The 57,671-nt window shown below is 65.3% G+C and carries 55 protein-coding genes (2 of these 55 cut by a window edge); 41 read left to right on the top strand and 14 right to left on the bottom strand.

Translation table 11 applies throughout. The annotated features are described in order from the left end of the window. The 4 genes from nbtC to K940_RS0122770 all read left to right on the top strand — a co-directional run. Positions 1–2,176 carry the 3' portion of a nocobactin polyketide synthase NbtC gene (nbtC, locus tag K940_RS0122785; protein ID WP_036529893.1) on the top strand. It extends 953 nt beyond the left edge of the window, so only the last 2,176 of its 3,129 coding nucleotides appear in the window; the start codon falls outside the window, past its left edge; the stop codon is at positions 2,174–2,176. Positions 2,177–2,188: 12 nt separating this feature from the next. Continuing rightward, positions 2,189–6,769, top strand: coding sequence for a non-ribosomal peptide synthetase (locus tag K940_RS30000; protein ID WP_051407461.1), 4,581 nt, complete (start codon positions 2,189–2,191; stop codon positions 6,767–6,769). 41 nt (positions 6,770–6,810) lie between these two features. Continuing rightward, positions 6,811–11,898 carry a non-ribosomal peptide synthetase gene (locus K940_RS0122775; protein ID WP_028479356.1) on the top strand — a complete coding sequence of 1,696 codons (5,088 nt, stop codon included), beginning with the start codon at positions 6,811–6,813 and terminating at the stop codon, positions 11,896–11,898. Positions 11,899–11,962: 64 nt separating this feature from the next. Then, entirely contained in the window at positions 11,963–15,481 is a 3,519-nt protein-coding gene (locus tag K940_RS0122770) for a non-ribosomal peptide synthetase (RefSeq protein WP_051407460.1), read from the top strand. Positions 15,482–15,583: 102 nt separating this feature from the next. Here the strand turns inward: K940_RS0122770 and K940_RS0122765 are convergent, their stop codons facing one another. From K940_RS0122765 to K940_RS0122755, 3 genes are all read right to left on the bottom strand, one after another. Further along, positions 15,584–16,963 carry a SagB family peptide dehydrogenase gene (locus tag K940_RS0122765; RefSeq protein WP_028479354.1) on the bottom strand — a complete coding sequence of 460 codons (1,380 nt, stop codon included), beginning with the start codon at positions 16,961–16,963 and terminating at the stop codon, positions 15,584–15,586. A 25-nt stretch (positions 16,964–16,988) separates the two neighbouring features. Continuing rightward, on the bottom strand, positions 16,989–17,972 hold the full coding sequence (locus K940_RS0122760) for an ABC transporter substrate-binding protein (RefSeq protein WP_028479353.1): 984 nt from the start codon (positions 17,970–17,972) through the stop codon (positions 16,989–16,991). A gap of 202 nt (positions 17,973–18,174) precedes the next feature. After that, the gene (locus tag K940_RS0122755; protein WP_036529972.1) at positions 18,175–20,220 is read right to left on the bottom strand and encodes a M13 family metallopeptidase; all 2,046 of its coding nucleotides are present in this window, start codon (positions 20,218–20,220) and stop codon (positions 18,175–18,177) included. A 359-nt stretch (positions 20,221–20,579) separates the two neighbouring features. On the opposite strand from K940_RS0122755, the gene rplN reads away from it, so the two are divergent. The 6 genes from rplN to K940_RS0122725 all read left to right on the top strand — a co-directional run bounded on the left by rplN (position 20,580) and on the right by K940_RS0122725 (position 24,559). Next, positions 20,580–20,948, top strand: a complete 369-nt coding sequence (gene rplN / locus K940_RS0122750) for a 50S ribosomal protein L14 (protein WP_028479351.1) — start codon at positions 20,580–20,582, stop codon at positions 20,946–20,948. Position 20,949: 1 nt separating this feature from the next. Beyond that, positions 20,950–21,267: a 50S ribosomal protein L24 gene (rplX, locus tag K940_RS0122745; RefSeq protein ID WP_028479350.1), complete on the top strand. Its 318-nt coding sequence runs from the start codon at positions 20,950–20,952 to the stop codon at positions 21,265–21,267. 1 nt (position 21,268) lies between these two features. Further along, the gene (gene rplE / locus K940_RS0122740; RefSeq protein ID WP_028479349.1) at positions 21,269–21,832 is read left to right on the top strand and encodes a 50S ribosomal protein L5; all 564 of its coding nucleotides are present in this window, start codon (positions 21,269–21,271) and stop codon (positions 21,830–21,832) included. A 4-nt stretch (positions 21,833–21,836) separates the two neighbouring features. Then, entirely contained in the window at positions 21,837–22,022 is a 186-nt protein-coding gene (locus K940_RS0122735; RefSeq protein ID WP_014981705.1) for a type Z 30S ribosomal protein S14, read from the top strand. 327 nt (positions 22,023–22,349) lie between these two features. After that, the gene (gene gntH, locus K940_RS31160) at positions 22,350–23,501 is read left to right on the top strand and encodes a guanitoxin biosynthesis MBL fold metallo-hydrolase GntH (RefSeq protein ID WP_155981072.1); all 1,152 of its coding nucleotides are present in this window, start codon (positions 22,350–22,352) and stop codon (positions 23,499–23,501) included. 314 nt (positions 23,502–23,815) lie between these two features. Continuing rightward, positions 23,816–24,559, top strand: a complete 744-nt coding sequence (locus K940_RS0122725) for a class I SAM-dependent methyltransferase (protein WP_028479348.1) — start codon at positions 23,816–23,818, stop codon at positions 24,557–24,559. 56 nt (positions 24,560–24,615) lie between these two features. Here K940_RS0122725 and K940_RS33295 read toward each other — a convergent pair whose 3' ends face one another. Then, positions 24,616–24,792 carry a hypothetical protein gene (locus tag K940_RS33295; RefSeq protein WP_196812336.1) on the bottom strand — a complete coding sequence of 59 codons (177 nt, stop codon included), beginning with the start codon at positions 24,790–24,792 and terminating at the stop codon, positions 24,616–24,618. A 266-nt stretch (positions 24,793–25,058) separates the two neighbouring features. Between K940_RS33295 and rpsH the strand changes: the two genes are divergently transcribed. The 10 genes from rpsH to K940_RS32675 all read left to right on the top strand — a co-directional run bounded on the left by rpsH (position 25,059) and on the right by K940_RS32675 (position 30,995). Next, positions 25,059–25,457: a 30S ribosomal protein S8 gene (rpsH, locus tag K940_RS0122715; protein WP_028479347.1), complete on the top strand. Its 399-nt coding sequence runs from the start codon at positions 25,059–25,061 to the stop codon at positions 25,455–25,457. A gap of 13 nt (positions 25,458–25,470) precedes the next feature. Further along, the gene (gene rplF, locus K940_RS0122710) at positions 25,471–26,010 is read left to right on the top strand and encodes a 50S ribosomal protein L6 (RefSeq protein WP_028479346.1); all 540 of its coding nucleotides are present in this window, start codon (positions 25,471–25,473) and stop codon (positions 26,008–26,010) included. A 2-nt stretch (positions 26,011–26,012) separates the two neighbouring features. Further along, entirely contained in the window at positions 26,013–26,420 is a 408-nt protein-coding gene (gene rplR / locus K940_RS0122705; RefSeq protein ID WP_036529889.1) for a 50S ribosomal protein L18, read from the top strand. Positions 26,421–26,451: 31 nt separating this feature from the next. Continuing rightward, positions 26,452–27,096: a 30S ribosomal protein S5 gene (gene rpsE, locus K940_RS0122700; RefSeq protein WP_028479344.1), complete on the top strand. Its 645-nt coding sequence runs from the start codon at positions 26,452–26,454 to the stop codon at positions 27,094–27,096. Between the two features lie 2 nt (positions 27,097–27,098). Then, positions 27,099–27,278: a 50S ribosomal protein L30 gene (gene rpmD / locus K940_RS0122695; protein ID WP_028479343.1), complete on the top strand. Its 180-nt coding sequence runs from the start codon at positions 27,099–27,101 to the stop codon at positions 27,276–27,278. Between the two features lies 1 nt (position 27,279). Next, positions 27,280–27,723, top strand: a complete 444-nt coding sequence (gene rplO, locus K940_RS0122690) for a 50S ribosomal protein L15 (protein ID WP_028479342.1) — start codon at positions 27,280–27,282, stop codon at positions 27,721–27,723. Between the two features lie 177 nt (positions 27,724–27,900). Continuing rightward, positions 27,901–29,220: a preprotein translocase subunit SecY gene (secY, locus tag K940_RS0122685; protein ID WP_028479341.1), complete on the top strand. Its 1,320-nt coding sequence runs from the start codon at positions 27,901–27,903 to the stop codon at positions 29,218–29,220. Next, a complete protein-coding gene (locus K940_RS0122680) occupies positions 29,217–29,762 on the top strand; it encodes an adenylate kinase (protein WP_028479340.1) in 546 nt (181 codons plus the stop codon). Before secY ends, K940_RS0122680 begins: the two co-directional genes overlap by 4 nt. 29 nt (positions 29,763–29,791) lie before the next feature. Further along, a complete protein-coding gene (gene map, locus K940_RS0122675; protein ID WP_028479339.1) occupies positions 29,792–30,589 on the top strand; it encodes a type I methionyl aminopeptidase in 798 nt (265 codons plus the stop codon). A gap of 241 nt (positions 30,590–30,830) precedes the next feature. After that, positions 30,831–30,995, top strand: coding sequence for a hypothetical protein (locus K940_RS32675; RefSeq protein ID WP_155981071.1), 165 nt, complete (start codon positions 30,831–30,833; stop codon positions 30,993–30,995). A gap of 39 nt (positions 30,996–31,034) precedes the next feature. Here K940_RS32675 and K940_RS0122665 read toward each other — a convergent pair whose 3' ends face one another. Continuing rightward, entirely contained in the window at positions 31,035–31,352 is a 318-nt protein-coding gene (locus tag K940_RS0122665) for an MmcQ/YjbR family DNA-binding protein (protein ID WP_051407476.1), read from the bottom strand. Positions 31,353–31,503: 151 nt separating this feature from the next. Beyond that, complete coding sequence (locus K940_RS29990; protein ID WP_051407458.1) at positions 31,504–31,857, bottom strand: VOC family protein; 354 nt, start codon at positions 31,855–31,857, stop codon at positions 31,504–31,506. A gap of 161 nt (positions 31,858–32,018) precedes the next feature. Here K940_RS29990 and K940_RS0122655 point away from each other — a divergent pair, with 161 nt between their 5' ends. From K940_RS0122655 to K940_RS0122635, 5 genes are all read left to right on the top strand, one after another. After that, positions 32,019–32,684 (top strand): helix-turn-helix domain-containing protein, encoded by a 666-nt coding sequence (locus K940_RS0122655; RefSeq protein ID WP_028479337.1) that lies wholly within the window; start codon positions 32,019–32,021, stop codon positions 32,682–32,684. Positions 32,685–32,801: 117 nt separating this feature from the next. Beyond that, positions 32,802–32,981 (top strand): hypothetical protein, encoded by a 180-nt coding sequence (locus K940_RS0122650; RefSeq protein ID WP_028479336.1) that lies wholly within the window; start codon positions 32,802–32,804, stop codon positions 32,979–32,981. Positions 32,982–33,005: 24 nt separating this feature from the next. After that, on the top strand, positions 33,006–33,683 hold the full coding sequence (locus tag K940_RS29985) for a TetR family transcriptional regulator (RefSeq protein WP_155981070.1): 678 nt from the start codon (positions 33,006–33,008) through the stop codon (positions 33,681–33,683). After that, a complete protein-coding gene (locus K940_RS0122640) occupies positions 33,680–34,594 on the top strand; it encodes an ABC transporter ATP-binding protein (protein WP_028479335.1) in 915 nt (304 codons plus the stop codon). Before K940_RS29985 ends, K940_RS0122640 begins: the two co-directional genes overlap by 4 nt. After that, positions 34,594–35,391, top strand: a complete 798-nt coding sequence (locus K940_RS0122635) for an ABC transporter permease subunit (RefSeq protein WP_028479334.1) — start codon at positions 34,594–34,596, stop codon at positions 35,389–35,391. Before K940_RS0122640 ends, K940_RS0122635 begins: the two co-directional genes overlap by 1 nt. Before the next feature lie 32 nt (positions 35,392–35,423). On the opposite strand, the gene K940_RS0122630 is transcribed toward K940_RS0122635, so the two are convergent. Continuing rightward, a complete protein-coding gene (locus K940_RS0122630; RefSeq protein ID WP_028479333.1) occupies positions 35,424–36,947 on the bottom strand; it encodes a hypothetical protein in 1,524 nt (507 codons plus the stop codon). A 167-nt stretch (positions 36,948–37,114) separates the two neighbouring features. On the opposite strand from K940_RS0122630, the gene dtd reads away from it, so the two are divergent. Then, a complete protein-coding gene (dtd, locus tag K940_RS0122625; RefSeq protein ID WP_028479332.1) occupies positions 37,115–37,558 on the top strand; it encodes a D-aminoacyl-tRNA deacylase in 444 nt (147 codons plus the stop codon). A gap of 76 nt (positions 37,559–37,634) precedes the next feature. Here dtd and K940_RS29980 read toward each other — a convergent pair whose 3' ends face one another. Next, a complete protein-coding gene (locus tag K940_RS29980) occupies positions 37,635–37,865 on the bottom strand; it encodes a hypothetical protein (RefSeq protein ID WP_036529887.1) in 231 nt (76 codons plus the stop codon). Between the two features lie 536 nt (positions 37,866–38,401). Here K940_RS29980 and K940_RS29975 point away from each other — a divergent pair. Further along, positions 38,402–38,833 (top strand): DUF4254 domain-containing protein, encoded by a 432-nt coding sequence (locus tag K940_RS29975; protein WP_231390483.1) that lies wholly within the window; start codon positions 38,402–38,404, stop codon positions 38,831–38,833. 41 nt (positions 38,834–38,874) lie between these two features. On the opposite strand, the gene K940_RS29970 is transcribed toward K940_RS29975, so the two are convergent. After that, a complete protein-coding gene (locus K940_RS29970; RefSeq protein WP_369797535.1) occupies positions 38,875–39,990 on the bottom strand; it encodes a MinD/ParA family protein in 1,116 nt (371 codons plus the stop codon). A 409-nt stretch (positions 39,991–40,399) separates the two neighbouring features. Between K940_RS29970 and K940_RS29965 the strand changes: the two genes are divergently transcribed. The 9 genes from K940_RS29965 (at position 40,400) to truA (ending at position 46,947) form a co-directional block, all read left to right on the top strand. Next, on the top strand, positions 40,400–40,780 hold the full coding sequence (locus K940_RS29965; RefSeq protein ID WP_155981069.1) for a hypothetical protein: 381 nt from the start codon (positions 40,400–40,402) through the stop codon (positions 40,778–40,780). Between the two features lie 1,146 nt (positions 40,781–41,926). Beyond that, entirely contained in the window at positions 41,927–42,148 is a 222-nt protein-coding gene (gene infA / locus K940_RS0122600; RefSeq protein WP_003418601.1) for a translation initiation factor IF-1, read from the top strand. A 145-nt stretch (positions 42,149–42,293) separates the two neighbouring features. After that, positions 42,294–42,407, top strand: a complete 114-nt coding sequence (rpmJ, locus tag K940_RS0122595; protein ID WP_011207363.1) for a 50S ribosomal protein L36 — start codon at positions 42,294–42,296, stop codon at positions 42,405–42,407. A 250-nt stretch (positions 42,408–42,657) separates the two neighbouring features. Further along, positions 42,658–43,029 carry a 30S ribosomal protein S13 gene (gene rpsM, locus K940_RS0122585; RefSeq protein WP_028479329.1) on the top strand — a complete coding sequence of 124 codons (372 nt, stop codon included), beginning with the start codon at positions 42,658–42,660 and terminating at the stop codon, positions 43,027–43,029. A 9-nt stretch (positions 43,030–43,038) separates the two neighbouring features. Next, on the top strand, positions 43,039–43,452 hold the full coding sequence (gene rpsK, locus K940_RS0122580; RefSeq protein ID WP_028479328.1) for a 30S ribosomal protein S11: 414 nt from the start codon (positions 43,039–43,041) through the stop codon (positions 43,450–43,452). A gap of 20 nt (positions 43,453–43,472) precedes the next feature. Further along, positions 43,473–44,078, top strand: a complete 606-nt coding sequence (rpsD, locus tag K940_RS0122575) for a 30S ribosomal protein S4 (protein WP_028479327.1) — start codon at positions 43,473–43,475, stop codon at positions 44,076–44,078. A gap of 104 nt (positions 44,079–44,182) precedes the next feature. Further along, positions 44,183–45,241 (top strand): DNA-directed RNA polymerase subunit alpha, encoded by a 1,059-nt coding sequence (locus K940_RS0122570; protein ID WP_028479326.1) that lies wholly within the window; start codon positions 44,183–44,185, stop codon positions 45,239–45,241. 125 nt (positions 45,242–45,366) lie between these two features. Beyond that, the gene (rplQ, locus tag K940_RS0122565; RefSeq protein WP_028479325.1) at positions 45,367–45,924 is read left to right on the top strand and encodes a 50S ribosomal protein L17; all 558 of its coding nucleotides are present in this window, start codon (positions 45,367–45,369) and stop codon (positions 45,922–45,924) included. A 105-nt stretch (positions 45,925–46,029) separates the two neighbouring features. After that, positions 46,030–46,947: a tRNA pseudouridine(38-40) synthase TruA gene (gene truA / locus K940_RS29960; RefSeq protein WP_081706582.1), complete on the top strand. Its 918-nt coding sequence runs from the start codon at positions 46,030–46,032 to the stop codon at positions 46,945–46,947. Between the two features lie 15 nt (positions 46,948–46,962). Here the strand turns inward: truA and K940_RS0122555 are convergent, their stop codons facing one another. After that, on the bottom strand, positions 46,963–47,415 hold the full coding sequence (locus tag K940_RS0122555; protein ID WP_028479324.1) for an Hsp20/alpha crystallin family protein: 453 nt from the start codon (positions 47,413–47,415) through the stop codon (positions 46,963–46,965). Positions 47,416–47,643: 228 nt separating this feature from the next. On the opposite strand from K940_RS0122555, the gene K940_RS0122545 reads away from it, so the two are divergent. Next, positions 47,644–48,477, top strand: a complete 834-nt coding sequence (locus K940_RS0122545) for an LLM class F420-dependent oxidoreductase (RefSeq protein ID WP_028479322.1) — start codon at positions 47,644–47,646, stop codon at positions 48,475–48,477. A gap of 52 nt (positions 48,478–48,529) precedes the next feature. Here the strand turns inward: K940_RS0122545 and K940_RS0122540 are convergent, their stop codons facing one another. Continuing rightward, positions 48,530–48,829 carry a metal-sensitive transcriptional regulator gene (locus tag K940_RS0122540; RefSeq protein WP_036529953.1) on the bottom strand — a complete coding sequence of 100 codons (300 nt, stop codon included), beginning with the start codon at positions 48,827–48,829 and terminating at the stop codon, positions 48,530–48,532. Positions 48,830–49,071: 242 nt separating this feature from the next. Between K940_RS0122540 and K940_RS0122535 the strand changes: the two genes are divergently transcribed. Then, positions 49,072–49,881 carry an S-methyl-5'-thioadenosine phosphorylase gene (locus K940_RS0122535; RefSeq protein ID WP_028479320.1) on the top strand — a complete coding sequence of 270 codons (810 nt, stop codon included), beginning with the start codon at positions 49,072–49,074 and terminating at the stop codon, positions 49,879–49,881. Between the two features lie 116 nt (positions 49,882–49,997). After that, positions 49,998–50,558 (top strand): NADPH-dependent FMN reductase, encoded by a 561-nt coding sequence (locus K940_RS0122525; RefSeq protein WP_028479319.1) that lies wholly within the window; start codon positions 49,998–50,000, stop codon positions 50,556–50,558. Positions 50,559–50,562: 4 nt separating this feature from the next. Here the strand turns inward: K940_RS0122525 and eccE are convergent, their stop codons facing one another. Next, positions 50,563–52,206, bottom strand: coding sequence for a type VII secretion protein EccE (gene eccE / locus K940_RS0122520; RefSeq protein ID WP_036529881.1), 1,644 nt, complete (start codon positions 52,204–52,206; stop codon positions 50,563–50,565). Between the two features lie 112 nt (positions 52,207–52,318). Here eccE and eccB point away from each other — a divergent pair, with 112 nt between their 5' ends. Beyond that, the gene (gene eccB, locus K940_RS0122515) at positions 52,319–53,806 is read left to right on the top strand and encodes a type VII secretion protein EccB (RefSeq protein ID WP_051407475.1); all 1,488 of its coding nucleotides are present in this window, start codon (positions 52,319–52,321) and stop codon (positions 53,804–53,806) included. Positions 53,807–53,916: 110 nt separating this feature from the next. Here eccB and mycP read toward each other — a convergent pair whose 3' ends face one another. Together mycP and eccD are read right to left on the bottom strand one after the other, a co-directional pair. Further along, positions 53,917–55,287, bottom strand: coding sequence for a type VII secretion-associated serine protease mycosin (gene mycP / locus K940_RS0122510; RefSeq protein WP_051407474.1), 1,371 nt, complete (start codon positions 55,285–55,287; stop codon positions 53,917–53,919). A gap of 59 nt (positions 55,288–55,346) precedes the next feature. Further along, on the bottom strand, positions 55,347–56,813 hold the full coding sequence (gene eccD / locus K940_RS0122505) for a type VII secretion integral membrane protein EccD (protein ID WP_028479315.1): 1,467 nt from the start codon (positions 56,811–56,813) through the stop codon (positions 55,347–55,349). A 169-nt stretch (positions 56,814–56,982) separates the two neighbouring features. On the opposite strand from eccD, the gene K940_RS0122500 reads away from it, so the two are divergent. Continuing rightward, positions 56,983–57,671 carry the beginning of a type VII secretion protein EccC gene (locus tag K940_RS0122500; protein WP_028479314.1) on the top strand. 3,346 nt of this gene lie beyond the right edge of the window, so 689 of the gene's 4,035 nt are visible here — the first part of the coding sequence; its start codon is at positions 56,983–56,985; its stop codon lies off the right edge, out of view.

Genomic DNA, 57,671 nt, shown 5'->3' with positions numbered 1-57,671 from the left:
CTTCTCGCCCACCGAGATCACGTGCTATGGGGGAACGCTCGGAGGGCCGATCACCCCTGAGATCACCCACCGACATTATTGGTACTGGAATCTGCGCAACCGGGTTCGGTTCGATCGCGCCGTCCGCGCCGCCACCGCGGACATCGATACCTTCATCGAAGTCGCCGAACACCCGATGTTGCAGCTGGCCATTCAGGAGAATCTGAGCACCGTGCCCGATCCGGAAACCGGCGCGCGGGAGTATCGAGTGCTGGGTACGTCGCGGCGCACCGCTACCGGATTGCAGGAGTTCACGCGGAATCTGGCGACTCTCGCCGTGCAGGACCTGAACTACCGGTGGGACAGCCTTCGGGTACCGGATTCGCCGGTCCGGTTGCCGTTGCGCAACTTCCCACACACGCACATGACCTCGAAGCGATTGTGGGCTTCGTACCGATCCGCCGACCAGACCGTGGGAGCAACCGACGGGGCGCCGGCACGACTGACCGAGAACTGGGTTCGACTGTCGCGTCGCACTCTGACGCCGCCACGTACCGTCTGTCTGGTCGATCGTGGTGATCGCTGTGCGGAATTGACTGCGGCGCTGCGTGCGCGCGCCGAGCGCCATGGTGCGACGGTGTCGATGTTCGACGGCTCGCCCGTGGAACAGGCCGACACGGTGGTGGTGCTGCTCCCGCCGAGCGAGGTCTACGACGAAGCTGCAGCGGTTGCCGAGTTCACCGAATTCGTCACCGATCAAGACTGGCTGGCGGCTCTGGGACCGCGGGTGACCGAGTGCTGGCTGGTCACCGCTGGGGCGGAAGCCGTGCGGGAGAACGAGATTCCGATTCTGTCGAGCACCGCCGCCGGGGCAGCATTCCGATGTGTGGCGCTCGAGCACATAGGAGTGGCCTTCCGCCGCCTCGACCTGCCGGCTCGCTACCGCGAGCTGGAACCGAGGGTGGCTGCCGACCGGCTCTTGGAGGCGTTGCATCTGGCCGACGAACCGGAGGTCGCGCTGCGCGAGGGCAGCTGGTACGCCAAGCGGTTGGTCGTCTGCGAGCCCCACTCCAGCCCCGACCCCGAGTCCGTGGCCACCGCGGTCGATCTCAGTGAGGTCCTGATCCTCGGTGGCACCGGCCATGTCGGCTTGGAATTCTGCGCGCAGTTCGTGCGCGACGGCGCGGTGCGCGTCACCCTGGTGGGTCGTCGCGGCGAGACCCCGGTGATCACCGAGCGCCTGCGCGGGATACGTGCGCTCGGCGACACCGAGATCGATGTCCTGGCATGCGACCTCGGTGATCGGGCCGCCGTCGCCGACCTCGCAGCCCGATATTCGACGCGTCCGGTCAGCCTGCTGGTGCACGCCGCGGTGGACTACGTGTATGCCACCACGGCAGAATCCGATGCCGCGGACGTGGCACAGGTGGCCGCCGCCAAAGTGGTCGGCTTCGGCGCGGTGATGCGCGCAGTGCCGACGACCGCGCAGGCCACCACGGTGCTGTGCTCGTCCTTCGCGGCCACCCTCGGCGGTTGGGGCCAAGCGCTGTACGCCGGCGCCAACCGGATGGTGGATGCCATGGCCCGCCGATTGCGGGCCGAGGGGCGCGTCTGCACCGCGGTGCAGTGGGGGCTGTGGGTGCTGCCACCGGCGGCCGACGCCGCTGTCGAAGCCAGAATCGAGGGTGCCGGACTGCGACCGATGGACGCGCGCAGCGCGATCGCGTCGGGGCTGACCGACGCCTCGGACAACTGCATCGTGCTGGCCGCGGATTGGGTGCGATTGCGTGATCTGGTCGAAACCATTGGGCTGGAACCGGTTTTTGCACCCGCACTGCGGGAGGCGGTCGAGCACGCGCAGGTCGCGGCATCGGCGAAGCCCGTGATGGAGTCGTCGGCGGTCGAGCCGCCGTCGGTGCCGTCACTGGAGGTCGCCCCAGGCGGAGGCGGGGTAGCCCCGAATGTCGATGTCGCCGTCCGCGTTCGCCAGGAACTGAACCACGTCATGCTCATGGATGGCGCCGAGACCATCGACGGCTCCGTCCCGCTGGTTTCTCTGGGGATGGACTCGTTGCAAGCACTCGATCTACGCAAGCGACTCGCAGTCGCAGTCCAGCGTGACCTACCGGTCGCCGCCATCCTTGCCGGTGCCTCACTCGACGAGGTCGTGCTGATGATGTCCGAGAACAACGACTGAGGAGCGTGCGCGATGACGGAAACCACGCAAGCGGCGACGACGCCGCGCCGCGCCGCGCCGCGGATCGAGGACGTGCTGGCCCTGAGCCCGTTGCAGGAGGGCCTGTTCTCGCTCGCCGAGTTGGCCGGAGGCGACGACCTCTACACCATGCAGTTCGTGATCGAGGTCCTGGGCCCGATCGACGTCGCACAATTGCGCCGCAGTGTCGATGCCATCGTGGCGCGCCATGCCAATCTGCGCGCGTCGTTCTGGGATCGGGACGTACCCCGGCCGGTGCAGATCGTGCCCAGCTCCGTCGAGCTGCCTTGGTACGAAAGAAGTGCCGACGAGCGAGAATTCGATGCTATTGCCGCATCGGAAGCGCGCCGTGGCTTCGATCTCGCACACGGTCCGGCATTGCGCGTCGTGATGGTCGCCTTGCCCGACAGGTCGCATCGGATGATCGTGACCGCGCATCACATTCTGATGGATGGGTGGTCGCTCGGGGTCTTCTTCCGTGAACTGTTCGCGGTCTACGAGGCCGGTGGGTCGGCCGCGGCGCTTCCTGCGCCGCGACCCTATCGCGACTACATCGGCTGGTTGGCTGCTCGCGACACCGAGCAGACTCTGCGCACCTGGGCCGACTACCTCGAAGACGTCGAGCCACTGCTGCTCGCCGAGCGCACCGAGTCCGCGGTGAACACGGTCGTGCCGACTGTGCACAAGCAGGTGCTCAGCGGCGCCGACACCGAGCGGCTACACGCCTGGGCTCGTGCGCACAGTCTGACCTTGAACACGGTCGTGCAGTACGCCTGGGCGATCGTCCTTGGACGTCTTACCGATCGCCGAGACATCGTCTTCGGAACCACCGTCTCCGGTCGGCCGGACGAGCTGGCCGGGGTGGAGACGATGATCGGGTTGTTCATCAACACGATCCCGGTACGGGTCCGACTCGACGATGCGGACACCGGTGGCGTGGCGCAGGGCTGTGCCCAGCTGCAGCGGGCATCAGCGGCGATGCGCGACAACGGGTACCTGAGCTTGTCGGCGATCCAGCGCGCCGCGGGGCGCGGGGCGCTGTTCGACACACTGTTCGTCTACGAGAACGCGCCGGTCGCTGATGTGCTGCGCGCGATCACCACCTCGGACGGGACCACTTTCCGAGCGACCGCGTCGGAGAGTCTGACCCACTATCCGCTGGCTGTGGTGTCGTTTCTGCTCGACGGGGAATTGGCCGTGGTGGTCGAGGCCGTCACCGAAGTGCTGGGCGAACTCTCGCCGGCCGATCTCGGCTCTCGCCTTCGGGCCGTGTTGCGCCAGCTGCCCGACATCGGCGACGCGGGCGAGGACGCAGTGGATGTCTTGGTGCCCGGAGAATTCCCGCGGCCGCCGGCCACCCCCGCGCTCGATGTGCTCGACACAACGGTGCCGCACCTGTTGGCTCGACAGGTGGCGGCGACGCCGGACGCTCTCGCGCTGAGCAGCGAGAACGAGCGCTACACCTACCGGGACCTGTCCGATGCGGTGCTGCGCGTGGCCGGTGGCCTCGCCGCGCGGGGTATCGGACCGGAAGACATCGTCGCTCTGGCCATGCCACGGTCCGTCCGATCGATCGTGGCTCTGTTCGGTGTGCTGGCCGCAGGCGCTGCGTATGTGCCGATCGACCTCACACTGCCTGCCGCGCGTATCGAATCGATCGTGCGGCAAGCCCGCCCCCGGCTGATTCTGGTGGACGCCGGTGCGCCGGTGCTGGACGAGATCGCTTCGTTGCCGCCGGTCGAGTCCTTCGAGACCGTCGCGACCGATTCCGCGGCGCTGGTCTCGGCACCGGCCGGGCATCCCGAACAGTGCGCGTACCTGATCTTCACCTCTGGTTCGACCGGCGAACCCAAAGGTGTGATGGGCACACACGCTGCCCTGGCGGGCTATTTCGCCGATCACCGTGACCGGGTGTATCGGCCCGCCCTCGCCCGCCTCGGTCGACCACTGCGCATCGGCCATGCGTGGTCGCTGAGCTTCGACGCGTCCTGGCAGCCGATGATCGGTCTTCTCGACGGCCATGCGATCCACCTGTTCGATGCCGAGCAGATGCGTGACGCTGCGCGGTTGGTCACCGGGATCGCGCGCCACGGCATCGACATGATCGACACCACGCCCTCGATGTTCGCCCAGCTGGCTGCCGCGGGTCTGGTCGGTGAGCACGGCACCGACCTCGCGGTGCTGGCGCTCGGCGGAGAGGCCATCGGCGTCCCACTGTGGCGGCAATTGTGCGACTTGCCGGATACCGCTGTACACAACTGCTACGGCCCGACCGAAACCACCGTCGAGGCAGTGGTGGCAGCAGTGACAGATCCCGATGCCACGCCGACCATCGGGTCACCGACGACCGGAATGACCGGATACGTCCTGGACTCTCGGCTGCGACCCGTGCCGAACGGTGTTCTGGGTGAGCTCTACCTGTCCGGTGCGCAGCTGGCCCGCGGCTATGCGGCCCGGCCCGGCGCCACCGCCCACCGCTTTCTGGCCGACCCCTTCCGGCCGGGTCGGCGGATGTATCGCACCGGTGATCTGGTTCGGCGGGTACCGTCCGGCGATCTCGCCTACCTGGGACGCGCCGACGACCAGGTGAAGGTTCGCGGCTACCGCATCGAGATCGGCGATATCGAGGCCGCGTTGCGCGCGGTGCCCGACGTGCGGGACGCGGCGGTCGTTGTGCTGCGCCGTTCCAGCGGCCCCACTCTGATCGGATTCGCGGTCGGCTCGCAGCTGGAGCCCGCTCGGTTGCGCGCGGAGTCGACCAGCAGGCTGCCCGGGTACATGGTCCCGCATCGCATCCTCACCGTGGCCCAGCTGCCGGTCACCGGCAACGGCAAACTCGACACCCGACGGCTCGAAACCATGGCTGCCGCCGCTGTGGACCGCGCGGCGTCCGCAACCGCACCGAGTACCGATACCGAACGCGTACTGTGTGCGACGCTCGCCGAGCTCACCGGCAGTGCAGAACCCGGGGTCGATGCCGATCCGGTCGAGCTGGGTTTGGACAGTATCGTCGCCATTGCATTGGTCAATGCGCTGCGCCGCAAGGCGATCGCGACCAGTCCGCGGGCGGTGCTGACCGCGACGTCGATCCGGGAACTCGCGGCAGGCATCGACGCCGGGAAGAGCGCGGAATCGACGGCTGCGGTCGACGAGTTCGGCGCGGTGGGTCGGGTTCCGATCCTGTCCTGGATGCACGAGCACGGCGGCTATCGCCGCCTGGCGCTCAGCACCGTGCTGGAGCTGCCCGCGAACGTGGATCGGCGGAGTCTGGAGGCGGTGCTACAGGCGCTGCTGGACGGTCACCCGATGTTGCGTGCCCGGTTCGTCGAAACCGCAACCGGCTACGACGTCCTCACGCGCGCTCCCGGCGTCGTCCGCGCTACCGACATCCTGACCAGGATCGAGGCCGACGAGCAGGACACCGCCGGTCTGGGCGGGCACGCTCGCATCGTGGCCGACGAGATCGACGCGCTCACCGGCGATCTGGTGCGAGCGGTATGGTTCGCCCGCCCCGGGGCCGCCGACCTGTTGTTGCTCAGCATCCACCACCTCGCGGTCGACCCGGTGTCCTGGCACATCGTCTGCGCCGATCTGGCTGCAGCGTGGGAGCAGGTGCGTAGCGGTCGGTCGAGCGCCGAACTCGCACGGCCGGTGGAGTACACCAGCTACCGTGCCTGGGCCGAGCGCACTCGTGCTCGCATGGACGCCGCGGACGTGGCAGCACAGCGGGCGTATTGGCTCGCACAAACCGCAGGTCCGGATCCGATGCTGGCCGCGCGGCGCCCCGATCCGCGCATCGACACCTGGTCGTCCTATCAGGTACACCCGATACTCACCACCCCCGCGACCACTGCGTCGGTGCTCGAGGCGCTCACCGACGAACTCGGCGTGCGCGAGTTCCTCCTTGCGGCACTGACCATGACGCTGGCCACCTGGCGCGGCGAACACGGCCACGATGCCAGCGGCGGAGCGTATCTCGCGATGGAAGGCCACGGTCGCGAAGACGCAACACTCGGCGCCGATATCGACACCACCCAGACGGTCGGATGGTTCACCAGCGTGTTCCCCATCCGTTTGGGCGTCGGCGCCGACGTGGTGGATGTGCACGCCGCGCACCAGCAGCCGGCGCGGGCCAGGGACCTGCTGAACTCGGTCGCCGCTGCGCTGGCCGCTGTGCCGAACAACGGGGCCGACTATGGTGTCTTGCGCTATCTGGCTGCGGATGCCGAGCTCGCCGCAGCCGCCGAACCGCAGGTCTTGTTCAACTACCTCGGCCGTCTCGACTTGGCACGAGCCCGGCAGGCGTGGACACCGGTCTCCGAGGTCGAGCTGTTCACTCGGTTGCCCACGGCCCCCGAGCCCGACTTCCCGCTCCGCTACGCCCTGGATGTCATTGCGGGGGTCCAGGCCACCGCTGCGGGACCGCAACTGGTCACCGTCTTGCGATGGAGCAATGCGATCTTCACTGCCGGCGAGGTGGAGCGCCTCGCCGAGATCTGGCGCGCCGCCGTCGCGGCACTGGCCCACGCCTGCGCGCCGATCACTGCCGGTGATTCGCGCTCACAGTCGGTGTGAGCCACCAACCCCAAGCCCGTCAGGAGATACGAAGGACAGCCATGGCAGAGGACATTCTCGAACGTCGCAAGCAGTTGCTCCAGCAGAGGCTGCGGGACAACGATGTGCGGGCGGCCGTGCCCGCGACGGTGCGTACCCGGGCGATCGACGAGCCGAGCCCGCTGTCGGATGCGCAGCGGCGCATGTGGTTCCTACAGCAACTCGAACCGACGAATACCGCGTTGAACGTGTGTGTCGCCTACCGGTTGGACGGGCCGCTGGACAGCGACCGCTTGCAGGCCGCGTTCGCGACCGTCGTCGCGCGGCACGAAATCCTGCGCACCACCTACCACGTGGGTACCGACGGCGAGCCGTACCAGGTCTGTCGAGACGACGCCGCGTTGTCGTGGCGCCAGCACGATCTCAGCGATCTGGTCGGTGACCCGATGGTGCGGGTGGAGGTGCTCGCCCGCCGCGAGTTCGCCCTTCCCTTCGACCTGACCACCGATTCCCCTTTGCGGGTCACGCTGGTGCGCACGGGCGCGACCGAGCACGTGTTGATCCTGGTCGCCCACCACATCGCGTGGGACGACGACTCGTGGCCGGTGTTGTTCACCGAACTGGACGCGGCCTATCGTGGCGCCGAATTGCCGAGGATCCGAGCCCAATACGTCGATATCGAGGTCGGTGCGGGGCGGGAGAATTCCGATGCCGACCTGTCGTACTGGCGTGCGGCCTTGACCCCGTTGCCGGAGCGCCTTGCATTGCCGAGCACGAGCGAGCCGGGGGGGCGCTCGACCGCAGCGGATCGGTGTGTGCGCCCAGTGTCACCCGAGCTGATGGGCCGAATCGCGGAGTTCGGGCGTGCGCATTCCGCGTCGCCGTTCATGGTGCTGCTCGCGGCTTTCGAGGCTCTGGTACATCGCTACACCGCTGCTACGGACTTCCTGGTGTCGGTGCCCGTCGTCGATCGCCGTGGCGGCGCGGAGCCGTTGATCGGCTATTTCGGCAATACCGTGTTGGTTCGGGCGGACGTGGACGCCGCCGGTGACTTCACGGCGTTGCTCGATCGGACCCGCAGCGCCTGCGTCGGGGCGTTCGGTCACCAAGGTGTGGGGGTGGATCGGGTCGTGCGTGAGGTGAGTCCGGAGCGAGTGGCCGGTCGAGATGCGTTGGCGCAACTGGTTCAGCTCAGCTTCGGTGTGCGCGGTGACATCGGTGGGTTCACTCTGGATGATATCGCGGCCACCGAACTTGCGCTGGGCAGTTCGGTGGCGCAGGAGGAACTGGGCCTGATGGTGGTATCGGACCCCGCGGGCGCGCGGGTCGAGGCCACGTACTCGGTGGACGCACTGGATCGTTGGTTGGTCGAGCAGCTTCTCGACCACTACGAGCAGTTGCTCCACACCGTGTTGCGCGATCCGCGGTTGTGTCTGCGCGAGATCGACATTCTCGGTGACCGTGATCGTGCGCGGTTGTTGTCGGCCTCGCACGGCCGGCTGGTGGAGTCGACTTCGACGACCATGGTTGCGCTCTTGGGGGATCGCGTCGCGGCGACGCCGGAGCGCATCGCGGTGGTCTCCGACGAGGTCGAGCTGACCTTCGACCAGTTGAACCGACGCACGAACCGGTTGGCGCACTGGCTGATCGGCCGCGGTGTCGGCCCGGAAACCGTCGTTGCGCTCCGGATGGCGACCTCTGTCGAGTTCATCGTCGCCGCGGTGGCGGTCCTGAAAGCCGGTGGGGCGTACCTTCCGATCGATCCCGCCTATCCTGCCGACCGGATCGACTACGTGGTGTCCGACGCTCGGCCCGGGCTCGCGATGGACGCCACCGCCTTGGCCGCCGCGGAAGCCGACGCTGCACAGCGACCCGACACCGACCCGTCCGATGCCGATCGGGTCGGACCGCTGCGCCCATCGAATACGGCCTACGTCATCTACACCTCGGGCTCCACGGGCAAGCCCAAAGGTGTCCCGGTCCCGCACGAGGCCATCGCCGAGCATGTGTCCGGTTTCCTCGCGGAATGGGACCTCACCCCGGAAGATCGAGTACTGCAATCGACTTCGGTGAGTTTCGACGCATCACTGATGGATATTTTCGGGACTTTGACCGCGGGGGCACGGGTGGTCGTGCCGAAGCCGAATGCATACCGCGACATCCCGTATGTCGCGAGTATGGTCACCCGTCACGGTATTTCGGTGCTGCACATGGTGCCTTCGATGCTCGCCACGTTCCTGGTGCTGCCCGAAGCCAACGATTGGCGGGCGTTGCGGCATGTGCCGGTCGGTGGCGAGGCACTGTCGGGTGAGGTTGCCGATCGGTTCGCGACCCATTTCGACGCAAACCTGCGCAACCATTACGGGCCCACCGAGGCCGTGGTGTGTTCGACATATATGCCGGTGGAGGGACCGCAGGGCTCCGGTATCGTGCCGATCGGTCGCCCGAATCAGAATGTGTACCTCTACCTGTTGGACGAGGCGTTGCAGCTGGTGCCCGACGGGGTGCCCGGCGAGATCTATCTCGGTGGACGGCAACTGGCGCGAGGCTACCTGCACCGTCCGGGTCCGAGCGCCGAGCGATTCGTGGCCGACCCGTTTTCTCCGGGTCGACGGCTCTACCGCACCGGCGACCTGGCGCGCCGTACCGCGGCAGGCGAGGTGGAGTTCCTCGGGCGAGCGGACGAACAGGTCAAGGTGCGTGGACATCGGATCGAGCTCGGCGAGGTGGAGGCCGCCCATGCCGATCACCCGGGGGTCGCGCATTGCGTCGCCACGGTGACCGAGCACGATTCGCTCGGCTCGGTGCTGGCCGCTTACGTGGTGCCGACGCCGGGTGTGGAACTGGACCTCGGCGAGCTACGCGCGTTCGTCGGAGCGACTTTGCCCGAGCACATGGTGCCCACGGCCCTCACGGTGATCGACGCGATACCGCTGACCGCGCACGGCAAACTCGACAAGCGCGCGCTGCCCGCGCCGGAACAAGCCGTCACCCGCGATTACCGCGCACCGCGGACACCGACCGAGGTTCGTCTCGCGGGGCTGTATGCGACGCTGTTCGACCGCACGCAGATCGGCGCCGACGACTCCTTCTTCGAGTTGGGTGGGCACTCGTTGCTCGCAGCGCGGCTGATCACCATGATCCGTGCCGAGTTCGGCATCGAGCTCGATATGCGGGTGCCCTTCGACAAGCCCACGGTCGCCGGCCTGGCAGCGCATATGGTTGCGGCCTTCCTGGACGAATTCGGCATCGACTTGGACGAGCTCGGCGAGGTCGAGGACCCGGCACCCGAGCGCGCGGCTACCTCTACGCGACCCGAGCCGGCCGGTGGGCAGCGGTCCGAGTTGGCCGGTAGACAGCGGCCCGAGCGGGCCAGTAGGCCCCGGCCCGAGCGTATTCCGTTGTCGTACTCGCAGCGCGCCTACTGGTTGCAACGGCGCATGGAAGGCGCCATCGACGGCGAGAACGTCACCTATCCGATCCGCTTCGATGGCCCTCTCGACCACTCTGCGTTGTTCGCTGCGATCGACGACGTCGTGGCCCGGCACGAATCGCTGCGTACTACGTTCCCCGAACACGACCGAACCCCTTACCAGCTCATCCACCCGGCCGGACCCGTCGAGGTTCCGATCGTGGAATTGGGTGCAGACGACGATCGTCTGGATGCGGAACTGGCGGCCGACGCGGCCTATGTGTTCGACCTGCAGGCCGAACCCTTGCTCCGAGTGCGGTTGCTGGTGCTCGGCCCGCACGCGCATGTGCTGTCGATTCTGTTGCACCACATCGTTGCCGACCGCCGGTCCTGCCAGATCTTCGTCGATGATCTCACCACTGCCTACCGTGCCCGCCTGCGGGGCCGTGCGCCTGATTGGCCCGCTTTGCGGATTCAGTTCGCGGAGTTCGCGATGTGGCAGCGTGCGGTATTCGATCGTGGCCCCAACCGGGAGATCGATGCATTCGGTCGAGCACAGCTGGACTACTGGCGGGCGGCGCTGTCCGGGCTTCCAGAGGAGATCGCCGTCGGGCACGACCGTCCGCGCCCGGCAGTGCTCGGCCGCAAGGGCATCGGTACCGCACGGGTGGTGCCCGCCGCGGTCTGGGAGAAGGTGCGCGCCACCGCGGAAGCGGCCGGAGCCACCGAGTTCATGGCGTGTCAGGCGGTGAGCGCCGTGGCGCTGCGTGCGCTGGGCGCCGGCGACGACCTGGCGATCGGCGCTGCCGTCGCCAACCGCATCGAAGAACAGACCGACGACCTGATCGGCCTGTTCGCCAATGTGGTGGTACTGCGCAACGATGTCTCGGGCAATCCGACTCCGCGCATGGTGCTGGATCGGGTGCGGGATTCGGCGCTGGATGCGATCAGCCGCCAGGGAGTGCCGTTCGAGCGGCTGGTCGAGACCATCAATCCGCAGCGTTCGCTGTCGCGCAACCCCTTGTTCCAAGTGATGATGCACATGCGGCACCGGTCGGCGCCGGCCGCATTCGACGACGACGGTGCGGTCACCATGCGGGGCATCGCCAAGTTCTACGACGTCTCGTTCATGGACTTCCACTTCGACTACACCGTGGACACCACCGGTGAGGTGATCGCGCGGATCGTGGTCAATCCCGATCTGTACGAGGCGGGGACCGGCGAGATCTTCGCAGACCTGGTCGTTCGGGTCTTCGAAGCGTTCGCCGACCATCCGCACTCTGCGCTCGACGACCTGCGTCTGACGCCGGCCGGTTGGGATACCGCCCGATCGGTGGTCCAGTCCTCGCGCGCGTTCCCCGATGTCGCCGATGGTCCGAGCGTGGCCGCGCAGACCGACACCGAGCGCACGCTGATCGCCCTGCTCGAAGAGTTGCTGGAAATCGACGATGTCGGTCGCGACGATGGCTTCTTCGGCCTCGGTGGCGACAGCGTCATCGCGATCCAGTGGGCTGCACGCGCGGGGGAGGTGGGGTTGCCGTTGACGCCGCAGCTGGTCTTCGAACACCTCACCCTGGCCGAACTCGCTTCGGCAGTAGACGAACTCGCCACCGATTCGTCCAGGCTGCGGCCGGCGGACGCGCCGGCGGTCGAGCATCACCACGAGCCGATGTCGGTCTCGGGTTTGGACGGGGACGCGCTGGCCGCACTACAGCAATCCTGGTCAGCGCAGCGCTAGCCGTGGATTTCGACAGCAGCCTTCGATACGCCGGACATAGCAGCAAGCAAGGAGTGGCAGCGGAATGGAGTCGGCACACCAGCGGGCGGACAGCACGGCGGGGATCGACAAGGAGCAGATCAGGGCGGCGGTAGCAGGACAGATCGGCCTACCTGCGGACGATATCGCCGATCACCACGACCTCATTCAGCTGGGACTGGATTCGATCCGGACCATGAAGCTGGCCGGCCAATGGCGCAAGCGCGGGGCCGATATCAACTTCGCCCAGCTCGCGGCGAATCCGACCCTCGAGGCATGGCATCGTCTGCTCGCCCGGGACGCGTCCGAGGAACGCGAGCCGACGACCGCCGAATCTGCGCTCCTCGAATCGATGCCGGGCGAATCGACGGAGGACGACGAGGCGCCCTTCCCACTGGCCACCATGCAGCACGCATATTGGATCGGTCGCTCCGACGAGCAAGAACTCGGCGGTGTTGCGGCGCATCTGTATGTCGAATTCGACGGCGGTCGAGTCGATCCGGAACGGCTGCGCATTGCGGTGACCGACCTGGTGGCCGCCCATCCGATGCTGCGTACCCGATTTCTGCCGGATGGCACCCAACAGACGATGCCCGCACCCGGGCGCCCCGTCTTCGGCGTCGTCGACCTACGCGCCGAGTCGGCCGAGGCGACCGAGACCGCATTGGCCCAGCTGAGGGAGCGCAAGACTCACCAGGTACTGGCGATCGAAGACGGCCAGGTAATCGACATCACATTGACATTGCGCGACGAGGAGTATACCCGGCTGCATCTGGACGTCGACATGCTCGCGGGCGACGCCATGAGCTATCGTGTGCTGATTTCCGACCTGGCCGAGTTATACCAGGGGGCCGCGCCGACCGCGCCCGGCTACAGCTATCGGCGCTATCGCACCGAGCACCGTCCCGACGGTGGTGCTCGCGAACGTGATCGGCAGTGGTGGCAGCAGCGACTGCCCGACCTTCCGGGCGCTCCGCAGCTGCCGACGATTCCGATGGGCGAGCGCGTCGCCCCGCAGCGCACCGTGCGCTACGACCATTGGCTGGCGCCGCAGGCCAAGGCGCGGTTGCTCGCTGCTGCACACCAGCGCGGAATCACCCCTGCCATGGCGCTGGCCGCGGTGTTCGCCGAGGCCATCGGCGGGTGGTCGGCGCAAAGCCGGTTCCTGCTGAATGTGCCCTTGTTCCACCGAGAACCGGTGCACCCGGACATCGATCGGGTGATCGGCGACTTCACCTCGTCGATCATGCTCGATGTCGATGTCACCGAGACCATGTCGGTGACCGATCGCGCGCGTGCATTGCAACGCAGTATGCACGACAGTGGCGCCCACACTGCCTACGCCGGACTCGAGGTGTTGCGGGACCTGGGCAGGTATCGCGGCGAGCCGGTGCTGGCCCCGGTCGTCTATACCAGTGCCTTGAACCTGGGTGAACTGTTCACCGACACCGTCACCGAGACATTCGGCGAGCCGGTGTGGATCATCTCGCAAGGCCCGCAGGTCTTGCTGGACGCACAGGTCACCGAGGTGAACGGCGGACTGTTGCTGAATTGGGACGTGCGCGAATCGGCCTTCCCGGAAGGCATGATCGAGGCAATGTTCGCCTGGTACACCGCGGCCATCGACCGGCTCGGCGAGGGGGAGTCGGGCTGGAACGCCGAGTCGGCGGTGCGGCTTCCGATCGCCCAGGCCGAGACACGGGCGGCGGTCAATGCCACCGACGGCCCGATCGCCGACCGGTGTCTGCATCAGCGCTTCTTCGAGCACGCGGCATCGAATCCGCACGCCCCAGCGGTGATATGGGGCCTGGATGACCAGCAGGGCCAGTGGAGCTACGCGGACCTAGCGGACCGCGCGCTGGCCGTCGCGGGCGCATTGGACGCGGCGGGGGTGCGGCCCGGCGATGCGGTTGCCGTGCAGCTGCCGAAAGGACCCGATCAGATCGTGGCCGTACTCGGCATACTCGCCGCCGGCGCAGCATACGTGCCGATCGGATTCGATCAACCGGTCGCCCGTCGCGCCGAGATCCTGCGCACCGGCGACGTCCGGGTGGTCGTCACGGTCGAGGGCGCGACCGTGGACGCCGCAACGACCGTTGTGGCGATCGACGCGGCTCAGACCTGCCCGCGGCCGTTGGCGGCCCCGGTCCTTCCGGATATCGGCGCCATCGCCTACGTGATCTTCACCTCCGGGTCGACCGGCGTGCCCAAGGGAGTCGAGGTAGCCCACCGCAGTGCGATGAACACCATCGACGCGGTGAACGAGTGGTTCGACGTCGGTTGCGCCGACCGAGTGCTGGCCCTGTCCGCCTTGGAGTTCGACGCTTCGGTCTATGACATCTTCGGCATGTTTGCGGTGGGCGGCGCGCTCGTGGCGCTCGATTCGCAGCAGCGGGCCGAGGCGACCACCTGGGTGCAGTTGTTACGCACACACCGGGTTTCGATCCTCAACTGTGTGCCGAGCATGCTGGACATGATCCTGGAGATCGGTGGTGACCGGCTGGGCGATTCACTGCGCGCGGTCACCTTGGGCGGCGACTGGGTCGGGGCGGACCTGGCTCGCCGACTGGCGGCGCAAGCGCCGGGTTGCCGGTTCGCCGGTCTCGGCGGCGCGACCGAGACCGCGATCCACAACACCATCTGCGAAGTGCGCGGCGAGCCGCCCGCGCATTGGGCGACAGTGCCGTTCGGCGTTCCGTTGCGCAATGTCCGGTGTCGTGTGGTCGGGCCCGCGGGTCGGGACTGCCCGGACTGGGTCCCAGGAGAATTCTGGGTCGGGGGCGAAAACGTTGCCGCGGGCTACCGCAACGACCCGCAGCGTACCGCCGAGCGTTTCGTGAAACACGAGGGCATCCGTTGGTACAAAACCGGCGACATCGCCCGATACTGGCCCGATGGCACCATCGAATTCCTCGGCCGCGCCGACCATCAGGTACAGATTCGCGGCTATCGAGTCGAACTCGGTGAAGTCGAGAGTGCGTTGCGCACCGTCGCGGGCGTCCGCCACGCCGTCGCCGCGGTCGTCGGTGCGGGTGCCCCGAAACTGGTCGCCGCCATCGCGGGTGATCCCACCGAAATGGGTGATGTCGCCGAGGCGGTCGCAGATCTGGTGCCCAGCTACATGGTTCCCACCCGGCTGGAATTCCTCGAACAGATGCCGTTGACCGCCAACGGCAAACTGGATCGACGCGCAGTGGTCGCGGTGCTCGAACCGAAGGCGTTCGAGGTCGAGGACACGGCCCCGCGCGACGATGTGGAGGCTGCGCTTGCCGATATCGTTGCCACCGTTCTGGGCGCCGACGAGATCGGTGTCCACGATGACTTCTTCGGCTGCGGCGGTGATTCCGTGCTCGCTACGACTGCGGTCGCCCGGGTGCGCGAGTGGTTGGACGTCGACCACGCCTTGGTCGCGGACCTGTTCGCCACCCGCACCGTGTCCGCTCTCGCCGTGCGTTTGCAGGACCGGGAGGCTCGGCGTGGCACGCCGGACAGGCTGCCCACCGTCGCCCGGCTCTACCTCGAGGTAGCCGCGATGACCGATGCGGAAGTCCTGGCCCGCACATAGCCTGGCCCGAACACAGCGCAGATGCCGCTGGCCCCGCGCCGATCGACGCGGGGCCAGCGATAGCGGCCGGTTCGACTGGGTGTCAGTGGAACCGGGTGGTGCTCAGCTGGATGCCGGAGTCCCGATGACCATGCTTCCGACGCTGCATTCCTCCAGCTCGTCGACGCCCGCCGCCGCGACGAAGGCTGCGGTGTCTCCGAACCCTTGCGCACACGCACCCAGACCCATGGCGGTAGCTGCGAGGTAGATCGTCTGCATGAGCACGCCGACGTGCTTGAGGATTGCGGCGTACGCCATCTGCTCGTAGGTCCACATCATCCGACCCGGTCGCGCCGCCATGATCAGCAACACCTGAGGCTGCGCTCCGTCGGCCAGCGTCGCCGAGGTCGACTTCAGCAATTGCGACACCGCGGGGGCATCGGCCGCCGCGATCAGGTGCAGCGCATGCTCGAACGAATCGTAGTGATACATGCCCGGCTGCAGTCCGTCGGCGAGGCGCACCACCAGGTAGAGCTCGAGTTCGTACAGGCTGCCGCCGGAGGGATAGGGACGTGACAGGAGTTCTTCGCCCTCACCCACTGGTCGGGTACTGCGTGTTCTGGCCGTGCGGTAGAGCAATTCGGCCAACTGGTCGAGACCGATCGGAGTCACGTCGTCGAAGACCCTGGTCGATACTCGATCCTCCAAGACAGCGGTCAGGGTCGGATCGCTGGACCGCAGTGAGGTCAGGTCCGGGACACGCAGACCTACGCTCTGCCCAGATGTGCTCGCCTTGCGCGCAGGCGGCTGCGGGAACTGGCCCTTCGCCCATTTGGTGGGGCCGAAGTGTTCCCAGGTGATGGTGCGTTCACCCAGGGTGCTACGCCGATGGAACCACAGGTCGGGCGGACTCCAGCTGCGGGTGGTGAACTCCCGGTCTTCGGAGTCGGGGTCCGGAACGAGGAATCCGCACCAGTGCAGATCACTCGCGAACTGTGATTTGACCGCGACCGGCAGGTTGGCATCGGCTGCGCCGAGGCCGTCGAGCAGTGCGAGCAACCGTGGGTCGTGGATACGTACGTCACACCATGCCATCGGGTGTTCGAGCACGAATCCTTCCGAGTCCCGATGCAGTACAGCAAATTTCGACAGCGTCGCCGACCATGGCGGCGGCGTACTCGGCCGTGCCGCGGGCTGTCCGAACGGTCGGATGCTGTACAGGTCGCGCCCGCTGTCGCGCACAGTGACCGACAGCCAACCGTCGCCGGCCAGTCGGTCGACCAGCTCGCCGACACCCGAGTCGCCGGACGAGCCCACCAGCTCACTCAGAGTGGACGGCCCATGATTCAGCGTTTTCAGCGCCTGTCGTTCGTTCGGGCCGAGACCGGTCAGCTTCTGATTGTGCGGCGGGTCGAGCAAGACCGCGCCGGTCGGTGTGGTGACGCACGTGACGCCGTCGCGTAGGGCGAAACGGGTCTGGGCGGGGTAGGTGGGGGCGGACAACCGGGGAACTCCTCGTGCGCTGGTGCTACTTCGCGGCGTTGGTCAACGCGGGCGTGATCGTGTCCAGGATGTATGGGATGGACAGCACTGTCGGCTGGTTGACCGCGGTGATCTCTTGCGTGGACAGAAAGACCACCGCGTCCTTCTCGACCGCCGGCAGTTGCGCGTAACCCGGCAACTGACGGTACTTCTCGTCCATTTCCGGGGCGTATCCCGCGAGCAGCACGTCGGCGGTCAGTTCATCGATGCGTTCCGGGGACAGCATGGCGCGGCCCTGGGTAGCGTTCAGGGCGAGCAGATTCTCCGGAATGCGCAGACCCAGCTTCGCGAACTGTTTGGCGGAGCCGTCGTTCGGATCGATCAAAACCATCAACTGCGTCGGACCGGCCAGCCAGGTGCTGGCGAAAGTCTTGCCCTGTAAGCCCGGATTCGCCGCGGCGAGGCTGTCGATCTTGTCCTCGACGTCGTCGATGAGCGTGGTTGCCTGGTCCTGTTTGTTCAAGATCCGGCCCAATGCCGTGACCAGGTCCTGCCACGGCGTGGTGATTTCTTCGGCCAGTCCGGGCAGCGTCGGCGCGATCTTGGAGAAGTCGTCGTAGTTCTTCTGGTCGGCGATGAACGTGTCGGCCAGGATGAGGTCGGGTTCCAGTGCGGCGATCTGTTCGGCCAGATTGCCCGTGGTATTGAGTTGCTCGGCGGACTCGTCGATCGGTGGCTGCCACGCAGGCGCGTCTTTGGACAGCACTGCGACATTGTCGACATAGGCGGCAGGCGTCACACCGAGCGCAAGGCTGGTGTCGAGCCATTGATTGCCCAGAACGACGATCTTTTCCGGAACCCCGGTAATGGTGGTCTCGCCACGGGCGTGGCCGATGGTGATCGACTCACCATCGGCGTCCGTCGTGGCGTCGCTCGACGACCCGCAGGCGGTCACGCCGATCGCGACGATGCCGGCCAGTGTGGCCACGGTTGCGCGCGCCCACCCACGAGATGTTCGGAAAGACCTCATCACTCATCCTCTCCTCGTCGAGGAATTCCTCGATTCGGTTGTTCACGCCGACCAGTCGGTCAGGCAAGCCTAACCTACAAAAAACGGACGAGTGCGGTACGGGTCGACCGTTGACGCGGACGGTGCCGAGTCGGGCGCTGCGCGGTGGGTGTTCTCCTCGAAGGTCGGGGGCGGCAGTCGAGTACTCGCCGCGGTCGCCGGACTACAGCGTTATGCGTTGTTCGGCCGGAAGAAAGAGCGCGTCGTTTTCGGTGACACCGAATGTCCGATAGAACTCCGCCAGATTCCGTACGACCTGGTTGCAGCGAAACTCGGCAGGGGAGTGGGTGTCGGCTGCGAGTGCGCGGAGGGTGAGTTCCTCGGTCTGCTTCTCCCGCCAGCTGCGGGCCCAGGAGAAGAACAAGGTGCGGTAGTCCGGATGTTCCACACCGCGCCGTTGCTCGGCGTGGCGGAAGGCTGCCAGCGTGATCTGCAATCCGCGCAAGTCGGCAAGGTTCTCTCCGACGGTGAGCTCGCCGTTGACGTGCTGGTCGGGGGCGAGGCCTTCGGGAACGAGAACGGTGTACTGCTCGACGAGTCGCTGCGCCTTGGCGTCGAACGCGGCTCGATCCTCGGGAGCCCACCAGTCGCGTCGGTTGCCGCTACCGTCGTATTTGGAGCCCTGGTCGTCGAAGCCATGGCCGATCTCGTGTCCGATAATGGCGCCGACCGCCCCGTAGTTGACCGCGGGCGCGGCATCCTTGTCGAAGAACGGCGGCTGGAGAAAGGCGGCGGGGAAGACGATCTGGTTGGCAGTAGCCAAGTAGTAGGCGTTCACCGTCTGCGGCGACATCAACCATTCGGAATGATCGACCGGCGTGCCGAGCCGGGCGAATCCTCGTCTGACTTCGAAATCGTTGATTGTGATCAGAGATTCGATCAACTTGCCCGGCGATATTCGTAGTGCGGAGTAGTCGACCCAACTGTCCGGGTATCCGATCTTGGCATCGATCTTTTCCAACTTTGCAATGGAGGCGTCCCTGGTCGCCGGCGACATCCAACTGGAGTTGGCGAAGTTCTCCCGATACGCGGCGACCACCTCGTCGAGCATCTCGCCGGCACGCGCTTTCGCCTCCGGCGGAAAATGCTTGGCCACGTAGAGTTTTCCGAGTTGTTCACCGAGCCACTGGTTGACGGTCCCGACTCCGTACTTCCACCGTTCGGGTCGGGTGTCCTGCCCGTTGAGAATCTTGCCTCTGAAGTCGAAATTCGCATCGTTGATAGCCCTGGGAAGATAGCTCGCAAACGACTGCAGCACACTCAGTTTGAGATAGTCACGCCAGGTGACGCTGTCGACTTCCGACCACAATCGGCCGGCGGTGCCGAGGTAGGATGGCTGCCCGACGACCACGGTCGCGAAAAGTCCGCGCGGACGATCGGTGTTCCCCGACAACCAGGAATCCCAATCGAAATCCGGTGCGAGTCGGGTCATCTCCGTCCAGCTGTACCGGTTGTAGGTTGCGTCGACGTCGCGCGTGCGCACCTTGTCCCAGTGCCCGGTGGCGATGCGCTTCTCCAGTTCGAAGACCCGCTCGGCGACGTCCCCGGGATCGGCCAACCCGGCGCCCGCGGCGATGCGTTCGAGGAAGTCGCGATAGTGCGCCAGTATCTCGGCATATTTCGGCTCGCGGTAGTACTGCTCGTCCAGTCCCAGCCCGGACTGGCTGATCTGGGGCACGTATGCGTCGGAATTCTTCCGATCGACGCCGATACCGAGCGCGATCAGCCCGGCGATGGGCAACTCGGCCATCACCCTCGCCAGATCCGGTTTGGTCGCGGCCTCGTCGATCTTTGCGAAAAGGCCGGCCAGCGGCGTCATGCCCAGGCGCTCGATCCGATCCCAATCGACCCGCGCGTCGTAGAGGTCTTTGATTTGCCGCTCCTCCGAGCCGGGCGCGGGATTGCGAATACCCTCGATGATCTTCCGTAACTGATGCTGCGTGCGCTCGGCGGCCTCGCTGAACGAACCGTAGGAGGCCTTGTCCGGGGGCAGTTGGTAGTCGCGCAGCCAGGTGCCGTTGACATGCCGGTACAGGTCGTCTTGCGGACGGATCGCTTCGTCCGCTCCGCTCATGTCGACACCGGTGAGCGTTCGGTTCGCGGACGCCGCGCCGGTGTAGTAGACGATCACGGCGGCGGCCGGGATCGCACCGAGCGCGCGCAAGAAGGTACGACGGTCCAGGTGAGGTGGACGACCGGTTGCTGTCACGAGAATCCTCTCCCCGATGCGGCGGTGCCGCCGATATTTGTGCACAGCACTGTTGGGGATCGAGACTACCGGTGCGCCTTCTGTGCGGATCGAAATAGCCCCTGCAGTCGTGACGTGCGGCAGCACCCTCGACACGGCCACCCCCGATTTGGGGTGACCTGCGGATTCCCATACACTGAACCGGTTGCTCGCGGGAGGTGTGCCCGCAATCCGGCAGCGAACCCCTGGTGGCTGGTTCCGCGTTCCACGTTCGGACCGAGGAGGCCGCCGGCAGGCGCGCGTTCGGAGAAGCAACCGACCATGCCCGTCGGGTCGGCAATCCGGCGTGCTACTACGTCCAGGTCAAGGAGGACGCTGAAGTGATTCAGCAGGAGTCGCGACTGCGCGTCGCCGACAACACGGGTGCGAAGGAGATCCTCTGCATCCGCGTTCTCGGCGGTTCGTCGCGTCGCTATGCCGGTATCGGCGATGTCATCGTCGCCACCGTGAAGGACGCCATCCCCGGCGGTAACGTCAAGCGGGGTGACGTGGTGAAGGCCGTCGTCGTGCGCACCGCCAAGGAGCGTCGCCGCCCGGACGGTTCCTACATTCGCTTCGACGAGAACGCTGCTGTGCTGATCAAGGCGGACAACGATCCGCGCGGCACTCGCATCTTCGGCCCGGTCGGCCGCGAACTGCGCGACAAGAGGTTCATGAAGATCGTCTCGCTGGCCCCGGAGGTGCTCTGAGATGAAGGTGCACAAGGGTGACACGGTGCTCGTGGTCTCCGGCAAGGACAAGGGCGCCAAGGGTAAGGTCATCAAGGCCTTCCCCCAGGAGAACCGAGTCCTCGTCGAGGGCGTGAACCGGATCAAGAAGCACGTCGCGAACTCCGCCAACCAGCGCGGCGCCTCCTCGGGAGGCATCGTGACCCAGGAAGCTCCGATCCACGTGTCCAACGTGATGGTCGTCGACTCGGACGGCAAGCCGGCCCGCATCGGCTACCGCACCGACGAGGAGAGCGGTAAGCGGGTCCGGATCTCCCGTAAGAACGGGAAGGACATCTGATATGACCACGACGGAAAAAGTGCAGCCTCGGCTCAAGCAGCGCTACCGTGAAGAAATCCGGGACGCACTGCACGAAGAATTCGGCTACGCGAACGTGATGCAGATCCCGGGCGTGGTGAAGGTCGTCGTCAACATGGGTGTCGGCGACGCCGCACGTGATGCGAAACTGATCAATGGCGCGGTCCAGGACCTGGCGTCGATCACCGGCCAGAAGCCGCAGATCCGCCGGGCGACCAAGTCCATCGCGCAGTTCAAGCTGCGCGAGGGTATGCCGATCGGTGCGAAGGTCACCCTGCGCGGCGACCGCATGTGGGAGTTCCTCGACCGTTTGGTCTCCATCGCGCTCCCCCGTATCCGCGACTTCCGTGGCCTGTCGCCGAAGCAGTTCGATGGCAACGGCAACTACACCTTCGGCCTGAGTGAGCAGTCGATGTTCCACGAGATCGACGTGGACAAGATCGACCGCCCGCGCGGAATGGATATTACTGTGGTTACCTCTGCGACCAACAACGAAGAAGGCCGTGCCCTGCTCAAGCACCTCGGCTTCCCGTTCAAGGAGAACTGAGCACATGGCAAAGAAAGCACTGGTCAACAAGGCCAACGCCAAGCCGAAGTTCGCGGTGCGCGCCTACACCCGCTGCCAGCGGTGCGGCCGCCCGCACGCGGTGTACCGCAAGTTCGGTCTCTGCCGCGTCTGCCTGCGCGAGATGGCACACCGCGGCGAGCTGCCCGGCGTGCACAAGAGCTCCTGGTGAGCTGACCCCGTAGCGCGCACGGGCACGCGTACACCCAGGCACGGACGGCAACGGCCGTCCGTGCCCGGGTGTCTCTGGGCACCCACCGCAGACCGGGTCCCCTTCAGCCGATGGCTCGGCGACAGTTGCCCTAGCGGGGTCGATTCGACCAGGTGTGCCGCTCCAGCCGGCGTATGCTCGAAGGGTCGGAAAGTCTCGGAGTCCCGGCAGCGCCGACCTCGGTACGGCGGCACCGACCTCGGCAGCCAGAGCGTCGATGGATAGCGGGGTGATCGGGTGGTCTCGGCGATATCTGAGCAGTTGCCGCAGCCGTATGGCTCTCGGCCGTTGACCGCAACTCCTGTCGTGACCAAAGCCGCTCCCGGCGCCACGCCGAAGAAGTACCCGGATGTCTACGTTGCGGGCGCCGAACCACTCGGTCCCGACGAAATGCGGATCACCGCTCTGGGAACCGGATACCCCGCGCGGCGCGGCCAAGGCTGCGCCGGGTTCATGGTGGAACTGGGCAACGACGAGGTCTTCCACTTCGATGTCGGCGCAGGTACCAACAGCGCGTTCAACCACATGCGCGTGCCCTACCACAAGGCCAACAAATTCTTCATCACTCACTATCACATCGACCATATCGGTGACCTGATGGTCTACTACGACTTCGGTCAATCCAACGGGCGCTTGGAGCCGATGAATGTGTTCGGACCCACCGGCCAGCGTCCCGAACTGGGGATCAACGCGTTGGTGGAGAACATGCTGCGGATGACCGCCTGGCACGACCGCAGCAAGAAGGGCCAGCTCGACCCTCGTGGCTTCGAAGTCGTCGCGCACGAGTTCGCCTTCCAACGCTCCCAGGTCGTCTACGACGAGCAGGGCGCCCGGGTGACGTCCTTTCCCGTCCCGCACGGTATCGACGGCGCGGTCGGTTACCGACTCGATTGGAACGGTCTGTCGATGGTGTTCGCCGGTGACTGCGAGCCCTCGACCCTGACCGTCGAGCACAGCCAGGGCGTCGACGTACTCATCCACGAGATCTTCAATGCACCCCAGACGTATGTCGAGGAGATGGGGTGGACCGAGCAAATGGCCAAGATCGTGGCCTGGACCAAGCACACCTCGCCGCAGGCCGCGGCGAGGGTCTTCGCATCGACGCGGCCTCGCTTGGCCGTGGGCTATCACTCGATCATCGCCCCGGGCACTCCACAGCCGATCCTCGACGGCGTCCGCACCGGCTACGACGGCCCAGTGCTGCTCGCCCAGGACTTCACGATCGTCAATGTGACGCCCCAGCAGATCGTTTCTCGAATGGCCGCTTTCGAGCCCGCGCCGTTCCTGATCTCCGATCGGGCGTATCTGGCCAGCAAGGGCGGTGCCAACCAGGACGCGAGTGTGATGCACGGCCTGTCGGCCTGGCTCGAGGACACGATCATCGGCATTCCTGAGATCGAGGCATTCAAGAAAGAGCTGGCAGAAAAGGGTATGCGCTAGCCCAGGCGCGGAGTTACCTGCCACTACAGGCACATTCGCCTCGACATTTGGTGCTGAAGTCGCTGTTCCGTTTCGAGGAGAATTGTCTGGACTTCTCCCGCCAGAGCCCTGCTGCTACTTCGAATAGTCGCTAGGGTCAAGAAATTCCGGTGACCAGACCCATGGCGACAGAACGAACAATCATCGCGCGCACCTACTTCGGCTGCACTCGACAGCGAGTTCGGCTGGGTTCGACAGCTAGAATGTCGGAGCCGGTACATGCTTTCCATGATCACGTCCACTGTCGGTCTGTCACCGGTAGAACAGAGGATGCGATGTTGTACGACCGCACTGGTCAGACGTACTCGCGTACTCGCCAGCCAGATCCACGTATCGCCGAGCAGATCTGGCGCCAGTTGTCGGACATGCGGTCGGTGGCCAATATCGGGGCCGGCGCGGGATCTTACGAGCCACCCCACACAGTTGTCGCTGTCGAACCCAGCCATGTGATGATCGCCCAACGACCGCGGGATGCGGTGCTGGCGGTGCGCGCGGTCGCCGAGGCGCTCCCGATTCGCAGCAAATCCGTCGATGCTGCGCTGGCCGTACTCACCGTGCACCACTGGGATCGGCTCGAGCAGGGATTGGCCGAACTCGTGCGGATCACCCGCCGGCGAATCGTGCTTCTCACCTGGGACCACCAAGTGATGCGCGAATTCTGGCTACTGCGCGACTATCTACCCGCCGCGGCCACTACCGATGCCGAGCTGGCCGTGCCGCTGGACCACTTCGACCGGCTACTTCCCGGCGTCGTCACGATCCATCCGGTCGCCGTTCCCGCCGACTGTACCGATGGTTTCGGAGCTGCTTTCTGGCAACGGCCGCACGCCTATCTCGCCTCGGAGGTACAGGCCGGAATGTCGCTGATGACGCTCACTCCGCGCACTCTCGTGCACGCCGGACTCGAGCGACTGCGAGCCGATCTGCAGACCGGAGCATGGCAGGTCCGCAACGGCGATCTGCTCGATCGTCGGGAATTCGATGCCGGATACCGACTGGTCGTAGCGGATGTCGACTAGCGTAGTCGCACCGCAGGCGTGTGGGTACCGTGTGATCGACCGCCGGCGGTCGCATTTCAGAACTCGAGTTCCGGCCACGGTATGGAGATCGGGAAGCCGATCGCAATGGCATCGGAATCCTTCGGTGACCATTTGCCGGCTCGGCCTCCGCTAGCGCGCTCGGTGTCCTCCATGTCGGCCGGGAGTTCGACCATGTCGGCCGGGAGTGCGACCATGTCGGCCGGGAGTTCCACGCTGACAGGACCTGGTCATGGTGCGTGCGCCGGGTCGCCGCGCCCGGACCTGGATTTTGCGTTGGCGGCGGCGATGCCTACACTAGGGCGGTTGCCTGGGGTCCGTCATGTCCGCATGCGTGTGGCGTCTCGGGTGATCGAGCCTCCTCCGGTCGGCACCTGCCGGCCGGACCATCCGAATTGTTGTAGGCCCACGGTCGCTACGCACCGACATGCGTAGCGACGTTGTATGGGAACCGCAGCGAGAAAGGTGTCCAGGTCGAACCATGACCATGACCGATCCGATCGCAGACTTCCTGACGCGTCTGCGCAACGCCAACTCGGCGTACCACGATCAGGTGAAGGCCCCGCACTCGAAGCTCAAGGCGAACATCGCCGAGATCCTCAAGCGCGAGGGCTACATCGCCGACTACCGGACCGAGGACGCGACGGTGGGCAAGACCCTCGTCGTGGATCTCAAGTACGGCCCGAGCCGTGAGCGCAGCCTCGCCGGCGTTCGACGGGTCTCCAAGCCCGGTCTGCGCGTGTACGCGAAATCGACCAACCTGCCCAAGGTGCTCGGCGGCCTCGGCGTGGCGATCATCTCCACGTCCTCCGGTCTGCTGACCGACCGGCAGGCGGCCAAGCAGGGCGTGGGCGGCGAAGTCCTCGCCTACGTCTGGTAAGGGAGTCAGGACAATGTCGCGTATTGGTAAGAAGCCCATCGCCATCCCGACCGGCGTCGACGTTTCCATCGACGGGCAGGATGTGTCGGTGAAGGGCCCCAAGGGCACGCTGTCGCTGACCGTCTCCGAGCCGATCACCGTCGCCAAGAGCGAGGATGGTCAGCTCGAGGTGACCCGTCCGGACGACGAACGCCGCAGTCGCGCACTGCACGGCCTGACCCGCACTCTGGTGTCGAACATGATCGTTGGCGTCACCCAGGGCTACGAGAAGAAGATGGAGATCTTCGGCGTCGGCTACCGTGTCGCGCTCAAGGGGCAGAACCTCGAGTTCGCTCTGGGCTACAGCCATCCGGTTCCGATCGAGGCGCCCGAGGGTATCACCTTCGCAGTGGAATCACCCACCAAGTTCTCCGTGTCCGGAATCGACAAGCAGAAGGTCGGGCAGATCTCGGCAGTCATCCACGGCCTTCGCAAGCCCGACCCGTACAAGGGCAAAGGCATCCGCTATGCCGGCGAGGTCATTCGGCGCAAGGTCGGAAAGACAGGTAAGTGATCATGGCGCAAACCGAAAACCAGAAGGCAAAGCGCACACCACTGGGCAAGGACGTGTCGACCCAGCGCCGGCTGTCGCGGGCGCGCCGGCATGCGCGTCTGCGCAAGAAGATCGTCGGCACTGCCGATCGGCCGCGCCTGGTGGTCAACCGCTCGTCCCGGCATCTGCGCGCACAGTTGGTCGACGACTCGATCGGTGTGACCCTCGCCGACGCCTCCACCCTCGAAACCGAGGTGCGCGCGTTGGATGGAGACAAGAAGGCGAAGGCCAAAAAGGTCGGGCAACTCCTGGCCGAGCGCGCCAAGAACGACGGTATCGAGGCCGTGGTCTTCGATCGCGGTGGCCACGACTATCACGGCCGGATCGCGGCCATGGCCGATGCCGCTCGTGAAGGTGGGTTGAAGTTCTGATGATGGCAAACACGAACGGAAGGAACGTCTGATGCCGGGACGTCAGAGGCGTGACGGCGGAAGCGGACCCGCCGGACAGAATGGCAGTGCCCCCGAAGGCGGTCGGGACAACCGCCGTGGCGGCGACCGTCGCGGCGGCGACCGCCGTGACAGTTCTGCGGAGAAGAACCAGCTCGAGCGGGTCGTTGCGATCAATCGCGTCTCCAAAGTGGTCAAGGGTGGTCGTCGCTTCAGCTTCACCGCCCTGGTGATCGTCGGCGACGGCAATGGATTGGTCGGCGTCGGCTACGGCAAGGCGAAAGAAGTTCCCGCGGCCATCCAGAAGGGCGTCGAAGAGGCGCGTAAGGGCTTCTTCCGGGTCCCGATGATCGGCTCGACCATCACCCACCCGGTGCAAGGTGAGGCCGCGGCCGGTGTGGTCATGCTGCGGCCGGCTTCGCCCGGTACCGGTGTGATCGCCGGCGGCGCTGCCCGCGCCGTGCTCGAGTGCGCGGGCATTCACGACATTCTGGCCAAGTCGCTCGGTAGCGACAACGCGATCAACGTCGTGCACGCGACGGTGGACGCGCTCAAGCAGTTGCAACGTCCGGAAGCGGTGGCGGCCCGCCGCGGCCTGCCGCTCGAGGACGTAGCTCCCGCGGGTATGCTGCGCGCCCGCGCGGGACAGGGAGTCTGACCATGGCAGATCTCAAGGTGACCCAGATCAAGAGTTCGATCGGCGCCAAGCAGAATCAGCGGGACAGTCTGCGGACATTGGGCTTGCGGGGTATCCGCAAGAGCGTGGTCCGGGCGGACAACGCCCAGAATCGCGGGCTGATCAACGTCGTGCGCCACCTCGTGACCGTTGAGGAGGTCTGACATGACCATCAAGTTGCATCACCTGCGTCCGGCTCCCGGCGCGAAGACCGAGAAGACCCGTGTGGGTCGCGGTGAAGGTTCCAAGGGCAAGACCGCGGGTCGTGGTACGAAGGGTACCAAGGCGCGCAAGAACGTGCCCGCAGCCTTCGAAGGTGGGCAGATGCCGATCCATATGCGGCTGCCCAAGCTGAAGGGCTTCACCAACCCGTTCCGCAAGGAATACCAGGTTGTGAACGTCGGTGCGATCGCCGAACTGTTCCCCGACGGGGGTGTGATCGGCAAGGCCGAGTTGGTGGCCGCGGGTGCGGTGCGGAAGAACCAGCTGGTCAAGGTCCTCGGCGATGGGGAAATCAGCGTCCCGGTCACTGTGACCGTGGACAAGGTTTCCGGCTCCGCGAAAGAGAAGATCACCGCCGCCGGTGGTGCCGTCACCGAGCTGGGCTGACGGCCCTCCGCATACAGTGACACCGGACGAGTATCGGACTCGTCCGGTGTCACTGTTAGAGTTCAATTGTTGTCTGCCAGCCTCGCCATGGTTCTTTCGGCGTCCCTCCTGTGCAGAGCAGGGACTGGATCGCGCTGAGATATCCATGCATGACCATGTCGTTCGCCAGGAGGATCAGTGCTTTCCGCCTTCGTATCGGCCTTCCGGACCCCGGACTTAAGGCGGAAGATTCTCTTCACGCTGGGGTTGGTCGCGCTGTATCGCGCCGGCGCTTCGCTACCGTCTCCCGGCGTCGACTACAAGGCGGTTCAGGATTGTATCGACTTGGTTTCCGGTGGTGATTCCGCCGGCATCTACCAGCTGATCAACCTGTTCTCCGGCGGCGCCCTGCTGTCGTTGTCGGTGTTCGCGATCGGCATCATGCCCTACATCACCGCGAGCATCATCATCCAGCTGCTCACTGTCGTCATTCCGCGGTTCGAGGAACTGCGCAAAGAAGGCCAGTCCGGCCAGACCAAGATGACGCAGTACACCCGGTATCTGTCTATCGCACTGGCGATCTTGCAAGCGACCGGCTTGGTCGCATTGGCGGCTCGAGGGCAGCTGCTGCAAGGTTGTCAGGAGGACATTCTCGCCGATACCAGCATCTTCGGCATGGTCATCGTCGTCGTAGTGATGACGGCCGGTGCGGCATTGGTGATGTGGTTCGGTGAGCAGATCACCGAGCGTGGCGTGGGCAATGGCATGTCCCTGCTGATCTTCGCCGGTATCGCTGCCCGCATCCCGACCGAAGGCGCAGCGATTCTGGACAGTCGCGGCGGTGTGGTGTTCACGCTGGTCTGTGTTGCCGCGCTGGCCGTTATTGCCATCGTGGTCTATGTCGAACAGGGCCAGCGCCGAATTCCGGTGCAATACGCCAAGCGTGTGGTCGGCCGCAAGATGTATGGCGGGTCCTCGACCTACTTGCCGTTGAAGGTGAACCAAGCCGGCGTGATCCCGGTCATCTTCGCATCGTCTTTGCTGTATCTGCCCAACCTGGTGGCGCAGCTGACGTCCTCGACCGATGGCGACCAGGGGTGGTGGCAGGAGGTCATTCAGAAGTACTTGGTGAATCCGAGCAACCCGGTCTATATCGCGATCTATTTCGGTTTGATCCTGTTCTTCACGTACTTCTACGTCGCGATCACCTTCAACCCAGAGGAGCGCGCCGACGAGATGAAGAAGTTCGGTGGCTTCATTCCGGGTTATCGGCCCGGTAAGCCGACCGCCGACTATCTGAGTTTCGTACTGAACCGCATCACCCTCCCCGGCTCGATCTATCTCGGTCTGGTTGCCGTCCTTCCGAACCTCTTCCTCGATATCGGCTCCTCGGGTGGAGCGCAGAACCTTCCGTTCGGCGGAACTGCCGTGCTGATCATGGTGAGCGTCGGTCTGGACACCGTGAAGCAGATCGAGAGCCAGCTGATGAATAGAAATTACGAAGGGTTCCTCAAGTGAGAGTTGTTTTGCTCGGTCCGCCGGGTGCCGGCAAGGGCACCCAGGCCGTCCTGCTGTCGGAGAGGCTGGGCGTTCCGCACATCTCTACCGGGGACTTGTTCCGCGCGAATATCGACCAGCAGTCCCCGTTGGGGCGGGAAGCGCAGAAATATCTGGCCGCAGGCGATCTGGTTCCCAGCGACGTGACCAATCGAATGGTCGAGGCCCGGGTCAACGAGCCGGATGCGGAGAATGGTTTCGTGCTCGACGGCTACCCGCGCACCGTGGAGCAAGCCGACGCGCTGGAGAAGATTCTCAAAGACATGGACACCGAGCTCGACGCCGTATTGAGTTTCGTTGTGCCGGAGGACACGGTGGTAGAGCGGATGCTCTCCCGCGGGCGCGCCGACGACAACGAGAATGTGATTCGTAATCGGCTGCGCGTGTATCGGGCAGAGACCGAACCACTGCTGGAACACTACGACGGTTTGGTGGTTGCGGTGGATGGCGTCGGCGATGTCGAGGACGTCCACGCGCGGGCGCTGCAGGCAGTGCGCCGTTGATCACGCGGGTGACGAGGCGCTGAGGTCCGATGGTCTTCCACCGCAAGAAGAAGGTCGTACCGTTTCGGACAGCTGGCGAATTGGACGCGATGGCCGCGGCTGGCGCGATAGTCGGCCGTGCATTGGTCGCTGTACGCACGGCCGCCGTGGCGGGGGTGTCCACCCAGGACTTGGACGAGGTCGCCGAGCAGGTGATCCGAGACGCAGGCGCGGTGCCGTCGTTCAAGGGGTACCACGGCTTTCCCGCATCCATCTGCGCGTCGGTGAATGATCGTGTGGTGCATGGGATTCCGAGGGATGAGGAGATCCTCGCCGAGGGTGACCTGGTCTCCATCGATTGTGGCGCGATTCTCGATGGCTGGCACGGTGATTCGGCATGGACTTTCGGTGTCGGCACGATTATCGAGGTCGATCGGTTGCTGAGTGAGGCGACCAAATCGTCGATGGAAGCCGGTATCGAGGCCATGCTGCCCGGTAACCGGTTGTCCGATGTCTCGCATGCGATCGAGCGGGGCACTCGCGCGGCAGAACAGGACCACCAGCGTTCCTACGGCATCGTCGACGGTTACGGCGGGCACGCCATCGGCCGTGAAATGCACCTCGATCCGTTCCTGGCCAACGAGGGCGACCCGGGCAAGGGGCCGCGGCTGGTGGTGGGATCGGTACTCGCTATCGAGCCCATGCTCACTCTCGGCAGTACCCAGACCACCGTGCTCGATGACGACTGGACCGTGGTGACGCTCGACGGCAGTCGTGCGGCGCACTGGGAGCACACGGTCGCTGTCACCGAATCCGGGCCGCGAATCTTGACCGTGCGCCCCGAATAGCGCACGGGGACATGGTTCGTCGTCATACGCATCGGTCGTACCGTCGGGCGAGAAGCCGAGCCGCACCGACGCCAGGAGTCCTGGTCGATCCCGCTTCCGTTCGGGTGCCGGTGCCAGGTGTGGACAGCCGACAACCAAGCGATACCCAGCTTTCGCTGGATCGGTGACGTCGTTCCTTGCGCCCACGTCCGGTACGTAATCCCGAAGCGATTGCGCCCGCAGCGGCCCGCATCGGTCGTGGATGACCTTCCTCCTTCGATTCGAGTCCGATATGGACGATGCCGCCAGCCTAGGAACGGACCGGGGCGGCGGCCCGAGTAGTCCACTACTCGAATTCGGTTGGTGCGGCGCGCAGGCCGAGCGCTACGAGCGGGTCATCCCGCGAGCGCAGTCGTCGCTGGATTGATTCTGCGGCGTGCCCTGTGCTAGCGAGTCGGGGCTATTGCTATTCGGCGACGAATCTGTGCGCCTCGGCCAGCAGTGCAGTCCAGCGAGCCTCGTCTCGGTCGTCGATCACGACCCATTCACGGAAGGTTCGTCCGGCGGGAGTGAACGGCTTGCCGATTCCTGCCTCGATCAGTTGCTGCACCCGTTTGCGGGGCAGCTTGACGATCAGATCGCCGCAGTGGCGATCGCACGAGGCGAAGAAGGCGCCGTCGACTCGCAGGCAGAGCAAGCCCATCATGGTTCCGGGTTCGACGCCGGGAGCGCCCAGCACGGTCGCGCTGACGTCGGTGAACAAGTCGGTGGGCTGGTCGTGCATCGATGGCTTCTCCTCCATCCGATTCCATGGTCCGTCCCGATTGTGTGGTCGGTGTCCACGACAGAACCGATTGCGCCGATCGGTCGGCCCGACCGAGCATTGCCGGTCGTATATCTGTGCGCGGTCGGGCTGCGGCAGGGATGTGCCGAGTTCAGGCCGTGCGCGGAACGAACAAGGCGAACAATGCGCCTTGGGGATCGGTCAGCAGCACCGAGGTACCTCCCGGACCGTCGGTGGGTTCCTGAACGATCGTGGCACCCAGTGATTCCGCGCGATCGCGCGCGTCGGTGATGTTCTCGACCGCGACATAGGGCACCCAGGTGGGTCGCCTGGTGGCCTCGTCGGCGATTGCCGCCCAGCGGCCGGTTTCGTCGCTGATCCAACTCGTGTAGTTGCTGGCGCCGTCGTCTGGGTCGATCGACCAGCCCAGCAGGTCGGTGTAGAAGCCGCCGGCGGCTTTCGGGTCATCGGTGAGCAGGTCGAACCAGAGGAATTGCCCGGGCATATCGAGTCTCCGTTCTCGGTCGTTGTGCTGGAATCGGCCATGAAGTCGTCGGCGACGCCTGGAGCCATGAGGTAGCAGACTTTCGTTTATGAAGTTGACACTATAATCAGTGAAGTAAGATGGCAAGGGGATGTTTGAAGCGACGCGTTGCGGAGGTCACGATGGAGTCCGTGTCGGTCATCAATACGAAGTCATATGGTCAGGGTTGCCCGATCGCGATCGCACTCGATGTGCTCGGGGATCGGTGGACCTTGCTCATCCTGCGAGACCTCGCGCATGCCCCATTGCGTTTTCTGGATCTGCAGGCACTCAACGCCGGGTTGTCGTCGAACTTGCTGACCACGCGTCTGCGTCAACTCGAAGCGCGCGGGCTGGTCACTCGGTATCGATTGGCGGCGCCGGCCACGGCGCATGTCTATGCGCTGGTGCCGCAGGCGCGTGACGACGTGCTCGAGGTGCTCAATGCTCTGGGGCGATTCGGTGCGGGCCTGCTGGCGTCGGTCGAGCAGCAGTCGGCGCCCGAATCGATGTTGCGGCAGTTGAAGTGCACCGCGCGTTTGCTCGAAGGCAAGCATTTGGGGATCGAAGGTGAGTTCGCGTTGGTGTTCGATGGCGAATCGTACGGGTTGAGCATGAGCGCGAACTCGGTTGCCGCGACCAGAGAACCAGCGCCGGATCCGGTTGCCACCGTTGCGGCCCCGTCGGCCACGATGGCGCTGCTGGCCAACCGAGGGCTCACGCTCGAGCAAGCGGAGCAGCGCGGCCTCACCATCAGCGGAGACCGTCGGGCGGGGTTGGCTCTGGTCGATGGCCTCAGTCTGAAATAGCGTCCGCTGCTGCGGGTCGAGTTCATCCGCATCCGGGAAACTCCGCTCGGCGTGGCGCTGCGGCGACACGCGGTTGTGCTGTCAACCGGGCTTGCGTCGGCATAACTGGTACGGCGGATGGGTACACCTGATATCCGCGGCTACCGGATCGTCAAGAAATCGACGCTGACCAGCCATGACGTACACGTCGCCGAATGCGCTGCGACAGTGTCGTATCTCGTCGTCGGTGACATCTCTTCGATCCCGAGTCGGTGCGTGCTCGCATCGACGGTCCAGACACCCTTGTCTTCGTCCTGAACATTTGTTAAATATACTGAACGAGTGTTCAGAGCTGGTGATGATGTGGACCGAACCATGAAGGCGCGGATCCGTGATGCGGCAATCGCGTTGTTCTCCGAGAACGGCGTGAAGGGCACCAATGTCCGGGCCATCGCCGCAGCGGCCGGTGCTTCGCCGCCATTGATCGTGCACCACTACGGATCGAAGGAGGCGTTGACGGCTGAATGCGACCGTTACGTGGCCGAATTCCTCAATGAACGCAAGCGCAATGGCATGCGAGCGGGCGCGAGCTTCGACCCGCTTGCGGCACTGCGTGAGGCGCGCGATGGTTCGATGTTTCTGCGATACCTCGCGGTCCGATTGGCCGAGGGTTCACCGCAAGTGGCGGCGATGGTGGACGAAATGGTCAGCGACGCCGCCGGATACATGGCCGACGGTGTCGAATCGGGCATGCTGCGGCCGACGAACTACCCCTACGAGCGGGCGGTCGTCCTGACGATCTGGTCGCTGGGGGCCTTGGTGCTTCGTGAACATCTCGAACGGCTGCTCGGTGTCGACATCGCCGCCGTGCCGCAGGAGCCCACCGCTGCTTCGGCCTATGTCGGGCCGGTGCTGGAGATATTGACCGACGGGATCGTCGACGCAGACATTGCCGCGAAAATGCGGGCGGCGTTCGTCGAGGATCCGACGTCCACCGAGAAGAAGGATGATCGACCATGACCGAGTTCGTGATTCGAACCGAGGGTTTGGTGAAAGACTACGGATCCGTCCGCGCTTTGGACGGACTCGACTTGCGGGTCGAGCAGGGCGAGGTCTTCGGGTTCCTAGGACCCAATGGCGCCGGCAAGTCCACCACTATTCGGCTGCTGCTCGATCTCCTGCGCCCGACCGCGGGACGGGTCGAGGTCTTCGGGACCGCACCCGCCGACGATCCATCCGTGCGTGGCCACATCGGATATCTACCCGGCGAGCTCGCCATGCGAGGTCGCCGCACCGCGGGTGAGTTGTTGGGACACCTGGCCAGTCTGCGCGGCGGCGCGGGCGCCGACCGCATCGCACCTCTGGCGGAACGGTTCGGCCTGGCGTTGGACCGGCCGGTGCGTGCGTTGTCCAAGGGCAACAAGCAAAAAGTCGGTGTGGTGCAGGCATTCATGCATGCGCCGGAACTGCTGATCCTCGACGAGCCGACCAGCGGGTTGGATCCACTGCTGCAACGTGAGTTCCTCGATCTCGTCGTGGAAACTCAGGAGCGCGGCGCCACGGTCCTGATGTCCTCGCATGTCCTCAGTGAGATAGAGGATGCCGCCGACCGGGTCGGGATCATCAATGCCGGCCACATGGTCGATGTCGACGATGTCGCGACTTTGCGCCATCACGCCGGTCAGTCGGTGGAACTACGGTTCGCCCATCCAGTCGATGTCGCGATCTTTGCCGAGCTGCCAGGGGTGCAGGACCCCGTCGTCGAGGGCGCGACGTTGACCTGTGTGCTACACGGCGAACCCGACACCCTGCTGAAACGCGCCGCCGAACACCATGTCGTGGGCTGGAGCGCCCAGTACCGCGACCTGGAAGAACTGTTCCTGGATTTCTATCGTCTGCCTACTGATACCGCCGAGGAGGTGGCCGCGTAATGGCCGCTGACACCATGCCCGTTCTGACCGGAGTCCTGCGCGAACAGCGTCGCCCGGTTGTCCTGTGGGGTCTGGCGCTGGCCGCGATCAGTGCCATGTACATCAGCTTCTATCCGTCGATGAGCGACAGTGGCATCGAAGAGGTAGTCGACAATCTTCCCGAGCAGTTGTCCACCGCGCTCGGCTACGACCGGATCGGCACGGCGTCGGGTTGGCTGACCTCGACCGTGTACGCCTTGATGGGGCCGGTCCTGCTGTTGATCTTCGCGATCACCTTCGGTAGCCGACTCATTGCCGGTGACGAGGAGAGTGGCGATCTCGAACTGGAGGCCACCTCGCCGGTTGCCCGGCAGGGCATCTTCCTTCAGCGATTGATCGCCCTGTGGCTGAACACCCTGATCCTGGTCGTCGTGCTCATGCTCGTGAGCTATGCCATGGTGGCGGCGCTCGATCTGGAAGTCGGCGCCGGCAATATACTCGCCGGGTCGACCGGGCTGTTGTTGCTGTCACTGGGGATGGGCACCATTGCGTTCACGGTCGGTGCGGTCACCGGCCGCCGAGTCTGGGCCCTCGGTGCGGCCGCAACTGTCGCGCTGGTGTCCTACATCCTGGATGCGCTCGGCGCGGTAGCCGACGCCGGTTGGATGAATGCGATTTCGCCGTTCTCCTGGTACCTGGACAGCGAACCGCTGACCAATGGTTTCGATCTGCCCGGGTTGGTGTTGCTGGCCGTGGTGCCGGTGTTGTTCGCGGCGCTCGGGCTGGTGCGCTTCCAGCGGCGTGATCTGATGGTGTGATCGGTGCTGGTATGCCGGCACGGTGACCGGCCTCAGGGAGTGGTGCGGAAGTACAACACTCGGTCGCCGTGCTCGGCCAGCGGTGTGCTGGCACCGAGTTGGCGTAGTCCACTGTCGGGCAGATAGGTGAGGTTGGCGAACATCTTGGTGTTGCCGAATGCTGCACGCAGTTTGGTCTCGGTCACCCCGTCGCCGCTGTATTCGGCCAGAGTCTTGAAATCCAAGGGTGTCAGCGGCTTGTCGAGCGGGTCCTGCCCGGCGGGGCGACCGAGTGCAGCGTACTGGGTGGCCGATCCACCCTCGTACCAGCACAGTTCGTAGGAAACGTTCTCGGTGACCGTGATGGCCGCGACCGGCCAGTCCTGGGAAAGCCGCAGTGCGAGTGGATGTTGTGCTACTGGTGTGAGCTCCCAATTCATGCTCATGACCGTGACCCAACCGCCCAAAGGCTGGTCGATCAGCACGATGTCGTCGCCGAGTGCGGTCGAGGTGTTCACCTGGGGCGCACGCATTGTCCAAACCGACGTCCGGCCACCCAGGTAGCCATCGCGGTCGAGTGGGTAGGCGTCGTCCATGGAATAGGCGGCGATCACCGCTGCGCGGATCCGGGAGACGGCATCGCGTTGCGGGCAATACACGCTCAGCGCACCGAAAGTCGTGGCGATGTGCACCGGCGGTGACGGCTGATCCGGTTCGGCGCCCGGCGCAAGCGGTCGCAATCCGACCAGAGCCAGCTTCCAGTTGATCTCTTCCACCGTCGACAGGTCTCCGGAGGATTGCAGCATGACCTGCTGCTGGGTCAGTTTTCCGGCGTGCTCCAACGTGCGACAACCGAGTTCGAGCAATGCACGGTGCGACTTGGGTGTGAGATCGAGATCCTGGATACCGCATGCCCGCAAGCGGATCGACATACTGGGCGAGGTGAACGCCGCATACCGTTCGCGATACATGGCGAGGGCTTGCTTGCGCGATCGACCGACCATCAGGGTGCGTAGCAGGGTGCTCAAGCTGGCTAGATATTTGCCCGAGAGGTCCGGGTTCGCTGTGGCCAGCGCGGCGCGGATCCGGGCCGCTTCTTCGGTCGCGGCCACCGCGGAATCGTGGTCCAGTCTGCCCAGCCAGACACCGCACTTGGCCAACCCGTCTGCACACGGCCCCGCGACGTCCGGATGCGTCTGTGCCACATGACGGTAGACGTCGCAGGCGTTGCGGATCGTGGTGGTGGCCAGTTCCCGACGACCACTATGGCGCGCTGCCAGCTCGAAGGAGCGCAGTGCGTCGTTCAGTTCGCCGGCGATCCGCGCGGTCAGCATTTGCCCTCGGGACAGCAGACGCAGGCGGATCGCCACCGCTTCCTCGGCGGGGGCCAATGCTTCTCGCGTCCGGTCGCGACCTGCTCCATCGGTCCTGGTGGCGATGAGCCCCTTGGCGAGGTCACCGAGCGTGGTCGCGAGCCGCAGCTCGGATTCGACCGAACGGTCCAGCGCCGCGAAGCGATCCGCCGCGATCCGCCGCTCCATCGCGTCCAGATCCATCGCAGTCCTCGTCTCCAGCATGATCCTCCGCCACCGCGCGGTCGTACGCGCGCTCCAAACATTCTGCGCCCCGAGTTTGTCACGGTAGCCGGGAGTACGCACGATTCGTATCCCCAGGGCTGGTGGTGCGGCGGTGCGTGGTCACCCGCGCAGTCGGCCGAGCCGACGGGCAGGCATTATCGGGTGCCATGCGTGTTCTTCTGCAGCGGGTCAGTTCGGCACAGGTGACTGTCGACGACGAGGTCGTCGGCCGCATCGACCCGTCGATGGGTGGCAGCGTGTACGGCTTGGTCGCGCTGGTCGGGGTGACGCATGCCGATACCGAGGCGACGGCGAGGGCATTGGCGGACAAGGTGTGGCGATTGCGCGTGCTGGAGGGAGAACGCTCGGCCGCGGATCTGAATGCTCCAGTATTGGTGGTCAGTCAGTTCACCCTGTATGCGGACCTTGCGAAAGGCAGACGCCCGTCCTGGGCGGCGGCTGCTCCCAAGGCCCTCGCGGAGCCTCTCGTCGGTACATTCGCGCAGGCGCTGCGTGCACTGGGGGCTACGGTCACCACGGGGAGATTCGGTGCGCACATGCAGATCGAGCTGGTGAACGATGGTCCGGTCACCGTGATGGTGGAGCTGTGACCTGTCACCCTCGACTCGTTGCGCAGTGGTTGCACAACCGGCCGGAATCGGCGGGACACGCTCTAACAATTGCGGGTTATTCGACCGAATTCGTACCGGCGAGTTGGCTGGCGAAGGCGGCGCGCGCAGCAGCCACCAGTGACCCGTCGATCTCTGGATAGGCCCTGGCGATGTCGATCAGTGCGGCGTCGGTTTCGATGTCCAGCCCCGTCTCCGAATGCAACCTGCCGCCAGTCGTGACCGATGCGAGTTCACGTTCGAAGTTCTGCCGTAGTTCGTCTGTCGTGGGGTGTCGTTTTCGTCCCATCGGTACTCCTGAATGTGTGGTGAATGCTCGCCATCGGTTCCAGTATTGCTCGGTCGCCGCGGGGCGTCAGCAGGCAGTATCGACGTCGGTCGGTGCTGGATTCGAGTCCGGTGCGGAAATGGGCGCAGCGCTATCACCTCGATATTCAGTGGTGCGCGGTACAAGCGCGGTGCGAGACAGGGAAAACGGGTGTCGGATCGGATCGGCGAAACCAGGCGGTCGATCAGTCGGGTTTCCGTGGTCGCTCAGATCCTTTGGCGCGGCCCGGCTGCGATTCGGGCAACTTACCCAATCCTGCGCATTCCTTGGGGGGTCACACAAGTGGCGCAGTGCTCTCGAAGTGATTCTCTACAGCCGAATAGCGCTTGACAGAGGTCTTCACGGGTTTATTGTAATGGGCGTCCTGATCCGGTGTTGTGCGGCGATGACGGCGAGGCAACGTGGCAGGTTCGGAAACAACGGTCGTAATGGCCCTTCCCGGCGCATCGAGGTGTGCCGATTCCTCGGTGCGTTCTGCGACACCGGGATTGGTTCCAATGTCGGATTTGCTCGTCAGGGCGTGCCGTGGTCACCGGGTAGTCGGAGGTCCGCTGCTGTGGTTCGCCCGCGACCTGGCGGTGCTCCACGAGCGTCGCCTCGTCGGCCGCGGTGGTTCGGTGGACACGACGGCCGCAGTCGTCGGTGAAATCGAGCGTCGCAGAGTCGAACTGGTCATGGCGATCGACGACTGGGTGGCGCGCTGCGTGCCGCAACATCGCTTCGGCGCCACGCTGCACACCGAGGCGGTCGGTGCGGTGATCGACCGCCTCGCGGAATCGTCGGTGCGGGCGCATCACGCGTTGATGACTCTGGACGCACACGACGAGTTCTTGCACCGGGCATGGCATCACCTCGCCGAACTCGCCGACGCCTACGACGATTTGGTGCGTGATGTCATGGCGGGCAGACGGCGTTTGCCCGAGTGGTGAGCGAACAGCCCTCGCCTCGCCGCACCGCCGATCGGCGGATGCTACGGGCGGTAACGACGATGATCGGTGCCGAAGTCGTCGGCAACAGTCGCGGCCAGCTCGACATAGGCCCTCTTGGTCTGCTTGTGCAACCGGTGCAGATCGATTTCGGCGCCCTCGGAGATGTGTGCATCGAACGGAATGATGTGCACTGCACGGCACCGGGACAAGAAGTACTGCCGTAGCTGTTGGATGCCGACATTCGGCGACCCGGACCGAGGCGAGTTGATCACCACCACCGCATTGCGCACCAGATGGTCGTGTCCATGCAGTGACAACCAATCCAAAGTCGCTGCGGCGCTGCGGGCTCCGTCGATGGCAGGGGACGAGATCAACACCAGGGAATGTGCCAACTCCAGCACGCCGGCCATCGCCGAGTGCATCAGTCCGGTCCCGCAGTCGGTCAGAATGATGTTGTAGAACCGTTGCAGAATGCGCGCGACCGCACGGTACTCGCCGTCGTTGAACGCCTCCGACGCTGCCGGGTCGCGTTCACCCGCCAGAACTTCCAAGCGGCTGGTGGCCTGTGAGGTATGTCGGCGCACATCCGAATAGCGCTGCAGGGATGGGTCGAGCAGCAGGTCGCGCACGGTCGACCGGGTCTGTAGCGGCACCCGGTGCGACAATGTGCCGAAGTCGGGGTTGGCGTCCACGGCTATCACTCGGTCACCTCGGACGGAGGCGAACACCGAGCCGAGCCCCATTGTGGTCGTAGTCTTTCCGACGCCGCCTTTGAGTGAGAGCACAGCGATGCGATAGTCGCCGCGCACCGGTTGCCGGATGCGAGCGAGCAATTCCTGGAGCCGGAGTTCTTCCGCAGACATACCAGGGTTGATCGCGCCGCCGGACATGTGGTGCACAGCCCTGCGCCACCCGGAACCGGGCGCTCGCTTGGCCCGCCGAAGCGGCACCCGCTCCAGCGACGGCTGCTCGTACTGCAAGCCCGGCTGAGCAGCCGACTGCTGGTAGCCCGGAGGGCCGCCTCCCTGTGGGTCCTCCGCCTGGGCCGGGGGCCATCCGTGGTCACCAAGAGCAGGTCGATGCTGTTGGGGCAGATCGGGATACGGCGCCGACTGGTGGTATTGCTGTGCGGGGTTCTGTTCTGCGACGCCAGGCATTCGGTTGGCTTCGACCGGTCCGGATGCTGTGTCCGCCCCGGAATCGGTTGTTCGAGCCGGCAGATCGGGTTGTGCAGCGGACGGTGGCGGCGAGAGAGCGGACGGTGGCGGATAGGGAGCAGTCGGTGGCGGATAGGGAGCGGTCGGTGGCGGCGAGGGACTGGTCGGTGTCGGAGGAGGAGCAGACGGTAGCGGACGGTCGGTGAGCTGCGGCTCGTAGGGCACGGATGCCGGCGCGGGCGGCGAAATCGGAGGGGCCGGTGGCCCACCGTCCGGGTCCGTGCGTGGCGGACCGGCCTGTGGCCGATGTTCTGCATAACGGTCGAGGTTCGGTGCCGACTCGATGGGCGGCGGTTGGTGAGGCCGTTCGGTAACTTCGGTCTCCGGCGTGGCTGTGGCAGGTTCCTCCGTGACGACCGCGTCACCACGCCATGTCCGCGGCGCGGAGCCCGCCTCGGTGTCTGTGGTGTCGGCCTCCGTCGCGGCCACCGCGCGGGTGGCGACGTTCTCGGGTGCAGTCTCCGGCGTGACGGGAGGGTCGGCTGCCGGTGTCGGGCGGTGCGGCGAATCCGTCTCGGGAACGGTCGTGTACTCCGGTGCGCCCGACGACAGCCAGGGCGGCGGGGTCCCGGAATCGGCCGAGGACGCCGCGGAGGGCGCGTGGCTCGGTGCCGCATCGGGTGGCGCCGGCGGGCTCGGCCGCGAATCCCTGGACGGCGTGGCTCCGCGGGAGTTCGGGACCGGCGTAGGCATGGAGCGCTCGGTGGCCGGCCTTGTCCGATTCGTCTGATCGGCGCCGGTCGTACCGGTCGGCAGGTGCCAGCCGCCCGGCGTCGGTGTGGGGTCGGCACCCATCGAGTCCCGGGATGCGGGCGGCGCGACCGAGCGACCGTCGGCGGGTGGCGGTGGAATCGGGTCGGCTGGCCCCGGCGACCCTTGTTCGCCCGGCGGCGAGGCATGCGGCGCTGGGTGATCGGGCCGGTGGTCCACAGGGGGTGATCCTGGTCCGGGCCGAGGAGGAGTGGGGGATGACCAAGCATCGGGCGGGGTGTCGTGGGGCGCGTGCGGTGCGGCGCTGTGTTGCCATGGTGCGGGGTCTGCGCTGTGTTGCCATGGTGGGAGGCCGCTGTTGTGTTGCCATGGTGCGGGGTCCCCGCTGTGTTGCCATGGTGCGGGGTCCCCGCTGTGTTGCCATGCGGGGGCCGCGTGGTCCTGCGGTGCCGGGTGCGGGCTCGACGCGGGTGCAGCTACGTCGGACGACGGCATCTGGGCGGGCGTGGTCGACTGCTGGGGTTCGTCTGCGGACTGGTCGTTCTTGTCACGGTGCCAACCCTTGCGCCGCTTCTCCGGCCGTGCGGCGTCGGGTTTGTCTTCGTCCGCCGCCCGGTTTCGGAATCGTCCACGCTTGCGGCGAGGCGCTTCTTCGATGATGTGATCGTGCGGAAGGTTTTCCACCGGCGCTTCGTAGCCGGCCGGCGTGACGTCGCTTTCGGACAACCACGGGGGCAGCATGGGAAGGCCGTCGGTGTCACGACTCACGGCAGGGCCTCACCAGCGCTCGACTCTGCGGTGACCAAGGGTGTCGCTGCTGTGACCAGGGCATGGCTCGTCGGCTGCGCTGGGCCACCCGTCCCCCTCGATCTGCTCGACCTGAAATTTGGACATCGGCTATTTTACGCGACAGCCCGGAGTCATCGCGGGGCTGTACCGCGGGCGCCTAGGATGGGGTCCGCGGTGGGATTCGCGGCAAGACCGCTGGCGACTCGGGCGCAGAAGGGGTATTTTTGCCCGATCCTGGACGGATCGGTAAGCTGGAGCGGCGGTGCACCCATGCGCCGCCTGTTCGCGTGCGAGCGGTCTGCTCCCAGGCCGGTCCATTCGGGCGGAAACCGAGGGCAAACAAACCAGGTTGAGTGTAACCGGGATCGCGGAGGATATGGCGAAGAAGGACGGGGCCATCGAGGTCGAGGGTCGAGTTGTCGAGCCGCTGCCCAATGCGATGTTCCGGATCGAGCTCGAGAACGGGCACAAAGTTCTCGCGCACATCAGCGGGAAGATGCGGCAGCACTACATTCGCATCCTCCCCGAGGACCGTGTTGTCGTAGAACTCTCGCCCTACGACCTGTCGCGTGGCCGGATCGTGTACCGCTACAAATGATCGCCGAGCGCGATCGGGTCGGCCGAGCCGACTGCCCCGACTCACCTCGGGACCGAGTCGAAAGACTCATGACAAGGCTTCCCCAGCCGCCGGCTGGGGAAAAACTGTGTTCACACCCGTGTGAACCATGACAGATTGGACGGACGTGAAGGTTCAGCCGAGCGTCAAGAAGATCTGCGAGAAGTGCAAGGTGATCCGCCGCCACGGTCGGGTCATGGTGATCTGCGACAACCTGCGCCACAAGCAGCGCCAAGGCTGAGCGGAGGCGGGGCAGGCCCCGCACCGTCAGCTGTAGGACATTCCGACGGCGCTGCTCGTCGCGACACCAGCCAAGGCACCGAACCGCAGTTCGGATTGGCACAGAAGAACTCCCAGCACCAGCCGCACGTTGTGGAATTTCAGGGTTCGACCCGAGGCGTGCGTGCTCACCGCCGGTTCGGAGGCCGGTGCCCCACACGACGAGGGGACGGACAGGGAGCAGACCTCCGCAAAGATAAGGAAACTGCCACATGGCACGTCTCATGGGCGTGGACCTCCCGCGCGAGAAGCGTATGGAGATCGCGCTGACCTACATCTTCGGCGTCGGCCGGACTCGCTCCAAGGAGATTCTCGAGGCCACGGGGGTCAGCCCGGACCTGCGTTCGAAGGATCTCAGCGACGACGATCTCACGAAGCTGCGTGACTACATCGAGGCTTCCGAGTTCAAGGTCGAGGGTGACCTGCGCCGCGAGGTGCAGGCCGATATTCGCCGCAAGATCGAAATCGGCTGCTACCAGGGCCTGCGCCACCGCCGTGGCCTGCCCGTGCGTGGCCAGCGCACCAAGACCAATGCGCGCACCCGCAAGGGCCCGAAGCGCACCGTCGCCGGCAAGAAGAAGTAGGGATAGCCGATGCCTCCGAAGAGTCGGGCCACGGGCCCGAAGAAGACCCAGAAGTCGCGCCGTCGGGACAAGAAGAACGTTCCGCACGGCAACGCGCACATCAAGAGCACATTCAACAACACGATCGTGTCGATCACCGACCCGAGTGGCAACGTCATCTCCTGGGCGTCGTCGGGTCATGTCGGCTTCAAGGGCTCGCGCAAGTCGACTCCGTTCGCTGCGCAGCTCGCCGCCGAGAACGCCGCTCGCAAAGCACAGGAGCACGGCGTCAAGAAAGTCGACGTTTTCGTGAAAGGACCCGGCTCGGGCCGCGAGACGGCGATCCGCTCGCTGCAGGCCGCCGGTCTCGAGGTGGGCACGATCTCCGATGTCACCCCGCAGCCACACAACGGCTGCCGTCCGCCCAAGCGGCGTCGCGTCTAGCGGGAAAGGATCAGCGAACAATGGCTCGTTACACAGGCCCCATCACCCGCAAGTCGCGTCGTCTGCGTGTCGACCTCGTCGGAGGCGACCAGGCGTTCGAGCGGCGTCCCTACCCGCCCGGCCAGCATGGGCGGGCACGGATCAAGGAGAGCGAATACCTGCTCCAGCTGCAGGAGAAGCAAAAGGCTCGCTTCACCTACGGCATCATGGAGAAGCAGTTCAGCCGGTACTACGAGGAGGCCAACCGCCTCAAGGGCAAGACCGGTGACAATCTGTTGCGGCTGCTCGAGACCCGCCTGGACAACGTCGTATACCGGGCCGGCCTCGCGCGCACCCGGCGGCAGGCGCGGCAGTTGGTCACCCATGGACATTTCCTGGTGAACAACAAGAAGGTCGACGTGCCCAGCTTCCAGGTCACCCAGTACGACATCATCGATGTCAAGGAAAAGTCGATGGGTACCTTGCCGTTCCAGGTAGCGCGGGAAACTCAGGGCGACCGCCCGGTGCCGGGCTGGCTGCAAGTCATCCCGGGTCGGCTGCGAATCCTGGTCCATCAGTTGCCAGAGCGCGCCCAGATCGAGGTACCGCTGCAGGAGCAGCTCATCGTGGAGTACTACTCGAAGTAGTTCGCGTGGCGCTGCTGGTGCGCAATAGTCCGGATATGGGCGAGCGCGCACACCCCTGACACGAGGCGTCAAATAGCGGGCGCCCAATAAGGAGGATGATCCCCATGCTGATTTCACAGCGTCCGACGCTGACCGAAGAGGTCGTCGCCGAGAACCGCTCGAAGTTCACCATCGAACCGCTCGAGCCGGGCTTCGGTTACACCCTCGGCAACTCGCTGCGGCGAACCTTGCTGTCCTCGATTCCCGGGGCTGCAGTCACCAGCATCCGTATCGACGGAGTGCTGCACGAGTTCACCACGGTGCCCGGAGTCAAGGATGATGTCACCGACATCATCCTGAACCTGAAGGGACTGGTCGTGTCCTCGGAGGAGGACGAGCCGGTCACGATGTATGTGCGCAAGGCGGGTCCAGGCACCGTCACCGCCGGTGACATCGTTCCGCCCAGCGGGGTTGTGGTGCACAACCCCGACATGCACATCGCGACTTTGAACGACAAGGGCAAGCTGGAGATCGAACTGGTCGTCGAGCGTGGTCGCGGCTATGTCCCGGCTGTGCAGAACAAGGCCTCCGGCGCCGAAATCGGCCGGATTCCGGTGGATTCGATCTACTCGCCGGTACTGAAGGTGACCTACAAGGTCGAGGCCACCCGTGTCGAGCAGCGCACCGACTTCGATCGACTCATCCTGGATGTGGAGACCAAGAACTCCATGACCGCGCGGGATGCGCTCGCCTCGGCGGGCAAGACCCTGGTCGAACTGTTCGGCTTGGCCCGCGAACTGAATGTCGAAGCCGAGGGCATCGAGATCGGCCCCTCACCGGCCGAGGCGGATCACATCGCTTCCTTCGGGCTGCCGATCGAGGACCTGGACCTCACCGTCCGGTCCTACAACTGCCTCAAACGCGAGGGGGTGCACACCGTCGGCGAGTTGGTCGCCCGTACCGAGTCGGATCTGCTGGACATTCGCAACTTCGGCCAGAAGTCCATCGACGAGGTCAAGGTCAAGTTGCATGCGCTCGGTCTGTCGCTGAAGGACAGCCCGGCGTCGTTCGATCCGTCCAGCGTGGTCGGCTACGACGCCAGTACCGGCACGTGGAGTGACAGCGGCACGTTCAGTGACACCGATGGCGGCGAGCAGGACTACGCCGAGACCGAACAGCTCTAGGCCGTCGGGCATCGGCGTCCCGGCCCGGCCGACACCGTGAAACGAGCGATCGGCTCACATCCGGTAGCGGAGCGTAAGCATGCAGGGCCCGGGAGCGGCGCCCGAAAAACAAGGAGAACCACACAATGCCCAAGCCCAAGAAGGGTGCCCGCTTCGGCGGGTCGGCGTCGCACCAGAAGGCGATCTTCGCCAATCTGGCCACTGCGCTGTTCGAGCACGGCCGAATCACCACCACCGAGGCTAAGGCCAAGGCCGTGCGACCCTATGCAGAGAAGTTGATCACCAAGGCGAAGAGCGGCAGCCTGGCCGACCGTCGCGAGGTGCTCAGAGTCATTCGCGACAAGGATGTCGTGCACGATCTCTTCGCGGAGATCGGCCCGTCGTTCGAAGGCCGCGACGGTGGCTACACCCGGATCATCAAGACGATGCCCCGCAAGGGTGACAATGCGCCGATGGCGATCATCGAGTTGGTACGGGAGAAGACCGTGACCAACGAGGCCGATCGTGCCCGTCGTGTCGCGGCATCGAAAAAGGTCGAGGAGACTCCGGTCGCCGACGAGCAGGTCGTCGAGGCCGAGGACACGGCCACCGAGGCGGACAAGGATGCTGCCGACGCCGGCCCGGACGCTGCCGAGGCCGGCAAGGATGCTGTCGAGGCCGGCAAGGATGCCAAGGACGCCTGACGCTGTGGCGTCGTAGTTCACCGACGAGCCCGCCACCCCGCTTCGGGCTGGCGGGCTCGTTCGTCGGTACCAGTACTCATGGTGATTGTGAAGGCGATGAGGTCTATGTCGGATCTGCTGAGGTCGGAAGGCTCCCCCGCGCTCGGGGACAAGCCCTCGCCTCGGCGAATTCGTCTGGATATCGCCTACGACGGCACCGATTTCGTCGGCTGGGCGCGTCAGCCGGGCCTGCGCACGGTCCAAGGCCTGCTCGAGGACTCACTCGGCACAGTGCTGCGTGAGCCGATTCAGCTGACGGTGGCCGGCCGCACGGACGCGGGGGTGCACGCCGAGGGGCAGGTCGCACACTTCGATACCGGCACCGAACTGGATTTCGGCGCGCTGGTACGCCGAATGGCCCGATTTCTGCCGAAAGATGTTCGGATCCTCGACGCGCAGACGGCGTCGCCGGAATTCGATGCGCGATTTTCCGCGGTTCGTCGCCACTACGTCTATCGGTTCACCACCGCACGGTATGGGGCCTCGCCATTGCTCGCCCGCAGCGTGGTCGCCTGTCGGTCCGACCTCGACTTCGAAGCGATGCGGGTCGCATCCGGGGCGTTGGTGGGATTGCACGACTTCGCGGCGTTCTGTCGCCGTCGGGAGGGGGCGACGACGGTCCGCGAATTGCAGCGGTTCGATTGGATGCGCGACGGAGATTCTCTGACCGCGTATGTGAGTGCAGATGCGTTCTGCTGGTCGATGGTGCGCAGTTTGGTCGGTGCGATCCTTGCGGTCGGGGAGCGCCGTCGTAGCCCGGAATGGGTTGTCGGGCTGTTGTCCGAGACCCAGCGCTCCAGCGCGGTTACCGTGGCACCGGCGCATGGTCTGAGCCTGACCGCGGTCGACTACCCACCGAACGAGCAGCTCGCCGCCCGTAACGTGCAAACTCGTGAAGTCCGCTCGGCTCCGAAGCCGGACCGGTATCGCCTCGGAGACCCGGACCGCGCCCAACCACCCGCACCCGGATGCGGGTGCGGGTAGCGGGTAGCGGGACGGTCACTTCGAGGATTGCCTCGACGCCTCGATCGTCTTCGGCTCCTGGGATGCTCCGGAGATCGTGATGCGCCGTGGCTTGGCGCGTTCCACGATCGGGAGCGTCACCGACAGCACACCGTTGTTGTACGTCGCGCTGATCTTGTCGGGCTCGACGTTGTCACCGAGCGACAGTTGGCGCATGAACGTGCCTGCGAAGCGTTCCGAGGCGACCCACTGGACGCCCTCCTCGCTGGGAACTGTGCGCTGCGCGCGGAGGGTCAGCGTGCCGTTGTCGACGCTGACGTCGATCGTGCCCGGGTCGACACCGGGCAGGTCTGCATTCAGCACGTAGTGATCTCCAGCTTTGAACAGATCCATCGGCATGAATCGTGGAGCGCGAGCCGTTCCGGCGGCTTCGCCGAGCAATTGGCGGGCGACGGTGTCGATGTCATGAAATGGATCGAATCTGAGCACAGCGATCACCTCCATTTCCCTAGTGGTGACGCCCGCCACGGCGGCGGACGCCGATAGCTGTGCACTCGCCACGGTAGCCCTCGCAGCTCGCCAGGGCTTCGGCCTGTGGGGTCCAAGTCCCAACGCGGAGATTCGGTGGCGATGGCGTGAACGGTGGCGATGGCGTGAACGGTGGCGATGGCGTGAACGATTCGGAATAGCCGAACAGACCCTCCTGTTGCCACCGGCATGACATATGACAAGCTCGGACGATTTGGCGTGTGGCGGCCATACTTCGGGTTCGACCCCGAGGATGCCCGGGAACTGGAACTGCTCGGCTACGGTGCGGTGTGGCTCGGGATGTCGCCGCCAGCGGATCTGGCGGCGGTCGAAGAGGTACTCGCGGCGAGCGAATCCCTGATCGTGGGGACCAGTATCGTCAACATCTGGGCCGAGCCGGCGCGGGCGGTGGCGGACTCGTTTCATCGGATCGACCAGCGGTTTCCAGGCCGGATTCTGCTCGGCGTCGGTGCGGGGCACCCCGAGAACACCCAGGAATACCGCAAACCCTACGACGCGCTGGTCGAGTACCTCGATGATCTCGATGCCGCAGGTGTCCCCGCCGAGCGCAGGGCTCTGGCCGCACTCGGTCCTCGCGTGCTGAAACTGGCGGCCGAGCGATCCGCGGGAGCGTTGCCGTACTTCGTGCCCGCGGCGCACGCTACGACGGCGCGCAAGATTCTCGGTCCCGAGGCGCTGTTGGCGACCGAGCACATGGTGGTGATGACCGAGGACATCGCAACGGCGCGCACGGCCGCGGCAGATACTGCTGCCCTCTATCTGAGGCTGCGCAACTACGTCTCGAACCTGCTACGGCTGGGTTTCACCGATGCCGATGTCGCCGTCCCACCCAGCGATCGGCTGTTCGACGCCATCTTCGCATACGGCACCCCGGAAAAGATCGCCGCTCAGGTGTCGCAGCACCTGGATTTCGGTGCCGATCACGTCGCGGTACAAATCCTGGGCGAGGACTACCTGCCGGCATTGCGGACTCTCGCCCCGGTGCTGGCCGCGCGCATCTGAACGTTCTGCGCGCCGCGGTGCGACTCGGCGGTGTCCGTGCTCGGTATTGCGGTCAAGAACGGACCAGTCGGGCGATGGCGTCGGTGGCTTCCTTGATCTTCGCATCGGCCTGCGGGCCGCCCGCCGCCGCAGCATCGACCACGCAGTGACCGATGTGATCCTCGAGTAGGCCCATGGCCACGGCCTGCAGTGCTTTGGTCATCGCCGACACCTGGGTGAGGATATCGATGCAGTACTTTTCTTCCTCGACCATGCGCTGCAGACCACGCGCCTGACCCTCGATCCGGCGCAGTCGCTTGAGGTAGTCCTCCTTGGCGGAGATATAGCCGTGCGTCGCGTGGTCGGACTTCATATGGCCGGACTTCACATGGTCGGGCGTCGCGTGGTCGTGTGGGATTGCTGCCACCGGTGTCTCCTCGCTGTCCGCCGGATCGCTATAGGTGTTCAATACCCCCATAGGGTACATTTTTCGGTGCGACTTGTCAGGTCGGTCGTCGGGCGACGCGGACGACCGGGTCGAGGTGCCCCGGCGGTGTTTCCGGCGGCCCGGGGGACCGTCCAGCGTAGGACGTGTGCAGTGAGGACAATCGAAGCATGAGTTCGGACTCCAGGCCTTCGTTCGGTGTCATCGGCGGCACCGGTTTCTACGATTTCTTCGATACCGAGGCGAGCACGATCGATGTCGAGACACCCTATGGTGCACCGAGCGCGGCGATCGCGGTCGGCGATGTCGCGGGCAAGCGGGTGGCTTTTCTGCCGCGGCACGGTAAGCAGCACGAGTTCGCGCCGCACACCACGCCATACCAGGCCAACCTGTGGGCACTGCGTGCCCTGGGCGTGCGCCGGATCTTCGCTCCGTGTGCGGTCGGCAGCCTGCGCTCGGACTGGGGACCCGGCACGGTCGTGGTACCGAATCAATTGGTCGACCGGACCTCGGGGCGGGCGCAGACCTACTTCGATGGTGGCGGCGTCCACACACCGTTCGCCGATCCCTACTGCGCGCAGTTGCGAGACGCCGCAGCCGACGCCGATTTCGAGGCACTGCGGGTAGTGCGCGACGCCACCATGGTTGTCGTTCAGGGACCCCGCTTCTCCACCCGAGCCGAGAGTCGATGGTTCGCCTCGCAGGGCTGGGATCTGGTCAACATGACCGGTCACCCCGAGGCAGTTCTCGCCCGCGAACTCGAAATGTGTTATGCCGCTGTCGCTCTGGTCACCGATCTGGACGCAGGGGTGGAGGAGGGCGACGGCGTGCGCGCGGTCGATGTCTTCGCCGAGTTCGAGCGGAACCTGGTTCCCTTCAAACAGCTCATCCGCCAGGTGGTAGCCGCCGTCGAAGGGAACGACACCTGTGTGCAGTGTCGCGTCCACAGCGGGGTGAAGCTGCCGTTCGAGCTTCCGTGAATCCGATCGGTGTCGGTCGGTATTCCGACTGCGATATCCCGGTTGCGGCCGACCCCTGTCGGGTCGTCGCCGCGCCGGTGATCGCTGCACCGAATCCGCCGGGTTAGGCTCCCGGCGTGGACACTCCGTTGCGGCTCGAGGTCATCATCGCCAGCGTGCGTCCGGAACGGTTCGCACCGGTAGTTGGCGGCTGGTTTCTACGCACCCTGCGTGCTCATCCCGAATTCGACACAGGCGTTGTCGATCTCGCGCACACGTCGTTGCCGGTCGAGCTCACCGAGACCGAGCAGGTGGTGTCCTACCGCACGCGGCTGCGCGCGGCAGATGCGTTCGTTGTGGTCACCTCCGAGTACAACCACGGCTACCCGGCGTCGCTGAAGACCGCCTTCGACACCGCCAAATACGAATGGCGCGCCAAGCCCATCGCTTTCGTCTCCTATGGTGGACTCTCCGGCGGCTTGCGAGCTGTCGAGCAGCTGCGTCAGATCGTTGCCGAGATCCACATGGTGTCGGTGCGCGAGACGGTGAGTTTTCATCAGGCGAAGAAGGGATTCGACGAGGCGGGCGACCCCCACGACCGAGCCGCGGTCGACGCCGCGGACCGTATGCTGCGCCAATTGGCCTGGTGGGCGCGTACCTTGCGGGTGGCCCGAGCTGTCGACCCGTATCCCGGCTAGTTCACTACCGAGTCGCACCGGCGAGGCGACCGCGCGGGTGGCCGATATAGGTGGCCTCGCGAGGAATCGAAACCAGCGTCAGGTCGATCTGCGTGGTACCGGTGCGCAGGACCACGTAGTTACCGATCGCGCGCGGCTGGTGGATGGCCAGATCTGGTCGGGCGGGCGGCCATCCCATGGGATCGCCGGTCAGATAGATGGTGGTCACACCCGCGTGCGGAGCCGGCGCGAGCACCCCGTCCACAACTGCGGCAGTGAACTCGGCATCGGATTGATGGGCTTCCACCGCGACCGCCAGCCGCTGTGGATTGCCGATCGTCATGATCAGGTTTTCCCAGGCCTGAGGTCGATCGGTCCGAATCAGGATGCGTTCGCCGATCGCAAGCGCACGGAAGACCAGTTGCTGAGCCACGTAGAGTTCGCCCGCGACGTAGACCGTCGAGATCCCGGCGCCGATGAGCCGCGCCGCGACGCCGTTGCCCTCGTTGTCCGAGCCGATCAGCTGGCCGCAGCCGGAGGAGGGCAGGCGCAACAGATCGATCTCGTCGATCGGGCGCTCGATCGACGAGATCACATCTTCCAGACCAGGAACGGCGAGTGGCAGATGAGCGAGTAGTCCGTCGCGGTGGCGCCCGTTCATCGACACCATGCCCGGCAGGGGGTTTCGTTCCGGTAGCTCACGGGCGGTCAAGCGCCACGCCGCACCGACTCGTACCGTCTCGGCAGAACTGCCGGGGCGCAGCCGCAACGCCACTGTGGTGCCCCGCGACGGAGCCACCCACAGTTGGGACAACAGGTCGGAGTCGAGGCGCTTGGGATCGACGGTATTGCCGATGTTCACGCTGTTTCCGAGTTCGGCGTAGCGCCACCGATGGGTGAGGCCGCGAGCGTGGTGTCCGCCGGTGATCTGCTCGACCGCCTGACGGATCTCCGGCACGGTCAGAATACGTGCGGGGCAATCGGCATCCTCGAGTGTGCGCATGATGCGACGGGTGGCGATGACGACTGCTCGGGAGGCGCCGTCGGTCCCGCCGCCGCGCCGATCCGCTGGCTCGGAGCAGGCCACCGCATCGAAGCTGATCGCCAGCCACACCGTGCGATGTGCGGTCGCGGGCAGCGGCCCCAGCAGCGATTCGTAGATCTGGCCGGCGGGCGTACCCGAGCGACTGCGATGCCCGTGACTGATGATGTCGATACCATTGAGCAGGATGTCGTGTTGCGTCAGGCACATGGCCAGTTCCGGCAGTGGAAGCAGGTGCGAGGCATGCACCGTCGCGCGGGCGATCCTGGTCAGTCCACCCTTCGGTGGCAGTACTTCGACCACCGACACCACCCGGGCACCGTCCCAGAACAATCCGAGCGAGCGACCGTCGGTGCTGCGGAAATCGACGGTGTCGCCGATCTCGTACTCGCGGCGGGTGCGATAGCGCCACCAGGTGGCAATCCAGTCCAGCAGTGTGCGCTTCGCGATCGGAATCAGTGGGAGCAGTAGTGCAACTGCCGCAACGGCTACCGCGTAGAGCGCTTGGAGGCCAGCGGCCAGCGCGATGACTCCGGCGACCGATCCGATGATCTGCACGACGAGCAGATGTCGCATCGGAATGCGCCCGAAAAGCGGGCGTCGCGCCGCATCGGCAGGTTCCGCCATCGTCGTCCCCCAAGTACCCGGTATCGGCCCACGTGCCCTGGCCGAGCTGAACAACAGTCCCCGGGAACTGTACTGTGTTCGGCGAACGCGAGCACTGTTCGGGGGAGGAATAATGCCTTCAAAACCCACTACGCGCTGGCAGGTGAGTGGCTACCGCTTTCTGGTCCGGCGGATGGAGCACGCCTTGGTGCGGCGCGACGTCCGAATGCTGCACGATCCCATGCGTTCTCAGTCGCGAGCATTCGCCGTGGGGCTGGTCCTGGGGTGTCTCGTCCTGGCAGGGTGTGGCGTGCTCGCGCTATTGAAACCTCAGGACAAGATCGGCAGCAACCGGATCTTGGTCGGAAAGGATTCGGGCGCGGTCTATGTGGTGATCGACGATGTGGTGCACCCGGCCCTCAACCTGGCGTCGGCCTGGCTCGCCGCGGGTGACCCGGTCAAGCCTGCCATCGTGAAGGAATCCGAGCTGGGGACCAAGGCGCGTGGCCCATTGATCGGCATCCCGGGTGCACCTGGTTCGTTGCATTTCGACAGCGAGGGCACCGGACGCGTCTGGACGGTGTGCGACTCGGTCAAGACCGATGGCAGCGACGATCGGACGACGTCGGTGTTGATCGGCGATCTGGAACTGGGCGACAAGGCGTCGACGACGAGATCGGATGCGGCGTTGCTGGTGCAAGGCAGGGACGCGGCCTATCTCGTGTGGAACAACACCCGCGCCCGTGTGGACATGACCGACTCGTCGATCACCGGTCCCTTGGGGATTCGTGGTATGACTCCACGCCGTATCAGCGAGGGGTTGCTGAACGCGATTCCCGAGGTGAATCCGATTGTTCCACCGACGATCGACGATCCCGGTGGGAGGCCGTCGTATTCGATACCCGGATTGAACATCGGTACGGTAGTGCACGTTTCCGGCGATCCCGAGCAGAGTTTCGTGGTCTTGTACGATGGTCTGCAGCGGATCAGTCCCTTCACCGCCGAGGTGATTCGCAGCTCGCAGCGCAACCCCGACCACGGAGCAAGTATCGGGGATTGGGAGAAGAACAACTTTCCGGTCTCGACAGCACTGGACGTCGACACCTATCCGGAAAAGGCGCCGACGATCATCCAGTCGAAACAACGGCCAGTGAGTTGTCTGTCGTGGAAACCGATTCCAGGTGTCGCGGACAATCCCGACGTCGCCGTGCGGGCAGAGCTGTCGGTCGTCGATGGCAGCGATCTTCCGCTCCCCGACGGCGCCGTGCTCGTTCCGCTGGCACAGGCCGACGGCAAGGCCGACAATGTCGACTCCGTGTATTTCAAGCCGGGGTCGGGCGCTTTCATCCAGACCACCGGCATCGAGCCGGACAGTCGCCGAAAAGACAGTATGTTCTATGTTTCCGACACCGGCGTCCGATTCGGAATCAAGGATGAGGAAGCCCTGAAAGCGCTCGGCATGAGCAAGGAAAGAAATGTGAATCCGGAACCGGCGCCCTGGCCGATCGCTGGACTGCTGGCCAGCGGACCGACGATGGCGCGTGCGGCGGCAATGGTCGCCCACGACGGCGTTGCTGCGGATTCTTCACCAGCAAAGCAACTCGTCGCTTCGGTGAACTAGAAGCCCTTCGGTGAACTAGAAGCCCTTGGTGAACTAGAAGCAAGGCTGCGCATTCGGCGGGACGGGGTACGCGGACGACCGGACCGGAATCCGACTGCGCGGCCCGGGAATCAGAAGTCTGCGCGGGCGTTGTCGGTGGGGTTGTCGTAGCCGGTGATTCGCCGACGAATCGGAAACGACGCGAGCAAACCCACGACGAGTAGCGCGGCCACGCTGCCGCTGCCGATCAACGCCACATCTCGTGCGCTGTGGTCGGGTGGCGGCGGAGCGATCGGGACCTGCAATTGCACGCCCACCGGAACTGCGGGCTGTTTCGGCGGCAGTGTCGTGGTCACTTCGGCGGTCAATGCGGCGATCGGATCGATTGCGCCATATCCGATGAACGGGTTCCACCCCTCTGCAGGGGCATGCGCCGTCGCCTTGATCCGTTCGACGACGTCGAGTGCGCTCAATTCCGGGAAGCGGTCGCGGACCAAGGCGACCACTCCGGACACATATGGCGCCGCGAAGCTGGTGCCGTCCAGCGGGAGAAAGTTCTGGCTCTTGTACTTTCCAGTAGTGGTACCGGTCCCACGCGGATCGAGTGAGACGATGTCCTCACCAGGTGCGGCCACATCGACCCAAGGGCCGGGCACAGTGAAGCTCGACGGCGCGCCATTGCGATCGATCGATCCCACGGTCAGCACATAGTCGTCGTACCGGGCGGGTGTGACGTTCGTCGTCACCGAGTCCCAGGGATCGCCGTACGGATTCAGCGGATCGATCCCGGGATTGCTCGGCTTACAGTTTCCATCGGTATTTCCCGCTGCGGCAACGACCACGACGTTCTTTTCCAACGTCGCGTACCGCACCGCGGCACCGACCGCGCCGTCGTCGAAGGTCCGCGCGCCGGGCACGCAGGACACCAAGGAGATGTTGATGACCGAAGCGTTGCGGTCGGCGGCGCGGCGGATCGCGGACGCGAGCGCGTTGATATTGCCATACCCTTTCGGGGGATCCTCCGGTCGACGGTCTTGCCGACCGGGGATCTCGTACAGCTCGCTGGTTTGACGAATCGAGAGAATGCGCGCATCCGGAGCCACGCCGGAGAAACCCTGTCCATCCACGGGTTTCGCGGCGATGATGCCCGCGACCATTGTGCCGTGTGCGTCGCAGTCCTCGCTGACTCCGTCACCACCATGCGCGACGTAGTCGCCGCCCGCTTCCAGATCGGGGAGGCGTGGATGACGAACGACACCGGTATCGATGACCGCGACGAGTTGGCCCGCACCACGCGAGAACTCCCATGCAGGCCTCAGATTGAGTGCTCGCTGTGGCGATGGCTCTTCGGGGCCGTCACCGCCTGCTCGGGTGGCGAAGCAGGTCGCATTGGTCGGCCGCTCGGTGGGGTCGGGAGGCCGGGCAGGATCACCGGCCGGCAGCCGTGCAGGATCGACCGCAGGAGGTCGATCCGCGGAGGCTACGCCCGGACCGCCGACCATGCCGAACGATCCACTGGTCAACAGCACCGCCGCAGCTGCGCCGGCGCGCAGAACGCGCTTCACAACCCGCGGACGAGGGAGTAGAGGTCGGCGACCCAGAACACCAACGGCAACACAGCGGCGACGAAAGTGTATTCCAACAATTCGACACCACGGCGCATAGGCGGCGTCGCCGACTGATTGGGAATGACGACGCCCAAAATCAGCGCTGCGATCACCATGACCATCGCGCCGCCGAACACGGCCAACGGTTGGTCGACCGTGAAACCGGCCCCCACCAACATGATCAGCACGATCGCTGCACCACCGGCGACGAGCACGACCGCCTGTTCTGCGCCCGCGTAGGTGCGACTGCGGAACATCAGCACCGCTGCACAGACCAGCGCCAGTGCGATGCCCTGCCAGTAAGGTCCGTCGGCTGTCGGATCGACGGCCGCCAACGCGCCGGCCACAGTGACCAGCGTGGTCGCTGCCACCAATCCGCCGAGATACATGCGAGCTCGTTCTGCCTTCGCTCGCAGCGCTTCGAGGGATGGCAACGCGCGGTTGTCATCGGGATCGTTCTCTGTCGGATCGATCGGCGTGCCCGGCGTGGGGACCGGAGGTAGTGGCAGTTTCGAGAGCAACATCGATACTCGCGGAGCCAGCGAGAGGCCCACGAGCCCGAGCGCTGCGATGGCGGCCCCGATCGCGCGCTCGGGTCGATCGGTGAGTAGACCCACCAGTGCCGCGGGCGTCGCGAAGGTGGCGATCGTGGCCGCGCCGATGAACAAGGCGAACCCGACCCCGGTGACGCGCCACGCCAGAATCGCCGTCGCGCCGGTCATGACCGACGCGAGCAGGATATGTGCCCAGCCATAGTGATCCGGCACGTAGAGCATGCCCGCGCTGAACGCCGCGGGAAGGGCGCAGCCGCCCAGCACCAGTGCCGTCGCGCTGTCGCCGTACATCCTGTTCAACACCGTCGCCGCTACCACGAGCAGGATCGCGACACCCAGCGCGACCGAGCCACCTACGCCGATCGGCAGTGCGGCGGGGGACAACAGAAGGCCGAGGCAGCCGACGAGCATCGTGACTGCCGCGAGCACCGAACCGGTGAGGCGGGCGGTCCGCGGGGTCCACCCTCGATAGTGGTCCGCATCGGCGATCGCCACGTTGTACATGATGTCGTCGAACAGCGGCGTCGGTGCGGTGTGCGATGCGCTCTCCAGCATCAACAGCTCACCGTCGCGGACATTGTGTTCACCGAGGCTGAGCGAATTGGAGAACGGCGGATGGCCGATTCGGGCGAGAACCCACTCCGCCGGTTCCAAGCGCTCGCCGTCGTTGTCGAAGTCGTTGGTACGACTGTGTTGAGCGACCATGTCGACGACGCTCGGAATCACCAGTGCGACCGGCACGTCGACAGGGATGGCTATGTCGACCTGCGTGTGCTTGGCGAGAATCGTCACCCGGGCGAGATCGGGGGCGCGGACGACTCCGCGCGAGGATTCTTCGTCGATGTGGTCGAGTCGCGCGTGCGTCAAACTTCCCCCAAATCGGTCCTCTGCCTCGTGATTCCGGCGGCCCACCGTCCGGGACGCGCTTGCGAACCCCCGATCCGGGCAGCAGAATGCTGGTCGAACTTTACGACATATCGACTGTGACCTCTACACTGAGGCCGAATCGCAGCGTGCCGAAGGGGGATTCTCGTCGATGAGCACTGTTCGCTTCCAGCGCCGTGCGCGCCGTGAGATACCTCGTACGCCCGGCGGCGAGGTGACACTGCAACCACCCCCCGAAATTCCTCGGGTGACGCCGGGCAACCTGTTCATGAAGCTGATGCCGGTCGTGATGATCATCGGAATGCTCGGCATGATGGCGTTGCTGTTCACCCGAGGCGGCGGCATCGCCACCAACCCGATGACCATGATGTTCCCGCTCATGATGGTGTTCTCCATGGTCGGCATGTTCGCCGGCCAAGGTGGTGGCAAGGGCCAGAAGGCGGCGGAGGCCAACGAGGATCGCAAGGACTATTTGCGCTACCTCGATCAGGTCCGCAAGGACATCGACGAGACCGCGCTCCAGCAGCGCGCATCGATGGAATGGAGCCACCCGGAACCGGGCTTGATCTGGATGCTCGCCGGAACCAGCCGCATGTGGGAACGTCGGGCCGGCGACCGGGACTTCTGCCACGCGCGCATCGGCATCGGCAGTCAGCGACTGGCGACCAGACTGGTCGCCCCGGAAACCGGCCCGGTCGAGGAACTCGAGCCGATCGCCGCGGTGTCGTTGCGTCGATTCGTGCGTGCCCATTCGACCGTCCCCGACCTACCGACCGCAGTCGCTGTCAAGGGTTTCGCCACTATTGCGTTGGACGGCGACCGCGCCGAGGCGCGGGAAAT

The organism is Nocardia sp. CNY236 (assembly GCF_000482385.1).
GTDB lineage: Bacteria > Actinomycetota > Actinomycetes > Mycobacteriales > Mycobacteriaceae > Nocardia.
This window is presented reverse-complemented; position numbering and strand designations above follow the sequence as displayed.

Bases quoted from the DNA above. Each gene is read 5' to 3' on its own strand.
- K940_RS30000 (WP_051407461.1), top strand. From the start codon at position 2,189: ATGACGGAAACCACGCAAGCGGCGACGACGCCGCGCCGCGCCGCGCCG.
- K940_RS0122775 (WP_028479356.1), top strand. From the start codon at position 6,811: ATGGCAGAGGACATTCTCGAACGTCGCAAGCAGTTGCTCCAGCAGAGG.
- K940_RS0122770 (WP_051407460.1), top strand. From the start codon at position 11,963: ATGGAGTCGGCACACCAGCGGGCGGACAGCACGGCGGGGATCGACAAG.
- K940_RS0122760 (WP_028479353.1), bottom strand. From the start codon at position 17,972: ATGAGGTCTTTCCGAACATCTCGTGGGTGGGCGCGCGCAACCGTGGCC.
- rplX (WP_028479350.1), top strand. From the start codon at position 20,950: ATGAAGGTGCACAAGGGTGACACGGTGCTCGTGGTCTCCGGCAAGGAC.
- rplE (WP_028479349.1), top strand. From the start codon at position 21,269: ATGACCACGACGGAAAAAGTGCAGCCTCGGCTCAAGCAGCGCTACCGT.
- K940_RS0122735 (WP_014981705.1), top strand. From the start codon at position 21,837: ATGGCAAAGAAAGCACTGGTCAACAAGGCCAACGCCAAGCCGAAGTTC.
- K940_RS0122725 (WP_028479348.1), top strand. From the start codon at position 23,816: ATGTTGTACGACCGCACTGGTCAGACGTACTCGCGTACTCGCCAGCCA.
- rpsH (WP_028479347.1), top strand. From the start codon at position 25,059: ATGACCATGACCGATCCGATCGCAGACTTCCTGACGCGTCTGCGCAAC.
- rplF (WP_028479346.1), top strand. From the start codon at position 25,471: ATGTCGCGTATTGGTAAGAAGCCCATCGCCATCCCGACCGGCGTCGAC.
- rplR (WP_036529889.1), top strand. From the start codon at position 26,013: ATGGCGCAAACCGAAAACCAGAAGGCAAAGCGCACACCACTGGGCAAG.
- rpsE (WP_028479344.1), top strand. From the start codon at position 26,452: ATGCCGGGACGTCAGAGGCGTGACGGCGGAAGCGGACCCGCCGGACAG.
- rpmD (WP_028479343.1), top strand. From the start codon at position 27,099: ATGGCAGATCTCAAGGTGACCCAGATCAAGAGTTCGATCGGCGCCAAG.
- rplO (WP_028479342.1), top strand. From the start codon at position 27,280: ATGACCATCAAGTTGCATCACCTGCGTCCGGCTCCCGGCGCGAAGACC.
- map (WP_028479339.1), top strand. From the start codon at position 29,792: ATGGTCTTCCACCGCAAGAAGAAGGTCGTACCGTTTCGGACAGCTGGC.
- K940_RS32675 (WP_155981071.1), top strand. From the start codon at position 30,831: ATGACCTTCCTCCTTCGATTCGAGTCCGATATGGACGATGCCGCCAGC.
- K940_RS0122665 (WP_051407476.1), bottom strand. From the start codon at position 31,352: ATGCACGACCAGCCCACCGACTTGTTCACCGACGTCAGCGCGACCGTG.
- K940_RS29990 (WP_051407458.1), bottom strand. From the start codon at position 31,857: ATGCCCGGGCAATTCCTCTGGTTCGACCTGCTCACCGATGACCCGAAA.
- K940_RS0122655 (WP_028479337.1), top strand. From the start codon at position 32,019: ATGGAGTCCGTGTCGGTCATCAATACGAAGTCATATGGTCAGGGTTGC.
- K940_RS0122650 (WP_028479336.1), top strand. From the start codon at position 32,802: ATGGGTACACCTGATATCCGCGGCTACCGGATCGTCAAGAAATCGACG.
- K940_RS0122640 (WP_028479335.1), top strand. From the start codon at position 33,680: ATGACCGAGTTCGTGATTCGAACCGAGGGTTTGGTGAAAGACTACGGA.
- K940_RS0122635 (WP_028479334.1), top strand. From the start codon at position 34,594: ATGGCCGCTGACACCATGCCCGTTCTGACCGGAGTCCTGCGCGAACAG.
- K940_RS0122630 (WP_028479333.1), bottom strand. From the start codon at position 36,947: ATGCTGGAGACGAGGACTGCGATGGATCTGGACGCGATGGAGCGGCGG.
- dtd (WP_028479332.1), top strand. From the start codon at position 37,115: ATGCGTGTTCTTCTGCAGCGGGTCAGTTCGGCACAGGTGACTGTCGAC.
- K940_RS29980 (WP_036529887.1), bottom strand. From the start codon at position 37,865: ATGGGACGAAAACGACACCCCACGACAGACGAACTACGGCAGAACTTC.
- K940_RS29975 (WP_231390483.1), top strand. From the start codon at position 38,402: ATGTCGGATTTGCTCGTCAGGGCGTGCCGTGGTCACCGGGTAGTCGGA.
- K940_RS29970 (WP_369797535.1), bottom strand. From the start codon at position 39,990: ATGCCTGGCGTCGCAGAACAGAACCCCGCACAGCAATACCACCAGTCG.
- infA (WP_003418601.1), top strand. From the start codon at position 41,927: ATGGCGAAGAAGGACGGGGCCATCGAGGTCGAGGGTCGAGTTGTCGAG.
- rpsM (WP_028479329.1), top strand. From the start codon at position 42,658: ATGGCACGTCTCATGGGCGTGGACCTCCCGCGCGAGAAGCGTATGGAG.
- rpsK (WP_028479328.1), top strand. From the start codon at position 43,039: ATGCCTCCGAAGAGTCGGGCCACGGGCCCGAAGAAGACCCAGAAGTCG.
- rpsD (WP_028479327.1), top strand. From the start codon at position 43,473: ATGGCTCGTTACACAGGCCCCATCACCCGCAAGTCGCGTCGTCTGCGT.
- K940_RS0122570 (WP_028479326.1), top strand. From the start codon at position 44,183: ATGCTGATTTCACAGCGTCCGACGCTGACCGAAGAGGTCGTCGCCGAG.
- rplQ (WP_028479325.1), top strand. From the start codon at position 45,367: ATGCCCAAGCCCAAGAAGGGTGCCCGCTTCGGCGGGTCGGCGTCGCAC.
- truA (WP_081706582.1), top strand. From the start codon at position 46,030: ATGTCGGATCTGCTGAGGTCGGAAGGCTCCCCCGCGCTCGGGGACAAG.
- K940_RS0122545 (WP_028479322.1), top strand. From the start codon at position 47,644: ATGACATATGACAAGCTCGGACGATTTGGCGTGTGGCGGCCATACTTC.
- K940_RS0122540 (WP_036529953.1), bottom strand. From the start codon at position 48,829: ATGAAGTCCGACCACGCGACGCACGGCTATATCTCCGCCAAGGAGGAC.
- K940_RS0122535 (WP_028479320.1), top strand. From the start codon at position 49,072: ATGAGTTCGGACTCCAGGCCTTCGTTCGGTGTCATCGGCGGCACCGGT.
- eccE (WP_036529881.1), bottom strand. From the start codon at position 52,206: ATGGCGGAACCTGCCGATGCGGCGCGACGCCCGCTTTTCGGGCGCATT.
- eccB (WP_051407475.1), top strand. From the start codon at position 52,319: ATGCCTTCAAAACCCACTACGCGCTGGCAGGTGAGTGGCTACCGCTTT.
- mycP (WP_051407474.1), bottom strand. From the start codon at position 55,287: ATGGTCGGCGGTCCGGGCGTAGCCTCCGCGGATCGACCTCCTGCGGTC.